Source organism: Microbacterium gubbeenense DSM 15944 (assembly GCF_000422745.1).
In the GTDB taxonomy this organism is placed as follows: Bacteria; Actinomycetota; Actinomycetes; order Actinomycetales; family Microbacteriaceae; genus Microbacterium; species Microbacterium gubbeenense.
The window spans coordinates 284,730-340,640 of record NZ_AUGQ01000002.1; the positions used below are offsets into that span (position 1 = coordinate 284,730).

General features: G+C 69.1%; 59 protein-coding genes (2 of these 59 running past the window's edge). 21 read left to right on the forward strand and 38 right to left on the reverse strand.

What is annotated here, in order from left to right:
• A protein-coding gene (locus tag G510_RS0103295; RefSeq protein ID WP_029152449.1) for an isochorismate synthase crosses the window boundary here: on the reverse strand, positions 1–1,055 show its 5' portion. Its footprint begins 211 nt before the window's first position; 1,055 of the gene's 1,266 nt are visible here — the first part of the coding sequence; the start codon lies at positions 1,053–1,055; its stop codon lies off the left edge, out of view.
• A gap of 64 nt (positions 1,056–1,119) precedes the next feature.
• Here G510_RS0103295 and G510_RS0103300 point away from each other — a divergent pair, with 64 nt between their 5' ends.
• Complete coding sequence (locus G510_RS0103300) at positions 1,120–1,680, forward strand: DUF402 domain-containing protein (protein ID WP_029152450.1); 561 nt, start codon at positions 1,120–1,122, stop codon at positions 1,678–1,680.
• A gap of 58 nt (positions 1,681–1,738) precedes the next feature.
• Here the strand turns inward: G510_RS0103300 and G510_RS0103305 are convergent, their stop codons facing one another.
• The 4 genes from G510_RS0103305 to G510_RS15235 are packed head-to-tail and all read right to left on the reverse strand — an operon-like array spanning position 1,739 to position 5,782.
• On the reverse strand, positions 1,739–2,851 hold the full coding sequence (locus G510_RS0103305) for a glycerate kinase (RefSeq protein ID WP_029152451.1): 1,113 nt from the start codon (positions 2,849–2,851) through the stop codon (positions 1,739–1,741).
• 22 nt (positions 2,852–2,873) lie between these two features.
• Positions 2,874–4,583 (reverse strand): 2-succinyl-5-enolpyruvyl-6-hydroxy-3-cyclohexene-1-carboxylic-acid synthase, encoded by a 1,710-nt coding sequence (gene menD / locus G510_RS0103310; protein ID WP_029152452.1) that lies wholly within the window; start codon positions 4,581–4,583, stop codon positions 2,874–2,876.
• Positions 4,540–4,950, reverse strand: a complete 411-nt coding sequence (locus G510_RS15230) for a PLD nuclease N-terminal domain-containing protein (protein WP_084644173.1) — start codon at positions 4,948–4,950, stop codon at positions 4,540–4,542. The genes menD and G510_RS15230 overlap by 44 nt, the downstream gene beginning before the upstream one ends.
• Positions 4,951–4,993: 43 nt before the next feature.
• The gene (locus G510_RS15235; protein ID WP_157560391.1) at positions 4,994–5,782 is read right to left on the reverse strand and encodes a GntR family transcriptional regulator; all 789 of its coding nucleotides are present in this window, start codon (positions 5,780–5,782) and stop codon (positions 4,994–4,996) included.
• A gap of 125 nt (positions 5,783–5,907) precedes the next feature.
• On the opposite strand from G510_RS15235, the gene G510_RS0103325 reads away from it, so the two are divergent.
• Genes G510_RS0103325 through G510_RS0103345 form a run of 5 tightly spaced genes read left to right on the forward strand, consistent with a single transcriptional unit; the run spans position 5,908 to position 9,303 of the window.
• A complete protein-coding gene (locus G510_RS0103325; protein WP_029152453.1) occupies positions 5,908–6,816 on the forward strand; it encodes a transporter substrate-binding domain-containing protein in 909 nt (302 codons plus the stop codon).
• Positions 6,817–6,828: 12 nt separating this feature from the next.
• The gene (locus G510_RS15240) at positions 6,829–7,509 is read left to right on the forward strand and encodes an amino acid ABC transporter permease (RefSeq protein ID WP_051216261.1); all 681 of its coding nucleotides are present in this window, start codon (positions 6,829–6,831) and stop codon (positions 7,507–7,509) included.
• Positions 7,506–8,159: an ectoine/hydroxyectoine ABC transporter permease subunit EhuD gene (ehuD, locus tag G510_RS0103335; protein ID WP_036321722.1), complete on the forward strand. Its 654-nt coding sequence runs from the start codon at positions 7,506–7,508 to the stop codon at positions 8,157–8,159. The genes G510_RS15240 and ehuD overlap by 4 nt, the downstream gene beginning before the upstream one ends.
• Positions 8,149–8,964 (forward strand): ectoine/hydroxyectoine ABC transporter ATP-binding protein EhuA, encoded by an 816-nt coding sequence (ehuA, locus tag G510_RS0103340; protein ID WP_425411283.1) that lies wholly within the window; start codon positions 8,149–8,151, stop codon positions 8,962–8,964. Before ehuD ends, ehuA begins: the two co-directional genes overlap by 11 nt.
• A 24-nt stretch (positions 8,965–8,988) precedes the next feature.
• Positions 8,989–9,303, forward strand: a complete 315-nt coding sequence (locus G510_RS0103345) for a DUF4229 domain-containing protein (protein WP_029152456.1) — start codon at positions 8,989–8,991, stop codon at positions 9,301–9,303.
• Here the strand turns inward: G510_RS0103345 and G510_RS0103350 are convergent.
• The 3 genes from G510_RS0103350 to G510_RS0103360 are packed head-to-tail and all read right to left on the reverse strand — an operon-like array spanning position 9,259 to position 11,849.
• Positions 9,259–10,209: a 1,4-dihydroxy-2-naphthoate polyprenyltransferase gene (locus tag G510_RS0103350; RefSeq protein WP_029152457.1), complete on the reverse strand. Its 951-nt coding sequence runs from the start codon at positions 10,207–10,209 to the stop codon at positions 9,259–9,261. The two genes, G510_RS0103345 and G510_RS0103350, sit on opposite strands and share 45 nt — an antisense overlap.
• Positions 10,210–10,243: 34 nt before the next feature.
• A complete protein-coding gene (locus tag G510_RS0103355) occupies positions 10,244–10,729 on the reverse strand; it encodes a DUF1990 domain-containing protein (protein WP_029152458.1) in 486 nt (161 codons plus the stop codon).
• Positions 10,722–11,849: an AMP-binding protein gene (locus G510_RS0103360; protein ID WP_029152459.1), complete on the reverse strand. Its 1,128-nt coding sequence runs from the start codon at positions 11,847–11,849 to the stop codon at positions 10,722–10,724. The genes G510_RS0103355 and G510_RS0103360 overlap by 8 nt, the downstream gene beginning before the upstream one ends.
• 156 nt (positions 11,850–12,005) lie before the next feature.
• On the opposite strand from G510_RS0103360, the gene G510_RS0103365 reads away from it, so the two are divergent.
• On the forward strand, positions 12,006–12,524 hold the full coding sequence (locus G510_RS0103365) for an SNARE-associated domain-containing protein (protein WP_029152460.1): 519 nt from the start codon (positions 12,006–12,008) through the stop codon (positions 12,522–12,524).
• On the opposite strand, the gene G510_RS0103370 is transcribed toward G510_RS0103365, so the two are convergent.
• A complete protein-coding gene (locus G510_RS0103370) occupies positions 12,518–13,420 on the reverse strand; it encodes a 1,4-dihydroxy-2-naphthoyl-CoA synthase (RefSeq protein WP_029152461.1) in 903 nt (300 codons plus the stop codon). The genes G510_RS0103365 and G510_RS0103370 overlap by 7 nt on opposite strands.
• Positions 13,421–13,469: 49 nt before the next feature.
• Between G510_RS0103370 and G510_RS0103375 the strand changes: the two genes are divergently transcribed.
• Positions 13,470–14,489, forward strand: coding sequence for an o-succinylbenzoate synthase (locus tag G510_RS0103375; RefSeq protein ID WP_029152462.1), 1,020 nt, complete (start codon positions 13,470–13,472; stop codon positions 14,487–14,489).
• Here G510_RS0103375 and G510_RS0103380 read toward each other — a convergent pair.
• Entirely contained in the window at positions 14,441–15,100 is a 660-nt protein-coding gene (locus G510_RS0103380; RefSeq protein ID WP_036321725.1) for a TetR/AcrR family transcriptional regulator, read from the reverse strand. The two genes, G510_RS0103375 and G510_RS0103380, sit on opposite strands and share 49 nt — an antisense overlap.
• A gap of 63 nt (positions 15,101–15,163) precedes the next feature.
• Here G510_RS0103380 and G510_RS0103385 point away from each other — a divergent pair, with 63 nt between their 5' ends.
• Both G510_RS0103385 and G510_RS15245 read left to right on the forward strand, forming a co-directional pair.
• On the forward strand, positions 15,164–17,893 hold the full coding sequence (locus G510_RS0103385; RefSeq protein ID WP_029152464.1) for an MMPL family transporter: 2,730 nt from the start codon (positions 15,164–15,166) through the stop codon (positions 17,891–17,893).
• Positions 17,890–20,463 (forward strand): YhgE/Pip domain-containing protein, encoded by a 2,574-nt coding sequence (locus G510_RS15245; protein WP_036321728.1) that lies wholly within the window; start codon positions 17,890–17,892, stop codon positions 20,461–20,463. The genes G510_RS0103385 and G510_RS15245 overlap by 4 nt, the downstream gene beginning before the upstream one ends.
• 50 nt (positions 20,464–20,513) lie before the next feature.
• Here the strand turns inward: G510_RS15245 and G510_RS0103395 are convergent, their stop codons facing one another.
• From G510_RS0103395 to G510_RS0103435, 9 genes are all read right to left on the reverse strand, one after another.
• Positions 20,514–21,872 carry an NtaA/DmoA family FMN-dependent monooxygenase gene (locus tag G510_RS0103395; protein WP_029152465.1) on the reverse strand — a complete coding sequence of 453 codons (1,359 nt, stop codon included), beginning with the start codon at positions 21,870–21,872 and terminating at the stop codon, positions 20,514–20,516.
• A 116-nt stretch (positions 21,873–21,988) separates the two neighbouring features.
• Positions 21,989–23,995: a PTS fructose transporter subunit IIABC gene (locus tag G510_RS15250; RefSeq protein WP_051216265.1), complete on the reverse strand. Its 2,007-nt coding sequence runs from the start codon at positions 23,993–23,995 to the stop codon at positions 21,989–21,991.
• 20 nt (positions 23,996–24,015) lie between these two features.
• Positions 24,016–24,948, reverse strand: coding sequence for a 1-phosphofructokinase family hexose kinase (locus G510_RS0103405; protein ID WP_029152466.1), 933 nt, complete (start codon positions 24,946–24,948; stop codon positions 24,016–24,018).
• The gene (locus tag G510_RS0103410) at positions 24,945–25,724 is read right to left on the reverse strand and encodes a DeoR/GlpR family DNA-binding transcription regulator (protein ID WP_029152467.1); all 780 of its coding nucleotides are present in this window, start codon (positions 25,722–25,724) and stop codon (positions 24,945–24,947) included. Before G510_RS0103410 ends, G510_RS0103405 begins: the two co-directional genes overlap by 4 nt.
• Positions 25,725–25,820: 96 nt before the next feature.
• Positions 25,821–26,810: a c-type cytochrome biogenesis protein CcsB gene (gene ccsB, locus G510_RS0103415; RefSeq protein ID WP_029152468.1), complete on the reverse strand. Its 990-nt coding sequence runs from the start codon at positions 26,808–26,810 to the stop codon at positions 25,821–25,823.
• A gap of 10 nt (positions 26,811–26,820) precedes the next feature.
• Positions 26,821–28,479, reverse strand: a complete 1,659-nt coding sequence (gene resB / locus G510_RS15255; RefSeq protein ID WP_036321733.1) for a cytochrome c biogenesis protein ResB — start codon at positions 28,477–28,479, stop codon at positions 26,821–26,823.
• Entirely contained in the window at positions 28,460–29,209 is a 750-nt protein-coding gene (locus G510_RS0103425) for a cytochrome c biogenesis CcdA family protein (protein ID WP_029152469.1), read from the reverse strand. Before G510_RS0103425 ends, resB begins: the two co-directional genes overlap by 20 nt.
• On the reverse strand, positions 29,206–29,814 hold the full coding sequence (locus G510_RS0103430; protein ID WP_036321735.1) for a TlpA family protein disulfide reductase: 609 nt from the start codon (positions 29,812–29,814) through the stop codon (positions 29,206–29,208). Before G510_RS0103430 ends, G510_RS0103425 begins: the two co-directional genes overlap by 4 nt.
• Before the next feature lie 44 nt (positions 29,815–29,858).
• Positions 29,859–30,230 (reverse strand): DUF3054 domain-containing protein, encoded by a 372-nt coding sequence (locus tag G510_RS0103435; protein ID WP_029152471.1) that lies wholly within the window; start codon positions 30,228–30,230, stop codon positions 29,859–29,861.
• 22 nt (positions 30,231–30,252) lie between these two features.
• Here G510_RS0103435 and G510_RS0103440 point away from each other — a divergent pair, with 22 nt between their 5' ends.
• Positions 30,253–30,879 (forward strand): histidine phosphatase family protein, encoded by a 627-nt coding sequence (locus tag G510_RS0103440; RefSeq protein WP_029152472.1) that lies wholly within the window; start codon positions 30,253–30,255, stop codon positions 30,877–30,879.
• A 23-nt stretch (positions 30,880–30,902) separates the two neighbouring features.
• On the opposite strand, the gene G510_RS0103445 is transcribed toward G510_RS0103440, so the two are convergent.
• The 3 genes from G510_RS0103445 to G510_RS0103455 form a co-directional block, all read right to left on the reverse strand.
• Complete coding sequence (locus tag G510_RS0103445; RefSeq protein WP_029152473.1) at positions 30,903–31,454, reverse strand: hypothetical protein; 552 nt, start codon at positions 31,452–31,454, stop codon at positions 30,903–30,905.
• A gap of 69 nt (positions 31,455–31,523) precedes the next feature.
• The gene (locus G510_RS15260; protein ID WP_245563221.1) at positions 31,524–32,465 is read right to left on the reverse strand and encodes a DUF368 domain-containing protein; all 942 of its coding nucleotides are present in this window, start codon (positions 32,463–32,465) and stop codon (positions 31,524–31,526) included.
• 133 nt (positions 32,466–32,598) lie between these two features.
• Positions 32,599–33,258: a DedA family protein gene (locus tag G510_RS0103455; RefSeq protein ID WP_029152474.1), complete on the reverse strand. Its 660-nt coding sequence runs from the start codon at positions 33,256–33,258 to the stop codon at positions 32,599–32,601.
• 114 nt (positions 33,259–33,372) lie between these two features.
• On the opposite strand from G510_RS0103455, the gene G510_RS0103460 reads away from it, so the two are divergent.
• Together G510_RS0103460 and aspS are read left to right on the forward strand one after the other, a co-directional pair.
• Positions 33,373–34,998: an FUSC family protein gene (locus G510_RS0103460; protein WP_029152475.1), complete on the forward strand. Its 1,626-nt coding sequence runs from the start codon at positions 33,373–33,375 to the stop codon at positions 34,996–34,998.
• 59 nt (positions 34,999–35,057) lie between these two features.
• Positions 35,058–36,827: an aspartate--tRNA ligase gene (gene aspS, locus G510_RS0103465; RefSeq protein WP_029152476.1), complete on the forward strand. Its 1,770-nt coding sequence runs from the start codon at positions 35,058–35,060 to the stop codon at positions 36,825–36,827.
• 127 nt (positions 36,828–36,954) lie between these two features.
• On the opposite strand, the gene G510_RS0103470 is transcribed toward aspS, so the two are convergent.
• Complete coding sequence (locus G510_RS0103470; protein ID WP_051216267.1) at positions 36,955–38,463, reverse strand: molybdopterin-dependent oxidoreductase; 1,509 nt, start codon at positions 38,461–38,463, stop codon at positions 36,955–36,957.
• A 155-nt stretch (positions 38,464–38,618) separates the two neighbouring features.
• Here G510_RS0103470 and G510_RS18480 point away from each other — a divergent pair, with 155 nt between their 5' ends.
• Entirely contained in the window at positions 38,619–38,918 is a 300-nt protein-coding gene (locus G510_RS18480) for a Dabb family protein (protein WP_029152478.1), read from the forward strand.
• Positions 38,919–38,926: 8 nt separating this feature from the next.
• On the opposite strand, the gene G510_RS0103480 is transcribed toward G510_RS18480, so the two are convergent.
• From G510_RS0103480 to G510_RS0103520, 10 genes are all read right to left on the reverse strand, one after another.
• Positions 38,927–39,415 (reverse strand): FBP domain-containing protein, encoded by a 489-nt coding sequence (locus G510_RS0103480; RefSeq protein ID WP_029152479.1) that lies wholly within the window; start codon positions 39,413–39,415, stop codon positions 38,927–38,929.
• 173 nt (positions 39,416–39,588) lie between these two features.
• A complete protein-coding gene (locus tag G510_RS0103485; RefSeq protein WP_029152480.1) occupies positions 39,589–39,852 on the reverse strand; it encodes a glutaredoxin family protein in 264 nt (87 codons plus the stop codon).
• Complete coding sequence (locus G510_RS0103490; RefSeq protein WP_029152481.1) at positions 39,849–40,139, reverse strand: rhodanese-like domain-containing protein; 291 nt, start codon at positions 40,137–40,139, stop codon at positions 39,849–39,851. Before G510_RS0103490 ends, G510_RS0103485 begins: the two co-directional genes overlap by 4 nt.
• 73 nt (positions 40,140–40,212) lie before the next feature.
• A complete protein-coding gene (locus G510_RS17785; protein WP_003792170.1) occupies positions 40,213–40,311 on the reverse strand; it encodes a 30S ribosomal protein bS22 in 99 nt (32 codons plus the stop codon).
• Positions 40,312–40,429: 118 nt separating this feature from the next.
• Complete coding sequence (locus G510_RS0103495) at positions 40,430–40,633, reverse strand: helix-turn-helix domain-containing protein (RefSeq protein WP_029152482.1); 204 nt, start codon at positions 40,631–40,633, stop codon at positions 40,430–40,432.
• An 88-nt stretch (positions 40,634–40,721) separates the two neighbouring features.
• Positions 40,722–41,327 carry a response regulator transcription factor gene (locus tag G510_RS0103500; RefSeq protein WP_029152483.1) on the reverse strand — a complete coding sequence of 202 codons (606 nt, stop codon included), beginning with the start codon at positions 41,325–41,327 and terminating at the stop codon, positions 40,722–40,724.
• A gap of 85 nt (positions 41,328–41,412) precedes the next feature.
• Positions 41,413–42,591: a sensor histidine kinase gene (locus G510_RS0103505; RefSeq protein ID WP_051216268.1), complete on the reverse strand. Its 1,179-nt coding sequence runs from the start codon at positions 42,589–42,591 to the stop codon at positions 41,413–41,415.
• Positions 42,592–42,626: 35 nt separating this feature from the next.
• Positions 42,627–43,388 (reverse strand): ABC transporter permease, encoded by a 762-nt coding sequence (locus G510_RS0103510; RefSeq protein WP_029152485.1) that lies wholly within the window; start codon positions 43,386–43,388, stop codon positions 42,627–42,629.
• A complete protein-coding gene (locus G510_RS0103515) occupies positions 43,385–44,305 on the reverse strand; it encodes an ABC transporter ATP-binding protein (protein WP_029152486.1) in 921 nt (306 codons plus the stop codon). The genes G510_RS0103510 and G510_RS0103515 overlap by 4 nt, the downstream gene beginning before the upstream one ends.
• A gap of 87 nt (positions 44,306–44,392) precedes the next feature.
• Positions 44,393–45,313: a TetR/AcrR family transcriptional regulator gene (locus tag G510_RS0103520; RefSeq protein WP_029152487.1), complete on the reverse strand. Its 921-nt coding sequence runs from the start codon at positions 45,311–45,313 to the stop codon at positions 44,393–44,395.
• 80 nt (positions 45,314–45,393) lie between these two features.
• Between G510_RS0103520 and G510_RS0103525 the strand changes: the two genes are divergently transcribed.
• Together G510_RS0103525 and G510_RS0103530 are read left to right on the forward strand one after the other, a co-directional pair.
• Positions 45,394–46,263, forward strand: coding sequence for a daunorubicin resistance protein DrrA family ABC transporter ATP-binding protein (locus G510_RS0103525; protein WP_029152488.1), 870 nt, complete (start codon positions 45,394–45,396; stop codon positions 46,261–46,263).
• A complete protein-coding gene (locus G510_RS0103530; RefSeq protein ID WP_029152489.1) occupies positions 46,260–47,045 on the forward strand; it encodes an ABC transporter permease in 786 nt (261 codons plus the stop codon). The genes G510_RS0103525 and G510_RS0103530 overlap by 4 nt, the downstream gene beginning before the upstream one ends.
• A 4-nt stretch (positions 47,046–47,049) precedes the next feature.
• Here G510_RS0103530 and G510_RS0103535 read toward each other — a convergent pair whose 3' ends face one another.
• Positions 47,050–47,454 carry an ArsR/SmtB family transcription factor gene (locus G510_RS0103535; protein WP_029152490.1) on the reverse strand — a complete coding sequence of 135 codons (405 nt, stop codon included), beginning with the start codon at positions 47,452–47,454 and terminating at the stop codon, positions 47,050–47,052.
• A 135-nt stretch (positions 47,455–47,589) separates the two neighbouring features.
• Here G510_RS0103535 and G510_RS0103540 point away from each other — a divergent pair, with 135 nt between their 5' ends.
• Positions 47,590–49,014 carry a TrkH family potassium uptake protein gene (locus G510_RS0103540; RefSeq protein ID WP_029152491.1) on the forward strand — a complete coding sequence of 475 codons (1,425 nt, stop codon included), beginning with the start codon at positions 47,590–47,592 and terminating at the stop codon, positions 49,012–49,014.
• On the forward strand, positions 49,007–49,678 hold the full coding sequence (locus G510_RS0103545; protein ID WP_029152492.1) for a potassium channel family protein: 672 nt from the start codon (positions 49,007–49,009) through the stop codon (positions 49,676–49,678). Before G510_RS0103540 ends, G510_RS0103545 begins: the two co-directional genes overlap by 8 nt.
• Before the next feature lie 160 nt (positions 49,679–49,838).
• Here G510_RS0103545 and proC read toward each other — a convergent pair whose 3' ends face one another.
• On the reverse strand, positions 49,839–50,678 hold the full coding sequence (gene proC / locus G510_RS0103550; protein ID WP_029152493.1) for a pyrroline-5-carboxylate reductase: 840 nt from the start codon (positions 50,676–50,678) through the stop codon (positions 49,839–49,841).
• A gap of 36 nt (positions 50,679–50,714) precedes the next feature.
• Here proC and G510_RS0103555 point away from each other — a divergent pair, with 36 nt between their 5' ends.
• Positions 50,715–51,686 carry a cation diffusion facilitator family transporter gene (locus G510_RS0103555; RefSeq protein WP_029152494.1) on the forward strand — a complete coding sequence of 324 codons (972 nt, stop codon included), beginning with the start codon at positions 50,715–50,717 and terminating at the stop codon, positions 51,684–51,686.
• Between the two features lie 12 nt (positions 51,687–51,698).
• Positions 51,699–52,637 (forward strand): LLM class F420-dependent oxidoreductase, encoded by a 939-nt coding sequence (locus tag G510_RS0103560; protein WP_029152495.1) that lies wholly within the window; start codon positions 51,699–51,701, stop codon positions 52,635–52,637.
• 9 nt (positions 52,638–52,646) lie between these two features.
• Here the strand turns inward: G510_RS0103560 and tadA are convergent, their stop codons facing one another.
• Complete coding sequence (tadA, locus tag G510_RS0103565; RefSeq protein ID WP_029152496.1) at positions 52,647–53,108, reverse strand: tRNA adenosine(34) deaminase TadA; 462 nt, start codon at positions 53,106–53,108, stop codon at positions 52,647–52,649.
• 9 nt (positions 53,109–53,117) lie between these two features.
• Positions 53,118–54,158: an NAD(P)-dependent alcohol dehydrogenase gene (locus tag G510_RS0103570; protein WP_029152497.1), complete on the reverse strand. Its 1,041-nt coding sequence runs from the start codon at positions 54,156–54,158 to the stop codon at positions 53,118–53,120.
• Positions 54,159–54,316: 158 nt separating this feature from the next.
• On the opposite strand from G510_RS0103570, the gene upp reads away from it, so the two are divergent.
• Positions 54,317–54,952 (forward strand): uracil phosphoribosyltransferase, encoded by a 636-nt coding sequence (upp, locus tag G510_RS0103575; RefSeq protein ID WP_029152498.1) that lies wholly within the window; start codon positions 54,317–54,319, stop codon positions 54,950–54,952.
• 7 nt (positions 54,953–54,959) lie between these two features.
• Here upp and G510_RS0103580 read toward each other — a convergent pair whose 3' ends face one another.
• Positions 54,960–55,911, reverse strand: the final stretch of a protein-coding gene (locus G510_RS0103580; RefSeq protein WP_029152499.1) for a TM0106 family RecB-like putative nuclease. It continues 2,654 nt past the right edge of the window; the window shows 952 of its 3,606 coding nt (coding positions 2,655–3,606); its start codon lies off the right edge, out of view — the gene reads right to left on this strand; the stop codon is at positions 54,960–54,962.

Sequence of the window (55,911 nt, forward strand, 5' to 3'; positions counted from 1 at the left end):
GCGTAGCGGCCGCGATCGAAGCCCTCGATGCGGCGGATCTCCGCCATGGCGCGGTCGGTCGGCGTGCCGGCGACGGCCGCGGTCGGGTGCATCGCGCGCACCATGTCGAGCGCGGATGCTCCGCCCGTCAGCGTGCCGCGCACGTCGGTCGCGAGATGCCAGAGATTCGGCAGCTCGAGCGGGAACGGATCGCCGTAGCGCAGCTCGCTCGTGTGCGGGTTCAGCGCGTCGATGACGCTGTCGACGGCGAACCGGTGCTCGGCGCGATCCTTGTCGCTGATCTGCAGCGCGCTCGATACCGCGTCGTCTTCGCCGGCGTCCGCGCCGCGCGGGCGCGTGCCGGCCAGCACGCGCGCGGCGACGGTGCCGCCCGCGACCGTGACGAGGGTCTCGGGGCTCGCGCCGATCATGCCGTCGACGGCATACGCCCACGTGTTGGGGTAGTCCTCGGTGAGGCTGCGCACGAGGCGGCGCAGATCCGCGTGCGGCGGCACGGTGCCGATGAGGTCCCGCGCGATCACGACCTTGCTGACCTCGCCAGATGCGATCACGGCGAGCGCCTCGCGCACGGCGGCGTCGTGCGCCTCGGGGTTCATGACGCCGGGGCCGAGGGTCGCCGACCACGACGGCCCGAGCGCGATGGGCTCGGCAACCGGAACGTCCGCGGCCGCGTCGGCAACGCGGATCCGCGTGAGCCACCAGCGGCCGTCGCGACGGCCGATGACGGTCGTCGGCACGACGAGCGTCGACGGCTGGGCCGACGATTCGTCGAACGCGAACGCGCCGAAACCGACGAGGCCCGTGCCGGGGAGCCCGACCTCGTCGTCGATGTCCGTCGTCTGCGAGATCGCGCGCCACAGATCCGCGATCGCCGAGATGCGTCCGTCCTCGGCGACGTCGATGTGCAGCAGGTCGCGCCCCGCGGCCACGAGCCCATCGCCCTGCCGGATCCATGCGGTCGGACTCGACGGATCGGCGAAGTCGAGGGCTTCGACGGGTTCGATCTCGCGCGTCGTCGCGATCAAGCGCGGCAGGGAAAGCGGTTCGGTCACGATGTCGATCCTATTGACGTCGGTATTCATTCCGGCTGGGAGGCGCCATACCCCATATTGTCGAGGGATGACCTCCTCGATCCGTCCCGGCACCAAGACCCATATCAATTGGCGCAAATGGGACGGCGGCCCGCACTGGGTCCACGAGGTCGTCTACCTGGGTCGCGACGAGTGGGGCGCGTGGTTCGGTCAGCGCCCGGGATGGCGCAGCCACCGCCCGGGTCGTGACACGCTTCTGCGCACGTCGTGCGTGATGCTGCTGCCCGATCCGCTGCCGGGCAGCGACCATGGCGCGGAGTGGATCCTCACCGTCAACGCGCGCCCGCAGCGCACGCGCGTGTACATCGATGTCGCGTGGGATGCCCGCTGGGACGAGGGCACGGCCGAGCCGACCGCGATCGACATGGATCTCGACGTGGTGCGCCGCACCGACCAGCGCGGCATCTACATCGACGACGAGGACGAGTGGGAGGAGCACCGAGTCGAGTACGGGTACCCCCTGCACGTCGTTAATCGGCTGGAGCTCGTGACGGCCGACCTGAAGCAGCGCGTCATCGACCGCACTCCCCCGTTCAACGAGGCGACCACCCACCCCTGGTTCGACGTGCTCGAGGCGCTCGACCTCTAGGCATACAGTGTCCCACTGACGCCCGAACGACAGCGCCGAGCGGGACATGGTTCGGCAGTCAGCCGGCCAGGCGTTCGCCCGCGTCTCGGAGGTAGCGCGCCGGGTCCGCGAGGGCCGCGGTCGAGGATCCCGCCAGCTCCGTCAGCGAAGCGGCGGCCGCGAACGCCGAGGCATCCGCATCGATCGCACCAGCGACGAGCTGCACCGGAACGCCTGCGTCCCGCGCGAGCTGGGCGACGTGGGCGGGGGCCTTCCCGGCCTCCGACTGGCCGTCGTATCGCCCCTCGCCGGTGACCACGAGGTCCGCCGAGGCGATGTCGGCGGCGAGGCCCGTCAGCTCGGCGATCGCGGCGGATCCCGGCACCAGCTCGGCTCCCCACACGAGCAGACCGAAGCCCGTACCGCCCGCCGCGCCCGCGCCGGGGCGCGCGGCGAGCTCGGTCGCGCCGAGGACCTCCGCCAGGTGGCCCAGCCCCGCATCAGCGCGCGCGATCTGCGCGTCGTCGAGGCCCTTCTGCGGCCCGAAGACCGCCGCCGCGCCGTCGGATCCCGTGAGCGGGTTCGTGACGTCGCTCAGCACCTGCACGCCGCCCGCGGGCAGCGGCCGGAGCGCGGTGAGCTCGGCCGAATCCACCTCGTCGAGACCGGTCGCACCGGGCGACACCGACGCGCCGAAGTCGTTGACGAACCGTGCGCCGAGCGCCGTGAGCACGCCGACGCCGCCGTCAGTCGAGGCGCTCGATCCGATGCCGAGGATGAGGCGCGAGACGCCGGCCGTGAGAGCCGCCGCGATGGCCTGACCGAATCCGAGCGTCGACGCGTCGGATCCGCGGCGCGCCTCGCCCAGCAGCTCGATGCCCGACGTGTTGGCCAGCTCGACAACACCCGTCCCCCCGGGAAGCTCGTCGGTGGCCGGGAGCTTCAACCACGAGGCCGTGATCGGGGCGCCCGCGGGCCCCGTCACCCGAACCGCCATGCGCTGAGCGCCGGGAACGGCCTTCTCGAACGCGTCGAGCGTGCCCTCGCCGCCGTCCGCCATCGGCCGGAACACGAAGGCGTCCGCGGGCGACGTGCGCACCCAGCCCTCGGCGATCGCGACGGCCGCATCGGCGGCCGAAATGGATCCCTTGAAGCTGTCGGGAGCGAGCACGATACGGCGGGGCGAAGTCATGGATCCATCCTGCCGTATGTCGTCACCGCTCCAGCGGCACCTCGATGAGCTGCGGGCCCGCGACGGGCGCGAGCAGCGCCGTGTCGAGCTCGGATCTCGTCGTCGCCCGCGCGTACTCCCACCGGTAGGCCGCGGCGAGGACCGACAGGTCGACGGTGTGCGGCGTCAGCTGCACCCGCGCCATCGCTGACTCGGACGCCACGCCGGCCACCTCGAGGCCGTCGAAGATCGTACCGCCGCCGTCGTTGCCCACGATGACCTGGATCCGCGGGCGCGGTTCTCCGTCGGGCATCAGCAGCGATCCCGCATCGTGCAGGAACGCCAGGTCGCCGAGTAGCACCCGCGTCACGCCGGTATCAGGGCTCGACAGGGCCGCGCCGATCGCCGTCGCGATCGTGCCGTCGATGCCGGCGAGCCCGCGGTTGGCGTGTACGGGGACGCGTTTGCCGGGCAGCACGTCGTCGGCCACGCGCACGAGGCGGCTGGATCCGAACACCAGCCGGTCGTGCGGCCACGTCGCGCGCCAGACGCCCTCCACGAGCAGCGCGCGGTCGAGCTTCGTGCGCACGGCATCGAGCTCGGCCCGCACGGCGGCGAGTCGGGTCTGCGGATCCGTCGAGGCCAGCCCGACGGAATCGGGCGCGGGCGGCGTCAGGTCGACCGCGTGCGCGTCGGAGAATCGCGCCCACGCGGCGCTCCACGCGCGATCGGCCTCGCCCGCGGCCACGGACACGGCGCCGGCGGCGCGGGTGGATCCGTTCAAGTTCAGGGGCTCGTTCGTCGCCTCGAGCGCGATGACGTCGATGTCCGGGCGCGACAGCAGCCGCGTCACCTCCCGGCTCAGCGTCGGGTGCCCCGCGACGATGACCCGCTCGATCCGACCGCCGAGGGACGGCTCTCCGAGGGCCTCTCGGTAGCGGTTGACGACGTGGCGCCCGTAGCGCGAGCCGCTCACGATCTCGGCGATGAGCGGCCAGTCGCCCTGCTCGGAGAGAATCGCCGCGTCCTCGCCCGCGTCGGCGCCCGCAACCATGACGGTGCGCGGTCCGCGCTCGAGCACGAGCGGCGCGGGCGGATCCGGCAGGAGCGCGCGCGCGTCGCCGACGACGGCGTCCGGATCCCGCGGCGCACCCGCGGCGAACCACTCCGGAATCGCTCCCGCGAGCGGCTCGCGGAACGGCAGGTTGAGGTGCGCGACGCCCTGAACGGACTCCCCCGCCGACGCAACGAACGCGCGCACGGCGAGGTCCCGGAACTCGCGAACGGATCCCTCGGGAACCGGCGCGTCGACCGCGAGGCGGGTCGCGGATCCGAACATGCTCGGCTGATCTGTCGTCTGGTTCGCGCCGACGCCCCGCAGCTCGGGGGGACGATCGGCGGTCAGCAGGATCATCGGGACGCCCGAGTGATGGGCCTCGAGCACGGCCGGCAGCAGGTTCGCCACGGCCGTTCCCGACGTGCAGATCACGGCCGCGGGGGTGCGGGTCTCGCGCCCGATCCCGAGCGCGGTGAACCCGGCGGAGCGCTCATCGAGCCGCACGTGCAGCGTGATCCGCTGCTGCCGCTCGAGCTCGGCCGCCGCGAGGGCGAGCGCCTGCGAACGGGATCCGGGGCTGACGATGAGGTGGCGTACCCCGAGCGTGACGAGCGCATCGAGGAGCACGCATGCGGCCTCGGTCGCGGGCGAATCAGCCGCGGGCATCGCGCGGGTCGTCGGGCTCGTCCGATTCATCCGGCTCGTCGGGCTCATCGTCGTCCGACTCGTCGTGCCCGGGAGCGTCGTCGGCGCGGAAGGCGTCTTCGACGTCGAGCATCGCGAGCTCCTCCTCCAGGCGGCGGATCCGCTCGTCGGACGCCACGAAGCGCGGGTCGTCATCCGGGGATATGACGGGCGGCTCGGCCTGCTTCATCTGGTCGAGACGCGCGCGGCCGATGGTCCACCAGAGGATTCCGCCGATGACCGGAACGACGGTGATCAGCACCCAGACGCGCTTCGAAGCGCCACGGTGTCGAGCCTCGGGCTGCATCGCGCAATCGACGATGCTCACCACCCAGAACGCAACCGCGACGAAAGCCAGCGGAATCAGAATTCGTGCCACGTGACCAGTCTATTCCGGCACGCGATGAGTCGCCTGTGACCCATTACTCGATCGACTCGATCCGAGTGAACGAGAGCGGCTCGTCGAGGATCGGCACCTCGACGGTGTCGGCGGAGTCGTCCTCCCCCGTGAGGCGTGCGGAGGCGGCCTCGAACTGCCGCGACAGCGCGAAGGCCGCCGCGTCGCCGTCGCCCGCGACGATCGCGTCGATGAGCTCGCGATATGTCGGTGAGACGGAGCGGCGCACCTGGTAGCCGCTCTTCGCGCTGAAGCTCGCGATGCGCGTCTCGGCGAGCAGCGTCGAGATCCGCGCGGACAGCCGCCGCGATCCGACGAGGTCGACGAGCTGGCGATGGAACTCGAGGTCCGCGTCGCCGATCGGGGCGGGAGCCTCCCCCGCGCTCACGGCGACGAGGCGGGCGAGGCACGCCTCGAGCTCGGCCGTCTCCGTCGCGTTCGGGCGCTGGGCGAGCCGGCGGGCCGCATGGGCCTCGAGCCCGAGGCGCGCCTCATAGAGGTCGGGCACCTCGTCGGCGCCGATGCGGCGCACGCGCAGCCCGCGGCCGGGGATCGAGACGAGCAGCCCCTCCTGCACGAGCCGCTGCGCGCCCTCGCGGAGCGGGCCGCGGCTGACGCCGAGCTGGGCCGCGATCTCGACCTCGCCGAGCGGGGCGCCGACCGACAGGTCGCCCGCGAGGATCGCCTTGCGCAGCTCGATCACGATGAGATCGACCGTTGACATGCGCGATACCGGCACGACCGACCGCGCCGAATAGAACCGAGTGACGGGCTGCACCACGTCACCCTTCCTCTTGCCCAGGAGCTCTCTCACGATCACATTGTCTCACCCGCACTACTCTGTCCTGTTGTCGACAAAAAGACAATCGGATTGCACCACCTTCCACATTGTGACACCGTAGGAGGGTCCTGCAGCAATCACACCTAAGGGGAATCACGATGAATCGACGCACTCTCACGACCGCGTCCGTCACGGGGATCGGTGTCGCCGCGCTCGCACTCGCGGGCTGCACGTCGACCGCACCGAGCAGTGGCGGCGACGAAGACGTCAGCACGCTCCAGAAGATCCAGGACGAGGGATCCATCACCCTCGCCATCGCCAGCGAACAGCCCTACTCGTGGGTCGACGAATCGGACGAGCCGACCGGCGCGACGATCGCGATGCACAAGGAGATCTTCTCCGCGCTCGGCGTCGACAACATCGAGGTCGAAGAAGTCGCGTGGGACAACCTGATTCCCGGACTCAACGCGGGCCGCTGGGACGCGGTCAGCGCCGGCATGTCGATCACGCCGGAGCGCTGCGAAGAGGCAGCGTTCAGCGATCCCGAGATCATGTACACGACCACGCTCGCGGTGCCGGCGGGCAACCCCGACGGCCTCACCGACCTCGACTCGGTTCTCGCGACGGACGGCGACGTCAAGCTCGCCGTGCAGTCGGGCGCGATCGAGGACGGCTACGTCGAGTCGCTCGGCGGCTACGACAACATCATCCAGGTCGACACCATCTCGTCGGGCATCGAGAACATCCAGGCCGGCCGCGCCGACGCCCTCGCGCTGACCGCCGTGTCGCTCGACTGGATGACCAAGGACATGGACGACGTCGAGACGACCGGCCCGTTCGTGCAGGAGATCGATGGCGTCAAGCAGATCGGTGCCGGCGCCACGGTGTTCCGCCCCGCCGACTCCGAGCTTCTCGACGCGTACAACGAGGAGCTCGCGAACATCACGGGCGACGAGCAGTCCTACCTCGACCTGGTCGAGCCGTTCGGCTTCTCCGCAGAGAACCTGCCGCCGGCTGACCTCACCACCGAGCAGCTGTGCGCGGGCGACCTCGAAGACTTCCAGTAGGCGCAGCCTCTCGTGAGCAATTACCTCGACGCGTTCGGAAGGGCGCTGCCGCAGCTCCTCGATGGTCTTCTGATCACCGTGGTGCTGACACTCGGCGGCGCCCTTCTGGCGTTCGTCATCGCCATCGTGCTCGGCCTCGTCGCGCGATTCGACAACATCATTCTCCGGGGCGCGGCACGCATCATCATCGAGCTGTTCCGCGGAACCTCGCTCGTCGTGCAGCTGTTCTTCTTCTTCTTCGTGCTGCCGCTGCCGCCGTTCTACATGCAGCTGAACCCGATCTTCGTCGGCGTGCTGGCGCTCGGACTCAACTACGGCGCGTACGCCGCGGAGGTCGTGCGCGGCTCGATCAACTCTGTGGCCCCCGGCCAGTGGGAGGCGACGACCGCGCTCAGCATGACGCGCACCCAGCGCATGTGGCGCATCATCTTCCCGCAGGCGTGGGCGCTCATGATCCCGTCGCTGAACAACCTGCTGATCCAGCTGCTGAAGGGCACCGCCGTCGTCTACACGATCACGATCGTCGACCTCACCGCCGTGTTCAACAAGCTGCGCGTCGAGACGAGCGTGTACTTCGCCTATGGCATCGCCCTCGTCATCTATTTCATCCTCGCCTACCTGCTGATGCTCTTCATGAACGGACTCGAGAAGCGCGCTGTGCATAAGCTCGGCCGACAGGCGGTGAGCGCATGATCGACACCTCGCTCTGGAACTGGGATCACGTGTGGGCATCGCTGCCCGACATGCTGATGGCCTTCGTGAAGGTGACGCTCGTCGTCACCATCGTCGGCAGCGCCATCGCCATCGTGCTCGGGCTCGTCATCGCCCTCGTGCGCCGCAGCGCGCCGAAGCCGATCTCGCGCATCGTCACCTTCCTGATGAACTTCATCCGCATGACGCCGCTCGTCGTGCAACTGCTGTTCATGTACTACGCGCTCACGAGCTGGTCGCCCCTCATGGTCGGCATCGCCGTGTTCGGCGTGCACTACGCCACCTTCATGGCCGAGGTCTACCGCGCCGGCATCGACTCGGTGCCCCGCGGCCAGTGGGAGGCCACGACCGCGCTCAGCATGTCGCCCGGCCGCACCTGGATCTCAGTGATCATCCCGCAGGCCGTGCGCGCCACCGTGCCCGCACTCGGCAACTACGTGATCTCCATGTTCAAGGAGACCCCGTTCCTCGTTGCCGTGTCGGTCATCGACATGGTCGGTGCCGCACGCGCATACGGTGCCGATCACTTCCGCTTCACCGAGGTGTTCATCGTGGCCGGCGTGCTCTTCCTCATCGCCAGCTACCCCACCTCACTTCTCATCAACCGTCTGGAGAAGCGCCTTGCCTACTGACTCCTTCACCCACACCGGCGCGATCGAGCTCGCCGAGGGCGAGACGCCCGCGATCCGCTTCAACCGCATCGTGAAGCGCTTCGGCGACCACACGGTGCTCGACGGCCTCGACTTCACCGTGCGCAAGGGCGACCGCGTCACGCTCATCGGCCCCTCCGGGTCGGGGAAGACCACGATCCTTCGGCTCGTGATGACGCTCGAGGAGTCGCAGGACGGCTACATCCTGATCGACGACAAGCCGCTCACGCACATCGAGAAGGACGGCAAGCGCGTCGCCCTCAAGGACAAGCACCGCTCGCAGATGCGCAAGCGCATCGGCATGGTGTTCCAGCAGTTCAACCTGTTCCCGAACATGACCGTGCTCGAGAACATCATGGAGGCCCCCGTGCACGTGCTCGGGATCTCGAAGGCCGACGCCAAGCGCCGTGCCCACGAGCTTCTCGAGCAGGTCGGCCTGCCCGACAAGGCCGACGCACACCCGACCTCGCTGTCCGGCGGTCAGCAGCAGCGCGTGGCGATCGCGCGCTGCCTCGCGATGGATCCGGAGATCCTGCTGCTCGACGAGGTGACGAGCGCTCTCGACCCCGAGGTCGTCGGCGAGGTTCTCGGGATCCTTCGCAAGATCGCCGAGACGACCGACGTCACCATGCTGATCGTGACCCACGAGATGCAGTTCGCGCGCGACGTCTCGAACCGTGTGCTGATGTTCGACGGCGGCCGCATCGTCGAAGAGGGCGCCCCGTCCGACATCTTCGACAATCCGCAGGAGCAGCGCACGAAGGACTTCCTGTCAGCGGTGTCCTAGCGGGCAAGAACTAGCATGAGGAGCGTGAAATCTCGCTCGGTCGTTCTGTTCACCCTGCTCCGGCTCGCGTTCTTCCTGGTGCCGCTCGGCATCATGATGCTGTTCCCCGCGTTCTGGGGCATGTGGTGGCTCGCGGTGCTCTTCGCCGCGCTGATCGGCCTGAGCCTGTCGATCATCTTCCTGCAGAAGCCGCGGGGCGAGATGTCCGAGGGCATCTACAACCGCCAGAAGCGCCGCACGAAGGTCACCGAGCGCGAGGTCGACGAGGACATCGAGGATCAGGCGAACGAGGCCCTAACCGATGAAGGCCCAGGCGAGGAAGATTCCGTAGATCGGTGAGCTGATCGAGGTGAGGGCGAGAGCCATCACCAGCTCGCGCGGGGTCTTGTGCGCCCAGATGATCACGAGCGCGGGGCCGCCGGCGACGAGGCCGAACAGGCTCAGCCACGCCGCGGGATAGAACAGCGCGACGTAGCCGGCGATCGCATATGCGGCGACGACGAAGACCGTGTAGAGGATTTTCGTGCCGAGCGGGCCGATGAACGTCGACAACGTGCGCTTGCCTGCGGCGCGGTCCTGCTCGATGTCGCGCAGGTTGTTCGCAAGCAGCACGGCGCAGGCGAAGAACCCGGCGGCGACGGCGCCGAACCACGCCTCCTGCGGCAGGAAGAGCGCCTGCACCCACGTGGTGCCGAGCGTCGCGACCAGCCCGAAGAAGATGAACACGAACACCTCGCCGAGGGCGTTGTATCCGTAGGGTCGCTTTCCGCCGGTGTAGAACCAGGCGGCCACGATGCACGCGGCACCGACGGCGAGCATCCACCACTGGCCCGTGCGGATGACGATCGCGAGCCCGGCGAGCGCCGCGAGGCCGAAGAACGTCAGCGCGACCGTCAGCACGGTCTTCGCCGGGATCCGCCTCGACGCCGTCAGGCGCGCGGGCCCGACGCGGAAGTCGTCGGTGCCCTTGACACCGTCGGAGTAATCGTTGGCGAAGTTCACGCCGATCTGCAGGAACACCGCGACGGCGAGGCAGAACAGGGCGATGACCCAGTGGAAGGTGCGATGTCCGTCGGCGACCACGGCCGCGCCGGTGCCGATCACGACGGGGGTGATGGCGAGCGGCAGCGTGCGCAGTCGCGCCGCACCGATCCAGTCGCCGAGGGTCACAGGTTTGGCGGCGGGCCTCGCCACCGTGCTCCGTTTCGCCGGGTTTCCGCTCACGTGTTTCTGATTCTTCGCCACGAGAGACCATCGTACGCGGGAACCCGCGGAGCCCTCAGGCGCGCAGGGCCCGCAGGTAGCGGCGCGTGTAGACCTCCTGGAGAAGGCGGGCGAGCGGGTAGCCGAGCCAGATGAGCGGGCCGGACGGCCTCGAGAACGCGCGGATCCGCGTCCAGACCGACCCGTCTGGCCGGCGCTCGACGAGGAACGCCTCCTCGCCGCTCTCCGGATGCCCGCGCAGCGTGCCGTACGCGAATCCCGCGACGTCCGGCTCGTCGACGACGTACACGACGCGGCAGGGGACCTCGCGCGGCCAGAGCGGGATCCGCAGGCCCACTTCGTCCCCATCCCGCACCGCGCGGTCGGCGGCGGTGACGCGCATACCGGATCCGCGCTGCAGCCCCCAGCGCATCGTCTGATCGACCGCCGCGCGGAAGCAGTCGTCGCCGTGCCCGATCAGCGCCGCGCGGTCGATCGCCCGGAAGCCCGCGGGCGGGGTTCCCCGCGTCGCCCCGACGGCGTCGTACGTCAGATCAGCCATCGGCGCGCACGATCTCTCGGATCGCGCGGCGGTCGGGCTTGCCGCTGGGCAGCCGCGGAAGGTCGGGGATCGTGACGATGCGGTCGGGGCGCGCGGGTTTGCCGATCTCGCGCTCGACGGCGGCGCGCGCAGCCTCGAGCACGTCGGCGGATCCGGTCGTCACGATGACGGGCGTCTCCCCCCAGCGCTCGTGCGGCGCCGCGACGACGACCGCGTCGGGCAGGAGCTCGCGCACGACGTGCTCGACGCGGTCGAGCGAGACGTTGACGCCGCCCGAGATGATGACGTTGTCAATGCGGCCCGTGACGGCGACGGTGCCGTCGATCACGGATCCGGCGTCGCCCGTGCGGTACCAGCGGGATCCGTCGGCGCCTGCCACGAAGGTCGCGGCGGTGCGCTCGGGGTCGTCGAGGTAGCCGTCGGCGAGGTTCGGCCCCGAGATCCGCAGCTCTCCGTCCGCGACCTGCACCGAGACGCCGTCGAGCGGCACGCCGTCGTAGACGCAGCCGCCGCTCGTTTCGGTGGATCCGTAGGTGCGCACAGGTCGCGCGCCGAGCGCGATCGCCCGCTCGCGCAGCGCGTCGGGAAGCCGCTGTCCGCCGACGAGGATCGCCTCGAACGACGCGAGCGCGGCCGCGACCCCAGCGTCGTGTTCCCCCGCCTCGACGAGCGTCTGGAGCTGCGCGGGCACCAGCGAGGTGTAGGCCGGCACGCGCCGGCCGTCGGCGAAGGATCGCATTCCGCTCGCGGCATGCGCGAACGCCTCGGCCGAGAAGCGGCCCGCGAGGACCGCCGGATCGCGGCCCGCGACGAGCGCGCGCACCATCACCTGCACCCCGGCGATGTACCCGCCCGACAGCGGCAGCAGCCAGTGTCCCTCCCCGATCCGCGCCGCCGTCGCCATCGCCGACGAGATCAGCGCCGAGCGCGACAGCGCGACCGACTTGGGAACGCCCGTAGATCCGGAGGTCGTCAGAACGATGCCCGTTCCGGCCGGCACCTCGCGCGGCGAATCGGCCCCGCCGCCGAGCGCGATCGCGGGCCCCGCGCCGAGGACGGCGCCGCGGACCGCGCGCAGAACGTCGCGAGGATCCGCGCTCTCGATGCGCTCGAGCTTCACGTGACCGCCTTTCGTCTCGTTCCAGTATCCGCCGCCGCGGCTCTTCTCCCGACGCTGACAGCCCATTCAGCCGATGTCGCGATAAAGTAAGGCATACCTCACCATGCGATCTCAGGAGGAGTACATGTCTGAGAACACCGCTGGCGCGCCTGCCTGATGGACGCCATTCTCCGGGACTTCCCCTTCGCCGCCGCATGGATCCTGTTGTTCGTCGTCGGCCTCCTGCGCGGGCAGGGCACGTACTGGCTCGGGCGCGGCGCGTCGGGCGCCGCCACGCGCGTGAAGGGCGACGGCTGGTGGGCGCGGCTCAAGGCCTGGCTCAACGGCGACAGCACCCGCGCGGGGCGCACCGTCGTCCAGCGCGTGGGCCTTATCGCCGTGCCGCTGTGCTACCTGACGGTCGGCCTGCAGACCGCGGTGCTCGTCGCCGCCGGCCTCGTGCGCATTCCCTGGCCGCGCTTCACGATCGCGCAGCTGCCCGGCGTCGCCGCATGGGCGACCATCTACTCGACGATCGGTTTCGCCGGCTGGCTGGCCGCCGTGGCCGCGTTCACGGGCACGGGCTGGGGCTGGGCGCTGCTCGGCGTTCTGGTCGCGGTCGCCGTCGTGCTCGTCGTGCGGTTCGTCAGCCGCCGCACCCTGCGCCCGGCCGAGACCGAGCAGCCGCCTCAGTAGTAGTACGGGTAGCTCGACCAGTCGGGGTCGCGCTTCTCGAGGAACGCATCGCGGCCCTCGACGGCCTCGTCGGTGCCGTACGCGAGGCGGGTCGTCTCGCCCGCGAACATCTGCAGGCCGACCATGCCGTCGTCCGTCGCGTTGAACGCGTACTTCAGCATGCGGATCGCCGTGGGCGACTTCGTGAGGATCGTGCGGGCCATCCCGATCGCCTCGCGCTCCAGATCCTCGTGCGCGACGACCCGGTTCACGGCGCCCATCTCGTAGGCGCGGTCGGCCGAGTACTCCTCGGCGAGGAAGAACACCTCCCGCGCGAGCTTCTGGCCGATCTGCTTGGCGTAGTACGCGGATCCGTAGCCCGCGTCGAAGGAGCCGACATCGGCGTCGGTCTGCTTGAACCTGCCGTGCTCGCGCGACGCGATCGTCAGGTCGCACACCGCGTGCAGCGAGTGCCCGCCGCCGGCCGCCCAGCCGGGCACGACCGCGATGACGACCTTCGGCATGAAGCGGATCAGGCGCTGCACCTCGAGGATGTGCAGCCGCCCCGAGCGCGCGGGATCTGACACGGAGGTCTCGTCGTCGGAGTACTTGTAACCGTCGCGCCCCCGGATGCGCTGGTCGCCGCCCGAGCAGAACGCCCAACCGCCGTCCTTCGCGCTCGGGCCGTTTCCGGTGAGCAGCACGCACCCGATCTTCGAGTCGGTGCGGGCGATCTCGAGGGCTCGGTACAGCTCGTCGACCGTGCCGGGGCGGAACGCGTTGCGCACCTCGGGGCGATCGATCGCGATCCGCGCAATGCGCCCGTCGAGCGACACGTGCGAGGTGATGTCGCGGTAGTCGTCGGATCCGGGAGCACGCGCCCATAGGGCGGGGTCGAAGAGGTCGGAGACAGTCACGATCACACCCTACGCGCGAAACAACCGCCTCTCACGGCAGGATGGGACCATGTCGACCGCACCGCTGCCTCCGCTCGCCGAGATCCTCTCCTCGCTCCGGGTCGTCTCGCTTCCGCTCGTCACCCGCTTCCGCGGCGTCGACCACCGCGAGGCCGCACTCTTCGAGGGGCCGGAGGGCTGGGGCGAGTTCTCGCCCTTCCTCGAGTACGGCGCCGGCGAGGCCAGCACGTGGCTGGCCGCCGCGATCGACTTCGCGTACGAGCCGCAGCCCGCACCGCACCGCACCCGGATCGGCGTGAACGCCACCGTGCCCGCGGTGCCCGCCGCCGAGGTGTCCGGCGTGCTCGCGCGGTACGGCGCGTGCCGCACGGCCAAGGTGAAGGTCGCCGAGGCCGGGCAGAGCCTCGACGACGACATCGCCCGCGTCGCCGCCGTGCGAGATCTTTTGGGGCCGGAGGGCCGGATCCGCGTCGACGCCAACGCGGGCTGGAACGTCGACGAGGCCGAGCGCGCACTGCACGCGCTCGCGGAGTTCGATCTCGAGTACGCCGAGCAGCCGTGCGCGAGCGTGGCCGAACTCGCCGAGCTGCGCGATCGGCTGCGCAAGTGGGATCTGCCGCTCGCCGCCGACGAATCGGTGCGCAAGTCGGAGGATCCGTTGGCGGTCGCGCGCGCCGGCGCCGCCGACATCGTCATCATCAAGGCGCAGCCGCTCGGCGGCGCCCGTCGAGCCCTCGACATCGTCGAGCAGGCGGGCCTGGCGGCCGTCGTCTCCTCGGCGATCGACACCAGCGTCGGCCTCGCGCAGGGCGCGCTCCTCGCCGCCGCGCTGCCCGCCCTCGATCACGACTGCGGCCTCGGAACGGCCGCGCTCCTGGCCGCCGACGTGACGCCGGACCGCTTGATCCCGCACGACGGTGCCGTCACCGCTCAGCGGGTCGCGCCGAGCGCCGAGCTGCTCGATCGCCACGCGGCATCGCCGGACAGGACGGCCTGGTGGAAGCGACGGATCGGCGACTGCTACGCGGTGCTCGAGGACCGGCGACCGAGCACGAGGTCGACGATCTGACCGAGCTCGCGGGTGCGAGTGACCGCGGTCTCCTCGGCCGAGAGGCCTGACATCGCGCACCGCGCGGAGGCATCCGCCCATACGCCGACGATGATGCGCGCCGCGTCGTGCGTCGGCACGCGCAGCTCGAGATTCTTCGAGTCGACGATCTCGCCGATGAGCTGCACGATCTCCTCTGTGATCTCGCCGGTCTGATCGAGGTAGGCAGCCGCGAACTCACGATCGCGCATCGCGCGGATGCTGATCTCGTTCATGAGCAGGGTCGACAGCCGGTCGTCGCCGACGACCTCGAGCGCGTGGATGATGACGCGCACGTCGGCGCCCTGCGGATTGAACTCTCCGGCGGTGCTGATCTCGCCGATCCGAGCGCGAACGACGTCGACGCGTTCGCGGGCGACGACGGTCGCGAGCTCCAGGAACATCTCGTCCTTCGACGCGAAATTCGAGTAGAACGCGCCCCGGGTGAATCCGGCGCGCTCGCAGATCCGCTCGACGGAGGCCTCGCCGAGCCCCACCTCGGCGAAGACCTCGGCCGCCGCATCGAGCAGGCGCGCGCGCGTCGACTCGCGGCTGCGCGGGCTGGGCGGATGCTGAGTTCGGGAGTCGGTCACGGTCGCTACGATACACTTCTGTATTGGATACACATCTGTATCGACCCCCTCGGAGGCTCCTCTATGTCCACCCTCCTGTCCTCTCTCGGCCGATGGTCCTACCGCCACCCCTGGCGGGTCATCGGCTCGTGGATCCTGCTGCTGCTCGTCATGGGCGCGGCGGCGCTCGGCATGAACAAGGGGTTCGATGACTCGATCACGATCCCCGGTACCGAAGCGCAGGACGGGATCGAGCAGCTCGAGCGCACGTTCCCGCAGGTGTCGGGCACGGCGGCGCAGTTCATCGTCGTCGCCGCAGACGGCGACAGCGTGAACGACGATGCCTACCAGGAGCCGATCGAACGGGCCGTCGACGACCTCGCCGATGTCCCGAGCATGTCGAGCGCGACGAGCCCCTACGACGGCCTCGTCGACGGACTCGTCAACGACGACGAATCGGCCGCGATCGCCCAGCTGCAGCTCGAAGGCCAGTCGACGACGATCTCCGACGACGTGAAGCAGCAGATCGAAGACCGCGTGCACGAGCTCGCCGACGACCTGCCGGACGGATCCACGACGAAGCTCGGCGGCGACCTGTTCGCGACCGAGCTGCCCACCATCACCCCGACCGAGGGCGTCGGCGTGCTCATCGCCCTGATCGTGCTGATCGTGACGTTCCGCGCTTTCGTCATGGCCGGCCTGCCGCTCGCGGTCGCCCTGATCGGCGTCGGCGTCTCACTGCTCGGCATCGTCGCCGCGACGGCGTTCACCGACGTCAGCGCCACCACCCCGCTGCTCGCACTCATGCTCGGGCTTGCGGTCGGCATCGACTACGCCCTGTTCATCGCGGCGCGGCATCAGGATCAGGTGCGCGACGGCGTCGCGCCGGAAGACGCCGCGGCGCGCGCGACGGGCACCGCCGGATCCGCTGTCGTCTTCGCGGGCGTCACTGTGCTGATCGCGCTCATCGGTCTGGGCTTCGCGGGGATCCCGTTCCTCACCACCATGGGAATCGCGGCGGCCGTCGCGGTCGCCGTCGCGGTCGCGATCGCCATCACGCTGACGCCCGCGCTGCTCGGTTTCGTGAAGCACCGCGCGTCGGGGCGCCCGCCGCGTCGCGAGAAGAAGGGCAAGGGCTTCGCGAAGCGCTGGGTCGGCATGGTCACGAAGCACCCGATCGTTACGACGATAGCGGTCGTCATCGGGCTCGGCGTCATCGCGCTGCCCGCGACGCAGCTCGGGCTCGCGCTGCCGAACGCCGGTTCGCTCCCGAAGGACAGCGAGGCGCGCCAGGCGTATGACCTTACCGGCGAGCACTTCGGCGAGGGCTTCAACGGCCCGCTGATCCTCACCGGTTCGATCATCACGAGCGACGATCCCGTGGGTCTCATGGAGGATCTCGCCGAAGCCGTCGAGGACATCGACGGCGTCAAGGAGGTCGCGATGGCGACCCCGAACGAGACGGCCGACACCGGCATCGTGCAGATCATCCCCGAGGCGGGCCCGTCCGATCCTGAGACGACCGAGGTCGTGCACGAGCTGCGCGCGCATCACGACGAATGGCTCGACGAGTTCGGCATCGACCTCACCGTCACTGGCTTCACCGCCGTCGCGATCGACGTGTCGGCGAAGCTCGGTCAGGCGCTGCTGCCGTTCGGCATCTTCGTGGTCGGGCTGAGCTTCGTGCTGCTGATGATCGTGTTCCGGTCCATCTGGGTTCCCCTCAAGGCCGCCGTGGGATACCTGCTGTCGATCGTCGCCGCGTTCGGCGTGGTCGCCATGGTGTTCGAGCTCGGCTGGGGCGCCGATCTGCTGCAGGTCTCGAAGACGGGGCCGGTGATCGCGTTCATGCCCATCGTCGTGATGGGCGTGCTGTTCGGCCTGGCGATGGACTACGAGGTGTTCCTCGTCTCTCGCATGCGGGAGGACTATGTGCACGGCTCTCGCAAGCGCGGCGCCACGCACGAGGTCGCCGTCGACTCCGTGAAGAGCGGTTACGCGGCCTCGGCCCGCGTCGTCACGGCAGCCGCCGTCATCATGTTCGCCGTGTTCGCGGCGTTCGTGCCCGAGGGCGACATCAACATCAAACCCATCGCCCTGGCGCTCGCCGTCGGAATCGCGGTCGACGCATTCGTCATCCGGATGACGCTCGTTCCCGCGATCATGGCGCTGCTCGGCAAGCACGCGTGGTGGATGCCCGCATGGCTCGAGAAGCGCCTGCCGCACTTCGACATCGAGGGCGAGGCGGTCGAGCGCGAAGACCAGCTCGCGCACTGGCCCTCCTCCGAGGAACCGTCGGTGATCGCGGCTGACGACCTCGCGATCACGATCGGCGACGAGCGGCTCGTGTCCGACGTCAGCATGCGCGTCGCGCGGGGCGACGCGCTGGTCGTGACGTCTCACGATCCGCGTGCCGCGCGATCCGTTCTGCTGGCCGTCGCGGGGCGCATCGCGCCCGACGAGGACAGCCGATTGCGTGTGGCGGGGCACCTGCTTCCCGGACGCGGATCCGCGGTGCGCTCGCACGTCGCCGTGTCGCTCCCGGGGGCGGACCGTTCGGCGTCGCTCCTCGACGCCGCCGACGGCAGAGCACGCATCGTCGCCATCGACAGCGCGGACCTGCCGGCCGAGCGGAGCGACATGCTCGCGGCGCTGCGGCATGCCCGGGACGCCGCGAAGGATCCGTTGACAGTGATCCTCACGGCCGCGGATCCCGATGCCGCAACCGACCTTCTCGCCGACGCCGGCTGGCTCGGCGCGTCCGTTCTCGACGTGACGCCCGCGGGCGTCGCAGTCTCCGAGGTGATCGCATGACCACGCCCATCGAACGCGCGCGCACGACGCGCCCCGTCACCTGGCTGACCATCGGCGGTGTCCTGGTGCTGCCCGCCGTCATCGGCGGGGTGCTCGTCGCCGCGCTCAACACCCCCACCGACCGGCTCGAGAACATGTCGGCCGCGATCGTCAACCTCGACGAGGGCGCGGAGATCGACGGCCAGCTCGCCCCGCTCGGCCGCCAGCTCGCAGCGGGCCTCGTCGACGGATCCGACGACGTCGACAGCAACATCGACTGGGTCGTCTCGAACGAGTCCGACGCGTCGGACGGCGTGACCGACGGCACCTACCAGGCGGTCGTGACGATTCCCGAAGGATTCAGCGAGGCGGCGATGTCGTCGGCCGATGCGCTCCAGGGTGAGGGCGACCCGAACGTCGCCACGATCGACGTATCCACGGCCGACGACGCGCGCATCTTCGATAGCGCGATCATGCAGCAGGTCTCGTCGATCGCGGCCGACACGATGGGCGCGACTCTTTCCGAGGCGACGCTCGAGAACGTCTTCGTCAGCTTCGGCGACATGGGTTCCCAGCTCGGCGAGGCGGCAGACGGTGCGACCCAGCTCGCCGACGGCGCCACCTCGGCGGAGGACGGCGCTGCCGAGCTCGGTGACGGTGCGGGCGAGCTCGCAGGCGGCGTGCGCCAGCTCGGCGACGGAATCGGACAGCTCGCGACGGGCGCCGATTCCGCAGAGACCGGGGCTCTCGACCTCGCGGCCGGCACCGGCGCACTGTCCGACGGCGCTTACGCGCTCGCCGACGGCGCCGGGCAGCTCTCGGGCGGCGCTACCGCGCTCGCCGACGGTCTGCGACAGGTCGACGACGGACTCGGCGGGCTCGCGGGCGGCGCCGACCAGGTCGCCGGTGGCGTCGCCGGGCTCGCGGACGGCGCGTCCGGGCTGTCGGACGGCGCGAGCCAGGTGTCCGACGGGGTCGCGGGCCTCTCGGACGGCGCGAGTCAGGTCGCGGACGGCGTGAGCGAGCTCGGCTCGGGAGCGACGGATCTCGCCGGCGGCGCGACCGCCCTGTCGGACGGCGTCTCGCAGCTCTCCTCGGGCGCCTCGGAGCTCGCGACCGGCGCTGCCGGCGTCGCGACCGGCACCGCAGGCCTCGACGCGGGGCTCAACGGATCAGCTGACCAGCCCGGGCTCGCCTCGTCGTCGAACGACGTCGCGGCCGGGCTCGAGCAGCTCGCCGCGAGCTGTGCGGCCGCCAGCGGCAGCGCCGACTTCTGCGCGCAGCTGACCGCGCTGACGGGCGGCGCGCGCGGCGTGGCCGACGGATCCGCCGGCCTTGCGGAGGCTGCCGCACAGACGAACGCCGGTGCGCAGCAGGTCGCGGGCGGTGCCACGGCCCTGTCCGATGGCGTCTCGCCCCTCGTCGACGGCGCATCCGCACTGTCGGATGGCGCGACCCAGGTCGCCGACGGCGCGACGCAGCTCGCACCCGGCGCTCAGCAGCTGGCCGACGGCGCAGCGCAGCTTGCACCCGGCGCATCCGCGGTCGCTGACGGCGCGGCAGAGCTCGCCGACGGCGCGACGCAGCTCGCACCCGGCGCGCGGCAAGTGTCGGACGGCGCAGCGCAGCTCGCCGAGAACTCCCCCGCGCTCGTCTCGGGCGCGACCGAACTCGCCGCCGGAGCGACGGGCCTCGCGCGCGGCGCCGGCCAGCTCGGCGACGGCGCGATGCAGGCCATGACGGGCACCTATTCGCTCGCCGATGGCATCGGCATGCTGGGCGACGGGGCGCGCGACGCCGGATCCGGAACCGCGCAGCTCGCCGACGGCGCGACCGCTCTGTCGGACGGCGCCGGCGAGCTCGCGGACGGCATCGGTCAGCTCGGCGACGGCGCGACCGAGCTCGGCGACGGGCTCGGTACCGCGGTCGAGCAGCTGCCGAGCTTCGAGGGCGATGAGGCGGCCGATCTGGCCTCGGTCGTGCGCGCGCCCGTCGGCACGGACGATGACGGCCTCGCGCTGTTCGGCGACGGCGCGATCCCGCTGCTCGCGGCGATCGTCCTGTGGTTCGGATCCCTCGCGACCTTCCTTGCGTTCCGTCCCGTCACCTCGCGCGCACTGACCTCGCGGCGCTCATCCCTCGCGCTTGCGGCGCGCGGTTTCCTGCCGGGAGGCCTCGTCGGCCTCGTGCAGGGCGTGCTCATGGCCGGTGTCGTCGTCTGGATCGGAGACTACTCGGCGTCGCAGTCGTGGACCCTCGTGGGCGTCTCAGCCGTCGCCGGTATCGCGTTCGCCGCGATCCACCAGGCCCTCGCTGCGGTGCTCGGCGGATTCGGTCGGTGGCTCGCTGCGATCGCCGGCGCGCTCGCGATCGCCGTGAGCATCGTCTCGACGACGCCGGGTTTCCTCACCGACCTGGCGAGCCTCCTGCCGACCGCCCCGGCGATGACCGCCCTCCTCGGCGCGACGACGTCGGCCGGCATCAGCGGATCCCTCGTCGCGCTCGCGGTATGGGCTGTGCTGGCCTTCGTCGCCACGCTGATCGCGACCACGACGCGCCGCACCGCGACGCCCGCCGCGGCGCTGGCGTAGCGGCGCCCGTTGGTGCTGCCGGTTGTGTCTGGCAGCACCAACGGATCCGCTCAGGCGAATGCGCCGCGGTAGCGCGCAGCCGGGTGGCGGTCGTTGAGCGTCGGCGTACCGAACAGCTTCTCGCGCAGCGTGCCGGGCGCGTAGTCCGTCTGAGCGAGGCCGCGCTCGCGGAGCACCGGCATCACCCTGTCGGCGAACTCCTCGAACGATCCGGGAATCACGGCGTTCACGACGTTGATGCCGTCGACGCCCGCCTGCTGCCACTGCTCGAGCTGATCGGCGATCTGCTCGGGCGTTCCGACCACCAGGTTGTTGCGCGTCATCCGAGACGCGAGATCTGCGACGGTCGGCTCGCGGTCGGTGATCGTGCGACGCAGCAGTTCGAGGAATCCCTTGGACGTGTTGGTGTCGACGTCCTTGAGCTCCGTCTCGGGCGGGTAGGTGCGACCGTCCTGGTCGACGATCGCCGTGTGTGCGAGAAAGCCCTCAGCGCTGGACCAGCGCTCGAACTCATCGGCCTTCTCCTCGGCCTCGGCCTCCGTATCGCCGACGACGAACGAGAGCCCCTGGAAGAATTTGATGTCGCCCGGCTCGCGGCCGTTCTCGACGGCGAGCGCGCGGGTCTGGTCGATCTGCCACTTCGCGACCTCGGGGTTCGGGGCGAGGATGAAGACCGCCTCCGCGTTCCGCGCGGCGAACCGGCGTCCGGATTCCGACGATCCGGCCTGGTACAGCAGGGGCGTGCGCTGCGGCGATGGCGACGGCAGGTGCGGCCCCTCGACGCTGTAGCGCTCGCCCTCGTGGAAGATCTTGTGCACCTTCGTGACGTCGGCGTAGACGCCGCTGTCCTTGTCCTTCACGACGGCCCCGTGATCCCACGAGCCCTCCCAGAGCTTGAACGCGACGTCGACGTACTCTTCGGCCCAGCGGTAGCGCTCGGCGTGATCGGTCAGTCGCGGCAGCCCGAAGTTGCGCGCCCCATTGTCCTGCGTGCCCGTGACGATGTTCCACGCGATGCGTCCGCGCGAGATGTGATCGAGCGTGGAGACCTGGCGCGCGAAGTTGAAGGGGTGGTTCTGCGCGACGTTCGACGTGAGCGCGAGTCCGAGGTGCTCCGTGACCACCGCGAGTGCGCCGAGCAGCACGGTGGGATCGTTGCTGGGGATCTGCAGGCCGTGCCGCACATAGACCTCGTAGTCAGCATCGGCATCGCCGTAGTGCCCGGTGACGTCGGCGAAGAACATCGCGTCGAACTTCGCCGCCTCGAGCGTCTTCGCAAGGTCGATCCAGACGCCGACGTCTTCGAAATCGACCTGCCCGGCGTCAGGCCGGCGCCAGTGACCGTGCTGGATGTGCGAGTTCGTGTTCATGACGAACGCGTTGAAATGGAGCGGGCGCGGTGTGCTCATGCCTCGACGATGCCGAGAGGCGGACGGCGCCGCAAGAATGTGTCGCGGAATCTCGCGGCGTTACGCCGTTTGACGTGCACATCGTGCGGCGCAGCCCGTGCACATGGCGGCCGGTCTCAGGCCTCGATGCGGCGCTTCAGCAGCGAGACCGCGACACCGGTCGCCAGCGTGCCGGCGACGAGCGCGACGGCGAAGCCCCACAGCGGGGTGATCGCGAAGAAGACGAACAGGCCGCCGTGCGGGGCTTGCGACTCCACGAGCAGGAGCATCGACAGGAATCCGGTCACGGCTCCTCCGAGCATCGACGCCGGGATCACGCGCAGCGGGTCAGCCGCGGCGAACGGGATCGCCCCCTCCGAGATGAACGCCAGCCCCATGGGCCACGCCGCGATGCCGTTCTCGCGCTCGGCGGGCGTGAACTTGCCCCGCGCCAGGATCGTCGAGGCGAGCGCCATGCCGAGCGGCGGCACCATGCCGGCCGTCATGACCGCGGCCATGATGTAGTACGGCACCGGGTTGTCGGGCGAGGCGTCCGCGAGAGATGCGACCGCGAAGGCGTAGGCGACCTTGTTGACCGGTCCGCCCAGGTCGAAGCACATCATGAGGCCGAGGATGATGCCGACGATCGGCAGCAGCCCCGACTCGGCCAGGTTGGTCAGGCCGTCGGTCATGACCTCCATCAGCGCCGCGATCGGTCCGCCGAGCACGAGCAGCAGCAGGCCCGACGCGAAGATGGATCCGAGCAGCGGGATGATCGCTACGGGCATGAGCCCGCGCAGCCACTTCGGCACGCTGAGGCTGCCGAGCCACCACGCCGCGAGGCCCGCGAGCAGGCCGCCGACGATTCCGCCGATGAATCCGGCGTTCATGAGCAGCGCCACGGATCCGGCGACGAAGCCCGGCGCAATGCCCGGCCGGTCAGCGATCGCGTACGCGATGTATCCCGCGAGCGCCGGCACGAGGAACGCCATCGACGCGTTTCCGATCGCGAACGCCACGGCGCCCAGGTACTGGGCGAGGCCGCCGTCGGGCAGGTTCCAGAGCGCGTTGCTCACGACGATGTCGTTCGCGACGCCGCTGATCTCGAATCCGCCGATCAGGAATCCGAGCGCCATCAGCAGGCCGCCGCCCGCGACGAACGGGATCATGTAGCTGACGCCGGTCATGAGGATGCGCTGGATGCGCTTGCCCCAGCTCTCGTCGTGCTTCTGGGAGGCGTTCGACGTCGATGCGGATCCCGACACGCGCTCGGCCTGCGGGTCGTCCGACGCCGCGACCGCGAGGTCGATGAGCTCGGCCGCGTGCTCGATTCCGGCCTTCACCGGGCGGCGGATCACCGGCTTGCCGCCGAAGCGGCCCGGCTCGCGCACGTCAACATCGACCGCGAAGATCACGGCGTCCGCGCCGGAGATGACGGACGGATCCAGCGGCGTGTATCCGCTCGAGCCCTGCGTCTCGACCTGGAAATCGACGCCGGCTTCCTTGGCGGCCTTCGCGAGCGCGTCGGCGGCCATGTACGTGTGCGCGATTCCGGTCGCGCACGCCGTCACGGCCACGATCTTCGCGGATCCCGTCGGCGCGGCATCCGTCGCGACGGGCGCGGATCCTGCGGTCACGCCCGCGGATCCCGCCGCGGCCGCTCCCGCAGCCGCCGCGCCGCCACGCGCGGCCCCGGAACCCTCCCCGATCGCCTCGCTCACGATCCCCACGACCTCATCGGCCGTCGTCGCTGCGCGCAGCGCCGCGAGGAAGTCCTCGTCCATGAGGTGGCGCGCGAGCTGCGACAGCACCGCGAGGTGCTCCTCGGCCGCCGTGTCGGGCGCGGCGATCATGAAGACGATGTCGCTCGGATCCCCGCCGCCGAAGTCGACGCCGGGCGTGAGCCGCGCGAACGCGAGCGACGCCTGGTTGACGGTCGCCGTCTTGGCGTGCGGGATCGCGATGCCGCCGGGCAGGCCCGTCGCATCCTGCTCCTCGCGCGCCCACGCGGCGGCGAACAGCTCATCGGCGTCTCCGGCGCGGCCCTCGGCGACGAATCGCGCCGAGAGTGCGCGCAGCACCTGTTCTTTGTCGGAACCGATCTCGTCGTCGAGACTGACGAGTTCCGGGGTGATGGTGGGCATGCTCTGGTCCTTTGCAGTGGTTAGAGAACTCGAGTGAGGCGGACGTCGCCTGCAGGAAGGTCGTCGGGCGACGCGAGGCGCGTGCCCGGCAGGGAGGCGGTGGCGGATCCGTGGCGCACGGCGCTCACGAGAGCCGCCCCCGGTTCGGATCCCGCGACGTGCGCGTGGAGGTAGCCGGCGAGCGAGCTGTCGCCCGCGCCGACGGTCGAGCGCACGCGCACGTTCGGAGGGATCGTCGCGTGCAGAACGGTCGACGCGTCGACGAAGAGCGCGCCTGCGCCGCCGAGCGTGACGAGCGCGGATCCGACCTTCGCCGGCACGAGGGCGCGCGCGATGCGCGAGACCTCCTCGAGATCGGAGGTGACGGCCACGCCCGCGAGCTCGGCGAGCTCGATCTCGTTGGGCTTGATGAGGTCGGGATGACCGTGTGCCACGGCGCGGGTCAGGGCCTCCCCCGACGCGTCGACAGCGATCAGCGGCGGATGAGAAAGCCGCGAGCGCACGGCCTCGATCACGCGCACGTAGAAATCGTCTCCGGCACCGGGCGGGAGGGATCCGCACAGCGCGAGCCAGGACGCCCCCTCGCTCGCCGCCACCACCGCGTCGATGAGCTCTTCCGCGGTGTCCGGCGCGAGGCGCGGCCCCGGCAGGTTGAGCTTGGTGGTCACGCCGTGAGGATCCGTGATCGTGAGGTTTGCGCGCGCACTGCCCGTGATCGGGACCACCGTGTGGTCGATCCTCCCGAGGAGCGCAGCATACGGATCCGCCGGATCGAGCGGCAGCACGGCGCGCACGTCGTCGCCCGCGGCGGCGAGCACGCGCGCGACGTTCACGCCCTTGCCGGCCGCGTCCTCGCGGATCGCGGCGGCGGCCTGCACGTCGCCGACGACCAGGGCCGCGGGAAGCTCGACCGTGCGATCGAGCGCCGGGTTCGCGGTGAGGGTGACGATCATCGGGTCCACACCTCCACGTCGTTGTCGGCGAGGGCTGCGGCGAGCGCCGGATCGGGCTCCGCGTCCGTCACGAGCACGTCGATCTCGTCGAGCCGCGCGAAGCGGGTGAGCGATTCGCCGCCCAGCTTCGAGGAGTCGACGAGCGCGATCACCCGGCGCGCGGATCGGACCATCGCCTTCTTCACGGCGGCCTCCTCCGCGTCGGGCGTGCTGAGGCCGAAGTCGGCCGAGAGCGCGTTCGCGCCGACGAACGAGACGTCGGGGCGCAGCGCCTCGATCTGCCGCACCGTGTCGATTCCGACGGCGGCACCGGTCACCGACCGCACGCGGCCGCCGAGCACCGACAGCTCGATCCCCTCGCGGCCCGCGAGAGCGGCGGCGTGCGAGACGGCGTTCGTGACGACCGTCGTTCGGCCGCCGCCGATGCGCCCGAGCAGCGGATCCACGAGCGCGCCGGTCGTCGTGCCCGCGTCGAGCAGCACGGATCCGGTGAACCCCGCGGGGATCGCGAGCGCGGCGCGCTCGGCGATCCATCGCTTCTCGGATCCGCGGTGCGCGAGCCGCTCGCCGACGCCGCGCTCGACGAGGCTCGCGCGTCCGGCCGCGATGGCACCGCCGTGCACGCGGCGGAGCGCGCCCGATTCCTCGAGGGCCTGCAGGTCGCGGCGCACGGTCTCGGTCGTGATGTCGAACTGCGCGGCGAGGTCGCGCACGGAGACCCGCCCCGCATCGCGGACGGCGCGCGCGATGAGATCCAGCCGCTCTGCCTGATACATAAACCAGACGTTACAACATGATCCCAACCAAAACAACACTCATGCGCAGAAAAGCGCCCTCCGCCGGATGACGGAGGGCGCTTTTCTACGACTCGATCAGCTGATGCCGGAGTACGCGTGCAGGCCGTCGAAGAACAGGTTCACGATCGTGAAGTTGAACAGCACGGCGGCGAAGCCGACGATCGCGAGCCACGCGGAGCGCACGCCGCGCCACCCGCGCGTCGCCCGTGCGTGGATGTACCCGGCGTAGAGCACCCAGATGATGAAGGTCCAGACTTCCTTCGTGTCGAAGCCCCAGTACCGTCCCCAGGCGTCCTGCGCCCAGATCGCGCCCGCGATGAGAGTGAAGGTCCAGAAGATGAAGCCGATGATCGTCACGCGATACGCGAGCGACTCGAGGTCCTCCGCCTTCGGGATCGTGCGCAGGAGGCTCTTCTTCTCCGCGTGCTCCGGATCCTCGCGCACCCGGCGCTCGCGCCTCGTCTGCAGCAGCTGCAGCACGCTGAGCGCGAAGGCGAGCGCGAGGAACGCGGTCGCGAGCGACGCGACGAAGACGTGGATCACGAGCCAGGTCGACTTCAGCGGATCCGACAGCGGCGTGATCTGCACGTAGATCGCCGGGAGTGACGCGGCACCGAGCAGGATCGTCACGAGCCCGGTCATGAAGGCGCCCACGTATCGCAGGTCCTTCCAGAACAGCACGCCGAGATACACGGCGGTGAACAGCACGGTCGCCGTCATCGCGAACTCGTACATGTTCGACCACGGCACGCGCCCGGCGCCGATGCCGCGCAGCACGGTGGCGGCGAGGTGCAGCAGGAACGCGATCCACGTGAGGGTCGTCGCGATGCGCCCCATCACGTTGTTCGTGTGCGGAACCGGCTGTCCGGCGTCAGCGCCCGATGCCGGCGACGAGCCGGATCCGCCTGCCATCACGAGCTCGCGATCCTTCTGCCGGATCGACTCGTCCGACCGCTTGGCGAGGTCGACCGCATAGCAGATGAACGCCAGCGCGTAGACGGCGATCGCTGTCCAGAGCGAGATGACGGACCACGTGTCGAACATGAGTGCGTTATCGGAGGGCATGATATCGATTCTAAGAAGTCAGGTCGGATTTATGGCCGTCGGCGAGATCGTCGACGGCGCGACGGATTGCGGGATCCTCGCCGCGCGCGAGCCCCGCGTATTCGATGCGCACGCCGTCGTCGGTGGGCGTAACCTTCACCCAGAGGCGTCGGCGCGGAACGAGCAGACCGGTGATGAGGCCGGCGACGATGAGGATCGCGAAGCCCAGCACCCAGATCTTCGAGGCGTCGTGGTGCACCTGCAGCGAGACGAAGCGCTTGACGGATTCGGTCGCGCCGATCTCGGAGACATCGGCTTCTTCCGGCGTCTCATCCTCGAACGTGATGGATCCGCGGTCGCCGGGCAGATCGACGGTCTCGCCGGGCGCGAGCTCCAGCGACGTGAGCTCCGAATCGGGCCCCGCGATCTCCTCCATGCCGCTCGGGTCGAGCGTGTACACGGATCGCGGGGTGCCGTCGTCGATGCCGAGGTCGCCCACGTACGCGCGGAACGTGAGCACCGGGTTGTACAGGTCGGCGAACCCGGATGTGAACGCGCCCGTTTCGAGCTCGACCTGGGTCGGGTAGAAGAACCCGATGAGGCCGAGCTGCTCCTCGAGGCCGTCCGGCACCTTGACCACACCGGTCGAGGTCATGGTGTTGTCGGCGCCCGGCAGGAACGGCACAGAGTCGCTGAAGACGATCTCGCCGTCGGCGTCGCGCACGGTGATCGTCGGCGCATAGCCGTTGCCGAGCAGGTAGATGGAGTCGTGGAAGACGTCGAGCGGGTGGTTCACGCGCACGGTGTCTTCCGTCGCGGATCCGTCCGGCTGGCGCACCGTCACGTTCGCCTGGAAGTCGCCCGCCTGACCCGCGCCGTTCTGCCCGAACGGCACGTACGACACATCGAACGAGTCGAGCGTGACGGCGTACGGCTCGAGCGCCTCGTCGGCGACGAGGCGGCCCTTGTTCATCGACGAGTAGTTGATGAGCGAGTTGACGAAGGTCGACCCCTCGATAATGACCGACTGCCCCGTGTACGCGAACTGACCGCCGAGACCGACGCAGACGAGGATCCCGACGAGGGCCGCGTGGAAGACCAGGTTGCCGGTCTCGCGCAGGTATCCGCGCTCGGCCGACACCGAGAGGGATCCACGGGCGTCGTACCGCTCGATGCGGTAACCCTGCCGCTTGAGGCGCTTCTCGGCGCGCGCGATCGCTTCTTCGGGATCCGCTTCGAGGCGCTCTTCACGGAAGTCGGCGAGACGACTCAGCCGCGCGGGGGTGCGGGGCGGCCGTGCCTTCAGCGCCTTGAGGTGGTGCTTCGTGCGCGGCAGGATGCAGCCGACGAGCGAGACGAACAGCAGGATGTAGATCGCGGAGAACCACACCGACGAGTACACGTCGAACAGCTGGAACCAGTCGGCGATCGGGTACGCGTCGGGGTTCTCGGTCTCCCACTGCGTGACGCCGTTCGGATCGGCGGTGCGCTGCGGGAAGATGGATCCGGGGATCGCCGCGACGGCGAGCAGGAGCAGCAGCACGATGGCCGTGCGCATGCTCGTGAGCTGGCGCCAGGCCCAGCGCAGCCAGCCGACGAAGCCGAGCTTCGGCTGCCGCACGTCCGACTCGACGCTGTCGAAATGATCGCTCGGCCGCTGCGGATCCGACTCAGATCGGGAGTTCGACACTGCCGATCACCCCCTGAAGACTCAGCATGATCCTGCTCCAGATCCCAGACACCATGAGGAGTCCGAGCAGGATCAGCAGCGATCCGCCGATGATGTTGACGGTGCGCACGTGGCGGCGCATGAACGAAAGCGACTTCGTCGCCCACCCGAGCCCGAGCGCGACGATGAGGAACGGGATCCCGAGGCCCAGCGAGTAAGTGAGGCCGAGCAGGGCGGCGCGCCACACGTCGCCGGTGTTCCAGGACAGGCTCATGATGACGGCGAGCGTCGGGCCGATGCACGGCGCCCAGCCAATGCCGAGGGCCAGGCCGAGAAGTGGTGCCCCCACGAGGCCGAGGTTCGACTTCATGACCGGCTTCGCCTGTCGCTGCATGAACCCGAACAGGCCGAGAAAGACGAGACCCATGACGACGATGACGACGCCGAGCACCCGCATGATGATGTCGTTGTACTGCAGGAAGAAGATTCCCAGGCCGCCCGAGAAGATGTTCATCGCCATGAACACGACGGTGAACCCGGCGATGAACAGCAGCACGCCGATGACGAGGCGCCCGCGCGGCGCGAGTACGCCCTCGCTCTGCCGCGGCATGACGGCTCCGGAGATGTAGCCGAGGTATCCCGGTACGAGCGGCAGGACGCATGGCGAGAGGAACGACAGCAGTCCCGCGGCGAGCGCGATCGGCAGCGCGACCCAGAGGGATCCGGCGCCGACGAGGTCCGCGAGGTTCACGCCGACTCGTTGACGATGTCGCTGACGAGGGTGTCGAGGATCGACGCCCCCTCGAGCTTGCCGATGATACGAGCGGCGACGCGACCCTCGCGGTCGAGCACGAGGGTGATCGGGGTCGATTGCAGGGGCGTCGCAGCCGCGAAGGCGAGCTTGACGGCCCCGTCCTCGGCGTCGATGAGGCTGGGGTACGTCACGCCGTACGTGTCGGCGAATGCGCGGGCGGCCTCGGGCTGATCCTCGGTGTTCACTCCGACGAACGTCACGTCATCGCCCTGGTGCTTCTGCCAGACCGACTCGAGGTCGGCGGCCTCGACGCGGCACGGCGCACAGTTGGCATACCAGAAGTTGACGACCGTGACGTCGCCCGCGGTGTCTTCGCTCGACAGCTCGTCACCGGTCTCGGTGGTGCCGGCCCACTCGACGGGCTCCCCGCGATCGTCGGGCGCGATCTCCTGCACCTGGAACTCGCCGGCGATGTATCCCTTGTTGTCGCCGGAGAGGTACTGCTCGGCGACCGGGTCATTCGCACAGGCCGCGAGCGTCGCCGCGAGAACCGCGACCGACGCGAGGGCGCCGATTCGGCGAAGCAGTGTTGTCGAGGGCACGGGCCTAATTCTACGCGTTGTAGTAGGAGGAGGCTGAGTGCGGCTCAGGCCCGGCGAGCGCGGCTCCTGGCCACCAGCGCCGCAATGGCGCGCCACCCGACGAGGAAGGCGCCGAGCACGAGCAGCGTGACGATCAGGAACGACCAGGCGAACCCGCCGCCGGTGAGCACCCGCAGGATCATGCCGGCGCCGACGGCGAGGAGCCAGATCGGAACGCCCGAGCGCAGCGGGCGCGCGGGGGCCTTCCACGCGAGGCTCACGAGCCAGCCGATCGCGGCGCCGGCGACGAACGGCCAGGCCACGATGAGCAGTCCGGGGAGGATCGACCCGTGGTGGTTCGCCATGCCAATTGCTGCGAACGCGACGATCAGGACGAGATCGATGATGGCGGCAAGGATCCAGGGAAAGCGGCGCATGGGTTCACGGTAGCGTGGGCGCATGCCTGCCGAGCGCCTGCACCTCGTCCGCCACGGAGAGGTCCACAACCCCGATCACCTGCTGTACGAGCGGATCCCGGGCTTCGGCCTCAGCGAGGCCGGCCGAGGCATGACGCGCGCCGCCGCCGCTCACATCGCCTCGCTCGGACGGCCGGTCACCCGCCTCGTGTGCTCGCCGCTGCAGCGCACCCAGGAGTCGGCCGAACCGTTCGCGCAGGAGTTCGGGCTCACGCCCGTCCTCGACGAGCGCGTCATCGAGCCGTGGAACGCGTTCGCGGGAAAGCGCATGAAGAATGCCGCGCTGAACCCGATGAACTGGCACCTGCTGATCAACCCGTCGACGCCGAGCTGGGGCGAGCCCTACGCCTCAATCGCGTCGCGCATGCTCGAGGGCATGCACGCCACCTGGGATGCGGCGGAATCCGGCGACGCCGTCATCGTCACGCACCAGTCGCCGATCTGGGTCGCGCACCTCGCCGTCGCCGGCGAGAAGCTGCCGCATTCGCCCACCGCGCGCCGCTGCGCGCTGTCGAGCGTCACGAGCTTCGAGCGCCGCACCGACGGCTCCTTCGTCGAGGTCGCGTACGTGGAACCAGCCGCGGCGGGCGTCGACCGGGGGGCGGTGTAGACGCTCGGCCCGCGCCGATGGAGTCACGCGACGCTCGAGGCCTCCGTCAATCCGTCGTCGACGCGCCAGAGCCACGAGCTCCCCAACGGGTCGCAGAACTTCATCGCCGTCACGAGATGCTTGGGAGACTTCGTGATCGGCATCAGCCCGTCGGTGCTCACGATCGGCTTCGGCAGGTCCCATCCCGCAGATTTCGCCCGCACGAAGTAGTGGCCGGGAGGCAGCACAGCGATGCGGATCGAGGGTGCATCGCCTTTGACATCGATCACAACGTCGCGAAAGACCGCGGCACCGCTTGATCCGTTGACGACCTCGACTCCCCACCCGGAGGTGTCGGAACCGACCCACCAGGCTTGCAGCTGCGAGGCTACGCCCTCACGCCTCGCCCGCTCCGCCTGCGAAAGTGTGTCCGCACGCCCTTTATGGCTGACGTCGAGCGTCTTGTGACTCGTGTCGTTCGCTTCCCGGGCGAATGAGTTCGCCTTCATCGCGACGATAAGAGCAGAGATGGACACCCCCGCCGCCACGATCGATGCGATGCCGCCGACCCATTCGCCGACCGAACCGATATCCATACATCTCCCCCGCTGCGTGTCCATGCGCCGCGTTCACGCTATCAGCGGCGCCCGCGGGTGTCGTGGGCGTCAGCTCGACGAGGAGATCTCACCGACGCGCCGCCTCGTCAGGGCCGTCTCCACCGCGATGAGGATGAGCACCACGGCTGCTCCGCCGACCGCCAGCAGGATCGGCACGAGCGGATCCGTCGGGGCGAGCAGAGCTCCATGACCGTCGTCGCTGCCCGCGCCCCCCTGCCACGGCCAGAGGGCGCGCAGGGAGCCGAGCATCAGACCGGCCATGACGAGCAGCGTCATGCGGCGATACTTGTCGAGCAGCACTCGGATCACGCGCACCACCGTGAACAGGCCGATCAGCGCCCCCAGCGCGAAAACGCCGATGTAGGCGAGATCACGCTCGTCGACCGCCTGCAGCGTGGGCGAGTAGAGCCCAACGGCGAGCAGGAAGAAGGACCCGGAGACGCCCGGCACGACGAGGGCGCACACCGCGACCGCCGCTGCGACGAAGACAAAGACGAAGTTGGGACTGTCGATCGATCCGCTGCTCGCGAACCCGACGAGGAAGAACGCGACCCCGGCCGCAACGACGAACGAGACGATATCGACCGCGAGGTTCTTGCGTTTCGGAAGCAGCCGGAACGGGACGACAAGGCTCGCAGCGACGAGGCCGAAAAACAGTCCGCGCGCGTTCTCCGGGTTCGCGGCAACGAGGTGCTCGACGGTCCCGGCAGCGAAGAGGATGGCGCACGCCATCCCCACGAGCAGCGGAACCACGAGCCACCAGTCGACGTCCGAGATCCGCCTGCGGAAGCCCGCTGCACGATCCGGGCCGACGACAAGCGTCTTGAACGCTCCGCCAAGCGAGCTGGCGGCATCCAGCGCGCGCTCGTAGATGCCGGTGACGAGCGCGATCGTGCCACCCGAAACACCGGGCACGAGTTCGGCCATCCCGATGAGGAATCCGCGGAGGGCGTTCCACGGCGTGTGGATCGGACGGGCGGTATCGCTCAAGACTTCTCGCTTTCGTCGGGTGGCGCCCAGCGCGCCTGCGCAGACTCTATCGGCGGGACGCTCGTCGATCGCTGGGGAAATCCCCGCCTCATGAACACGGCCATGGTGAACCTGCTCAGTCCGCCGCGCCGGATCATACGGCGCGCTCGCGACGGATCCTCAGCACACGCGCGACGACGAACCACACGATGAGCGCCACCACGACGACGATCACGACGTTCTGCACCACGTCCATGTAGCCCTCGACGACGTGCCACGCCGATCCGAGGAACCAGCCGATGACGATGAACACCGTGTTCCAGATCAGGCTGCCGAGACCCGTGTAGAGCAGGAAGCGCCAGATCGGCATGCGCACGACGCCCGCGGGGATCGAGATCAGGCTTCGAAAGATCGGCAGGAACCTGCCGAAGAAAACGGCGACGGACCCGTGCCTCTCGAACCACGCGACGGTCTTGTCGATATCATCGGCGCGCAGCAGCGGGATCTTGTCGAACAGCCAGCGCAAGCGCGTCACGCCCACGAACATGCCGATGAGGTACAGCGCGAGCGCCCCGACGAGGGAGCCGGCAGTCGCCCAGAGGATCGCCGGCACGATGCCGAATGCGCCCTGGTGGGCTGCGAAGCCCGCAGCGGGCAGGATCGCCTCACTCGGGATCGGCGGGAAGATGTTCTCGAACGCAATCGCGATGCCGACGCCGACAGGACCGATGTGGTCCATGAGCGACACCGACCACTCCACGAGTGCGGCGAGCCACGACTGCTGCGCGACGATCGAGTCGGCGGTCTGGCTCATGATGTTCTCTTCCGTCAGAGGATCGACCCCGTCTACGCTACGGGGCGTCGGCTCGCCGCGCCCTGTGGAAATCCCCACACGTGGATGTCAGACCGCGTGCCTACCCTGGACCGAGTGACGAATTCGAGCGGTCATCTCCCCACCCGGTCGCTTCCGCGCGTGAGGCCGCAGTTCGCCCTCTGGCCGGCCCTGCGCTCGGTGCGTGCGCCGCAGGATACGTGGTATCTGCGGTCGGCGGGCCTCCTCACCTCGGCGGTCATCGCGCTGTCGATCCTCGTGGCCTTCGATCGGCTCGATCTCGGCGCGTACACGATGGCTGGTTCCATGACGGCGCTGTTCTCGCACGCGCTGCCCTATCGACGCCGAGCGATCACACTCGGCGGCTTCATCATCATGCTCACACTCGGGTGCGCGATCTCGATGACGACCGCCGCCGCGACGGAGAACATGCTGTGGCGCATCCTGGTCGCCTGTCTGCTCGCCGCGATCATCAAGGTCGCCCACGACGCTTCGAACGTCGGCATGCCTCCCGCCGTGATCCCGATCTTTCTCGTGACCGCTCTCACGTTCACGCCCCAGACGTGGCAGGACCTGCCGCTGCACATCGCGCTCGTCGCGGGCGCGGGCGCGATCTCGTGGTGTGTCTCGCTCGCGCCAGGGCTCGTGCGACGAGACGGGCCGGAGCGACGTGCCGTCGCCACCGCGATGCGCGCGACGATCCCCGTGGGCATGGATCCGCAAGATCCGGCCGCCCGCGACGCCCTCGCCGCCGCGATCACGGCCGCGCGCCGCACGCTCGCGTTTGCGCGCGGAGCCGACCGCTCCGCGCTCGAGGCGCACATCGTCGCTTGCGAAAGGATCCTCGTGGATCCGTCGCTCTCGTCACCCGAGAACGCGCGCGCGAACGCCCAGCAGATCCTGCGGGCCCGCACTGCGATCCCCGCGCCGCCGCTCACGGACGCCGAGCGCGCCGAGATCCGAGGCACGCGCCTCGCGCACGCAGCACCCCGCACGTTCTCCGCGCGGCACCCGATCCTCGCCGCGTTTCGCCCGACGTCGCCGTCGGCGCCGTTCTTCTGGCGCGCGCTGATCGGCTGTCTCGCCTCGGCGCTCACCTCGTGGGCGCTCGGCGGCGACCGGCCGTTCTGGGCGATCACCGCCGCGGGCGTCATCGTGCAGCCGAACCTGCTGCTCACGTGGCGCAAAGCCCCGCCGCGCGCGCTCGGAGCCCTTGTCGGCGTGTGGCTGTTCGCGCTGATCGCGCCCGTCGCTCACATCGATCTCCTCATCGCGGCGGTGATGATCCTCGCGCTCAACACCCTCACCGAGATGTTCATTGCGCGCAACTACTTCATCTCGCAGGTGTTCATCACCCCTCTCGCCCTGCTCATGAGCCAATTCGGCGGCCCACTGCCGTCGAGCGAACTGATCCTCGAGCGATCCGTCGACACGGTGCTGGGCGTCGTCGCCGGTCTGCTCGCGGCATTCGTCATTCGCAACGGGCACCTGCGCCGGCATGCCAAGGCCGCGGTCGTGCGCCTCGAGCAGGCGTCCCGGATCCCCGACGACCTCGACGCCGACGGCGCGCGGCGCACGCGCAGCGAGATCATCGCCGCCCTCGCGGCCGTGGCCGCCGCCGTGCGCACCGCCGATAACGAGTGGTGGACGCACCGCGTCGACGAAACGAGGGTGATCGCGGCGCAGAAGCGGGCGCACGAGGCGCTCGACCGCCTGGGATAGTTCAGCCGGCGCGATTAGGATCGTCTGGATACCTAGTCCCCTCACCAAAGGATCTTGAAGTGCTGCGCACCCACAAGGCCGGCTCGCTCCGAGCCGAGCACATCGGTCAGACCGTCACCCTCACCGGTTGGGTCGACCGTCGCCGTGATCACGGTGGAGTGGCCTTCATCGATCTGCGCGATGCTTCGGGCATCTCGCAGGTAGTCATCCGCGACGAAGAGACGGCGCACCCGCTGCGCAACGAATTCGTCCTCAAGGTGACCGGCGAGGTGTCGGGACGCCCCGACGGCAACGCGAACGACAACCTGCCCACGGGCGACATCGAGGTCATCGCGACCGATGTCGAGGTACTGAACGAGTCGGCCCCATTGCCCTTCCAGGTGTCGACCGCGCTCGACGGCCAGGAGACGGTCGGCGAAGAGGCGCGGCTCAAGCATCGCTACCTCGACCTGCGCCGACCGGCGCCCGCGAAGGCGATCCGCCTGCGGTCCGAGGCCAGTCGAGTCGCCCGACGCGTGCTCGATGAGAACGAGTTCCTCGAGGTCGAGACGCCGACGCTCACGCGCTCGACTCCCGAGGGAGCCCGTGACTTCGTCGTGCCGGCACGCCTGAGCCCCGGATCCTGGTACGCCCTCCCGCAGTCGCCGCAGCTGTTCAAGCAACTGCTGATGGTCGGAGGCGTCGAGCGCTACTACCAGCTCGCCCGCAGCTACCGCGACGAGGACTTCCGCGCCGACCGGCAGCCCGAGTTCACGCAGCTCGACATCGAGATGAGCTTCGTCGACCAGGAAGACGTCATCGCCCTCGGCGAGAAGATCGTCAGCGAGCTGTGGAAGCTGATCGACGTCGAGGTGCCCACGCCGATCGAGCGGATCACCTTCGCCGACGCGATGCGCCTGTACGGATCCGACAAGCCCGACCTGCGCTTCGGCAACCCGATCGTCGAACTGGCGTCGTACTTCTCGGAGACGACGTTCCGCGTGTTCCAGCAGGAGTACGTCGGATCCGTCGTGATGCGCGGCGGCGCCTCGCTGCCCCGCCGTCAGTTCGACGCGTGGCAGGACTGGGCGAAGTCGCGCGGCGCCAAGGGCCTCGCCTACGTCACGTTCGCCGAGGACGGCACGCTCGGCGGCCCCGTCGCGAAGAACCTCTCCGACGCGGAGCGCGACGGGCTAGCTGAGGCCACCGGCGCTTCCCCCGGAGACGCGGTGTTCTTCGCCGCGGGATCCACCTCCGACGCCCGCGCCCTGCTCGGTGCGGCCCGCGTGGAGATCGCGAAGCGCACGGGCGACATCAACGACAAGGACTGGGCGTTCGTGTGGGTCGTCGACGCGCCGCTGTTCAAGCCGACCGGCGAGGATCCCGAGGACGTCGACCTCGGCAACTCGGCCTGGACCGCCGTGCACCACGCGTTCACGTCGCCGAAGCCGGAGCACCTCGACACGTTCGACACGGATCCGGGCGGCGCGCTCAGCTACGCCTACGACATCGTCTGCAACGGCGTGGAGATGGGCGGCGGATCGATCCGTATCCACCGCCGCGACGTGCAGGAGCGCGTGTTCGAGGTCATGGGCATCGGCGAGGAGGAGGCGCAGGAGAAGTTCGGCTTCCTGCTCGACGCCTTCGCGTTCGGCGCCCCGCCGCACGGCGGTATCGCGCTCGGCTGGGACCGCACGGTCTCGCTGCTCGCGGGCGTCGATTCGATCCGCGAGGTCATCGCGTTCCCGAAGACCGGCAACGGCTTCGACCCGCTGACCGCGGCCCCCGCCCCGATCACCCCGGAGCAGCGCGCCGAGGCCGGCGTGGACTTCGTCCCCGAAGAGGACTGAGCTTCTCCCCTCATCCCGGTGCCCCGACGTGGGGCACCGGGATGCGTGCGTTCGGGAGGAGATTTCGCCTGACTACGGAGAAAACAGGCCCGAACCCTGATCCAGAGGCCGAATCTCCTTCTGAAGCTCACGCGGCCGTGACGCGCACCGTGTGGTGGCCGGTCGCTCCGTTCGGGGCGGGCGGGGCCTGCTCCGCCGTCTGCGTCTCGCCCGCTCGGCTCAGGGCCCGGCAGGTCAGGTCATGCTCGCCAGGTGTCAGCGTCGCCGGCAGGCTCCACTGCACCCACGTGTCGTCGGAGATGGCGGTCGCGAGGCTCGCGCGCTGCCAGGATCCGCCGTCGACGCGCACCTCGACGCCCGCGACGCCGACGTGCTGCTGCCACGCGACGCCGGCGACGACCGTCTCCCCCGACGGCACCTCGGATCCGCGCGGCACGTCGATGCGGGAGTGCAGCTTGATGGGGCCCTCGGCCGTCCATCCCCGGTCGGTCCAGTACGCGCGCGCCCGGTCGAAGCGCGTGACCTCCAGGTCGACGACCCACTTCGTCGCGGAGACATAGCCGTACAGCCCGGGCACGACCATCCGCACCGGAAACCCGTGCTCGAACGGCAGCGGATCGCCGTTCATCCCGACCGCGAGGATCGCGTTGCGGTCGTCGGTCAGGGTCTCGAGCGGGGTGCCCGCCGTGAACCCGTCCTGCGAGCGCGACAGCACCATGTCGGCCTCGGGCAGCGGACGCGCGTCGGCGAGCAGGTGCCGGATCGGGTATCCCAGCCACAGCGCGTTGCCGATCAGCCCGCCCCCGACCGTGTTCGACACGCACGCGAGGGTCGTCACCGACTCCTCGAGCGGGAGCGCCAGCAGCTCGTCCCACGTGAGCGTGATCTCGCGCTCGACGAGGCCGTGGATCCTGAGGCTCCACTCGGCCGGATCGATTTCGGGCACGATCAGCGCGGTGTCGATGCGGTAGAACTCGTTGTTCGGCGTGATCAGGGGAGCCACGCCCTCGATGCCGAGGTCCGCGCCGTCGGGCACGCTCGCGCGGTTGTGGGCGGACGGCAACCGGATCGCGTCGCGCACCACCCGGATCGAGCGCCCCGTGGCATTGCCCGCGCCCGACCATGCCGCCGCGGCCCCGCCCACCACGGCCGCGGAGACGGTCGCGACGAGGAAGCCGCGACGCGAGAGCCCACCGGCCTGATCGGCCGTGGGGCGGATCAGCAGCCAGACGCCCGCCGCCCCCGTCGCGCCAGCGATCGCGGACGGAAGAAACGCCAGCGGATCCGCGTCGGCGCGCGTGACGGCGGCGACGATCCCGATCGCACCGAGCAGGCCTGCGAGCGCGGATCCCCACGGCGGGCGGATCCGCTGGACCAGCCCGGCGACCGCGGCTGCGCCGAGCAGCACGGCGGCGATCAGGACGAGCAGCGCGACCTTGTCCGCGGTCCCGAACAGCGCGATCGCGGCGTCCTTCGCCCAGGTCGGCGCGAGGTCGATGAGCGCGGACCCGATCGATGCGAACGGGCTCGACCGCGGTGCCGATACGGCGGCGACGAGCTCGCCGAGCCCCGCGCCCGCGATCGCCGAGGCGACCCCGGCCCACCCGGCTGCACCCGCCCCGATCCGCTTCTCCATGCACTGAGGTTACGGCGCACAGTGGTGCGGCGTGCGGTTCGGGAGCAGATGCGCGGCGGCTGCAGAGAGTTTGTGGCCGATCTCGACGTCGGCGGCCGAAGCTCCTTCCGAAGTGCGGGCCCCAGACCAGGGCCCGGAGCCTCTACGCTGGAGCCATGATCCGTCACATCGTGATGTTCGGCGTCGACGCCGACAACGACACCGACCGCAACGCCAAAATCACCGAGGCAGCTGTCCGCCTCGAGAAGCTGGTCGGGGTGGTTCCCGGCCTCCGCTCGATGACGGTCGGTGCGAACGGCGTCGACATCGAGGGCAACTACGACTTCGCCCTCGTCGCCGACCTCGATGACGCCGACGCCCTCGGGGTGTACGCGAACCATCCCGCACACCTCGAGGTCTCGTCGTTCATCGGCTCGTTCAAGACCGCGCGCGCCGCGATCGATATCGAGCTCTGAGAATCGCGCTAGGACGTCGCGCCGACGTCCCGGGCGAAGCGCTCGACGGTCGCGCGGAACGCCGCGATCCGTGACTGCCTGGCCGCCTCCACGTCGAACCCGAGGTAGGCGGTGCGGGGCGTGGACCGGGCGTTGCGGTTGCATTCGAACTGCGCGCACACGTAGGTGCCGACCGTGTCGCCGCGGCGACCGGCGGCCCCGGCGCGCTTCGTGCTGAACATGACGACCTCGTTGGGCAGCGTCACATCCGCGCACCACACGCACTGGGTGCGGCGCAGCGGTGTCTGTTCGGCCTGTCGCATGAGGAAGCCGATGGGCTCGTCGTCGACGATCGTGACGACGTACCCGACGAGCGGCATCTTCGGATCGCGCCAGCCGAGGTAGTCGATGTCGTCCCAGGCGACCGCGTCGAGGTCGGGAATCGCGACCGCCTTGCGTTCGCGGAGTGAGACGTTGGTGAACGAGGCCCGAATCTGGGCTGCGTCGAGAGTGCGCATGATGAAGTTCGCTTTCGTGACAGAGAGATTGAGTAAGCACCGCGATCAGCGGTAGGTGACGAATGCGCTCACTCGGCAATCGACGCTGTGCGCGTCGACGGCCTCCCTGCTGCCCGATGGGCTCTCTGCGAAATCACGCGATAGAGTCTACGCCCCTGCGCGCGACGCGGACGCTACGACGCTTTTCCTCGGAGAGCCGCGGCGAGCCGATCCTGCGAGACGCGCCAGTGGTCGTGCAGTTCGCCGTCGATCAGCACGACCGGGATCTTCTCCCACCACTTCTCGTACAGCGCATCGTCGTCGAGGATCGATGTCTCCGTCACCTCGACGGAGCCCGCGACCGACTCGGGCAGATCCGCCAGCGTGACGTCGATGACCTCGCGCGCGACGCCGCAGAGGTGGCAGTCGGGCTTCGTGAGGAGGGTGACCTCGGTCACCGCTCGACCTCGTAGCCCGCGTGGATCCATGCGTCCGTTCCGCCCGCGACGTTGGTCACGTCGTACCCGCGCGGCTCGAGCGCGAGCGCCACCTGCGCCGAGCGTCCCCCCGACTTGCAGATCACGTCGAACTCGGCGGGCAGCTCGTCGAGCCGGGCGCCGATCTCGGACATCGGCACGTTGACCGCACCGGGCGCGTGGCCGTCGTCATACTCGAACGTCTCTCGAACGTCGATGAGGGGAATGTCTGTGCGCGCCTTCAGTTCGGCGACCGTGATCTCCTGCATGGTTCCATTCTCCCACCCGTCAACGCAGAAGCGCCGGTCCGACGAATCGGGACCGGCGCTTCTGTAACGTCGACTACTTCTTGTTGCGACGCTGGTGACGAGTCTTACGAAGCAGCTTGCGGTGCTTCTTCTTCGCCATACGCTTGCGGCGCTTCTTGATGACTGAACCCACTTGGAACCTCACTAATCTCGGGCTGGATGCCTGGCACGAACGTGTGCCGACGTCCGAGAACGATCTGGCAGGAAAAAGTGCCTCAGAGCATCTTATCGCATGCCCTGGGCGTGAACTGTCAGCCGGCGAGCGACCCGTGGTCGTCGCCCGGCAACTGCACGAACTGTGCGACCGCGCTCTCGGGAACGCGGTAGCTGCGACCGAACCGCACGGCGGGGAGTTCCCCCGAGTGCACGAGGCGGTAAACCGTCATCTTGGAGACGCGCATGATGTCGGCGACCTCTGCGACGGTCAGAAACCGCACATCGGGCATATCGGCCATGGTGAATCTCCCCCGGAAAACGTGTTCAGCTCAGCTTATGGGGTGCGGGAGACGGATGTAAACCCGTGTGGCGGATGTGATTTTGGGATCACAGCCATCCGTTCGCCTCGGCGGCGCGAGCCGCCCCCACCCGGTTCGTGGCGCCGGTCTTCGAGATCGCGGCCGACAGGTAGTTGCGCACGGTGCCCTGCGAAAGGTGCACGGCGCGGGCGATCGCCGCCACCGGATCGCCCGCGAGCGACGCGCGCAATATCTCGCGCTCGCGATCCGATAGCGGGTTCGTTCCCCCGACGATGGAGTCGGCGGCGAGCGACGGATCCACAACCCGGCGCCCCGCATGCACCGCGCGCACGGCGTCGGCGAGCTCTCCGGCGGGGGTGTCCTTGACGACGAACCCGCTCGTGCCCGCCTCGAGCGCGCGGCGCACGTAGCCGGGGCGGCCGAAGGTCGTCACGATGATCGACCTGACCGCGGGCAGTTCCGCGGTCAGGAGACGCGCGGCCTCGATGCCGTCGACGCCGGGCATCTCGATATCGAGCAGACACACGTCGACATCGGCCGCGCGAGCCGCCGCCACGACCTCGTCGCCGCGCCCGACCTCGGCGACGACGTCGATGTCCGGTTCGAGCTGCAGCAGCGCGGCGAGCGCCCCGCGCACGAGCGCCTGATCATCGGCAAGAAGGATCCGAATCATGACTCTGTTCCGTTCGCGGGTGCCGGGTGGTCGTGATGAGCGCCGATAGTGGTCATTCGGCACCCGCGTATTCTCGTGGGCGGCATCACCATTGCACCTCCAGGCGGGTGCCCGGGCCCTCGCCGGGCTCGGACAACCTCAGCGTGGCGCCAGCGGCATCGACGCGCTCCCGCATGCCCCTGAAGCCCCCGATGGCGACGTCGGCAGGCGTCCCGACGCCGTCGTCCTCGACGATGATGCCGTCGTTCGCGAGCACGACGCGGCACGATGACGCGTGCGAATGCCGCACGACGTTGGTGATCGCCTCGCGCAGCACCCAGGCGACGACGATGCGGTGGCGCGGATCCACGGTGGCGGCATCCGACGGCACATCCGCGTCGATGCCCGCGTCCGCGAGGGCGGAACGCGCCGCGATCAGCTCGTCGCCGAGCCGCGCGACGCGCAGCCCGGACACGGTCGCACGCACCTCGGCGAGCGCCTCGCGGGAGAGGCTGCGGATCTGCGAGATCTCATCCTTCGCGCGGTCAGGATCGATGTCGATCAATCGCTCGGCGAGCTCGGCCTTGACCGTGACCACCGTCAGGCTGTGCCCGAGCACATCGTGCACGTCGCGGGCGACGCGCTCTCGTTCCGCGACGAGGGCCATCTGGCGCTCGACCACGTCGTGACGCTCCTGCGCGGTGATGATCAGGCGCACGAGAGCCACCGAGACGAAGACGATCGCCGGCGGCATGAAGAGCACGCCCAGATCCTCGAACCCGTTCGGTATCGCGGCCAGCCACACGGCGAGAACGAGGTACTGCCCGAACAGCATCGCGGCGGCCAGGAGGATCGCGCGCTTCGCGTGCCCCGTGAACATGGCGATCGACACGAGGAACGAACCCGCTCCGAGGGCCTCTGGGCCGACGAGCAGCGCGGCGGCGACCATGATGACGATCATGACCACGAGCGCGAGACGCCCGCGCACCGCCGCCACGTCCCAATCGTCGGTGGTGACCATCCAGATGTACGCCGCGATGTACACGGCGCTGTACACCACGAGAAGCGCGGCCGCGGCGATGCGCGGTGCCAGGGGCGCGGGGCTCGCCAGCGCGCCCGAAATCGGGAATGCCATGAACACGACCCAGACGATGCCGAAGATCCAGGAGAACTTCTCCCACGGACCGCGTTCATCCCACGATGGGTCGGCGGTCGTGTCTTCGCGCAGCAACACCGCGGGCGACAACGCGTCCTCGTCCCCCGCGGCCCCTGTCATGGACACCATGTTCTCACCTCCTTCTCGCCGCACCGTCTGACGACCTACTGCCGCGCGCGTCCGCGCCGCGAGATGAGGATCGTCCCGATCACGAACACCGCGCCCCACACGATGATGTTGACGATCGGCACCCACAGGTCGTCGTGCGACGGCGCCCCTCCGGTTGTCGAGGCGAGGTATCCCTCCGTGAGCGGATAGCGCGCGAGCGCGACGATTCCGTACAGCGGCGTGAACCGCGCGATGTCGAGCATCACGCCGTCGAGCGGGAAGAAAAGGTTGCCGAGGAAGGCGAGGATCACGAGAGATCCGCTCGCCGCGCCGACCGCGCCCTCCGAGCGGAACAGGAGTCCGGCCATCAGACCGAAGAACGAGAACACCGCGGCCCCGAGCAGCACGAAGAGTCCGCTGAAGATCCAGACCCCGGGTTCGGCCTCGGCGCCGGTGAGAGCACCGATCACGTAGATCAGCGCGACCGGAATGATCGCGATGACGAAGGCGACGGCCGCCTTCGTGACGATGCGCTGCGTATCGGTGAGCGGCGTCAGCCCGAGCTGGCGCCCCCATCCCTGCATCTGCTCGACGGCCGCGGCGCCGCCGATGCTCACGGTCGCGGTGACCGCGCCGTAAGCCGCCATGCCGATCATGACGTACGCCGAAACGTTGCCTTTGCCGATGTCGGTGGATCCGTATTCCTGGACCGCGCCGAAGATCACGTAGAGGAACGCCGGGAGGATCGCTGTGAAGAACATGGACATGAAGTCGCGCGTCACGCGTGCGAGCTCAATGCGGAAATACGTCGTATTCATCGCTCTGTTCCTTCCGTGAGCAGGCGGAAGGCATCGTCCATGCTGCCCGCCGTGATCTCGAGGTCCCGCGCGCCGATCGTCGTGAGCAGCGCCCGAGCGACCGCGTCCGAATCCGATGCTGTGACGACGAGGCGCCCCGCGTCGGCGGTGACGGCCATCACCTCGGGCATCGCCTCGAGCTGAGCGACCGCGTCGGGTTCGCGGTTCGGATCCACGAACGCCTGCACGCGACGCCCGGTCGCGGTCGAGCGGATCTCGGCCGTCGTGCCGTCGGCGACAACGTGCCCGCCGGCCATCATCACGATGCGCTGCGCGAACGAGTCGGCCTCTTCGAGGTAGTGCGTCGCGAACACGACCGTGCGGCCGGCGCGCGCGTCCTCGCGCATGGTCTTCCAGAACTCGGCGCGCGCCGTCACGTCCATGCCGGCCGTCGGCTCGTCGAGCACGAGCAGGTCGGGATCCGGCAGCAGCGCGAGCGCGAACCGCAGCCTCTGCTGCTCGCCGCCCGAACACTTCGAGACCTTGCGCTTCGCGATCGCCGTGATGTTCGCCCGCTCCATCGCCTCGTCGACCGCCATCGCGTCCTGGAACGTCGAGGCGATGAGCGTCACCGTCTCGCGGACCGACAGGTCCCGCAGCAGCCCGCCGGACTGCAGCACGGCCGACACGCGGCCGGCACGAACCGCACGGCGCGGCGCCTCGCCGAAGACCTGCACGTCGCCGTCGGAGGGATTGGTGAGGCCGACCACCATGTCGAGGGTCGTGGTCTTCCCGGCACCGTTGGGGCCGAGGAGCGCGACGATCTCGCCGCGAGGAATCGTCAGATCTATGCCGTCCACGGCGCGGAAGGTGGATCCGCCGGTGCGGAACTCCTTCACCGCCCGCCGGATCGTGATCGCGTCAGGTGACTGGTTCATGCCTCCAGCCAACTCCGGCCGGTGCCGCCGGGCGATCCCCTGGCGTCACATATCCGGCATGACGGATGTCATCTGTCGGAGTATCCGTCAGTCTGCACGCCGTTCCCGCGCTTCGCGCAGTGCCTGCGCCTGAGCGCGTCGGGCCTGCCGAAGCGCCTTCTCCGCGGAGCGGACATCCTTCTCCGCGCCAGCGGTTGCGCGCGCCGCAGCACGGTACCTCTTGTCGTCCGTGACGTCGAGATCGCTTTCGGCGGCGCGCTCTGGCTGAACATCACCGACGCGTCCTTCGACATAGGCTTCGATGCCATCGAGCGTGCGCTCTAAGCCGAACCGGAACGGATCCGCCTCGGAGACGAAACCACCAGCGTCGATGAGGTCGCGCAGACGCGGGTACTCGTCGGCATCGATGACGCGCTCGTACAGACGGCTCTCGTCGAGCGCGACCTCGGCGTCCGTCCGGCCGGTTTCGCGTGCGGCCGCGTCGCAACCGGCGTGCACCATGCCCTGCCACCGTGCCGCCCCCGTCACGGCGAGGACGACGCTGAGCTTGTCATCGAGCGACAGTGAGAGGGCATCGACCGCTTCGAGACCCGCCTCGATCCAGTGGGAGCTGTTGGGCGTCACGGGCGAGCCAGTGATCGGCAGCGCGAGGATCCACGGATGCCGCAGATAGATCGCGACCTGCTCGACGAAGAGCACGCCGAGCTTCGCACGCCATCCCTCGACGTCCCGATAGGCGAGGGATGGCATGCCGGTCGCCTCCTCCTGCATGAGGAGCAATAGGTCGTCTTTCGCACTGACGTAGCGATAGAGCGACATCGGTGTGAACCCGAGCTTCTTCGCGACGGCTGCCATTGATACGGCGCCGATGCCCTCCGCGTCGGCGAGCTCCACTGCCGCCTCGACGATGCGCTCGACGCTCATCTCGCGTTTGGGCCCGCGTTGCGGGTTCGCGGCGACCCCCCAGGCGAGGGCGATGCCGCGGGGGAGCTCGGTGTCTTCGGACATGACCCCAGACTATCGCTGTATACGTTATACACAGTGTGTTACTGTCATACACAGTTTTTTACGTATACAGAAAGGCGACCATGATTCCCGCTATCGACGTCCGTGCGCTGAGCAAGCGCTTCGGATCCCATACCGTGCTCGATCACATTGACCTGCAGGTCGGCCGCGGTGAGATCTTCGCTCTTCTCGGCCCCAACGGCGCCGGGAAGACGACGCTCGTGAACATCCTGACGACCCTCGTGAAACCCGACCACGGCTCGGCGTTCGTCGCGGGCCACGATGTCACCACGGCACCGACAGCGGTCACGCAGCGCATCTCGCTCACGGGCCAAGCGGCCGCCGTCGACGAGATCCTCACGGCCGAGGAGAACGTCGTGATGTTCGCGAGACTGTCGGGGCTCGATCGCCGGGCAGCGCGTGAGCGAGCCGGTGCGCTGCTCAGCCGATTCGGTCTGACGGACGCACGCGGACGCCGCGTCGGCACGTTCTCAGGCGGTATGCGGCGTCGTCTCGATCTGGCGCTGAGCTTCGTCGTGCACCCCGAGGTGTGCTTTCTCGACGAGCCCACGACGGGGCTCGACACGCGCAGCCGCCGCGAGCTGTGGAGCATCATCGCCTCGCTCGCGGATGCCGGCACCACGGTGTTCCTCACCACGCAGTACCTCGAGGAGGCCGACCAGCTCGCGGATCGCGTCGCCGTGCTTCACGATGGGCGCATCGCGGCGCTCGGCACGCCCGCCGAGCTGAAGCAGCGCGTCGGCGGCGGATCCGTCGAACTCAGGAACGCCGACGGATCTGTCGTCCGAGAGATCTCGACGGACGGAACGATCGCCTCGCTCCGCCACGCGCTCGACGATCTCGACCGCGACGGCCGCGGCGGCGAGATCGCCCTCGCCCGTCCTTCCCTCGATGATGTCTTCCTCGCCCTCACAGAAAAGGAGTCCGCATGAGCACCATCGCGCCGCGTCCTCGCCTCGGCGGCTTCACTGCCGAAGCCATCTTCGTCAGACGAAGCCTCCGCCACTCAGTCCGCGACGCCGAGTCACTCATCATGTCGGTCGCGCTTCCCGTCGTGCTCATGCTGATGTTCACATACGTGTTCGGCGGCGCGATCGATCCCTCGGGCGGCTACGTCAACTACGTCGTGCCTGGCACGATCCTCACCTGCGCCGGGTTCGGCGCCGCCACGACCGCGACATTCGTCGCGAACGACATGACGGGCGGCATCATCGACCGCATCCGCACGATGCCCCTGCGCTCTGGCGCGGTGCTCACCGGCCACGTCGTCGCCTCCTTGGTTCGCAACCTCGTCGCCACAGGCGTCGTGATCCTCGTCGCGCTCGCAATCGGCTTCCGCCCCCAAACCGGCCTCACCGGCTGGATCGGCGCCATCGCCATGATCGGCCTGTGGATCTTCGCGATCACGTACCTGTTCGCGGCGATCGGGCTCGCATCGGGATCTGCCGAGGCCGCCAGCGGTTACGGCTTCATTCTGCTGTTCCTGCCCTACATCTCGAGCGGATTCGTGCCGCTCGACACGATGCCCGGCTGGCTGCGGGTGATCGCCGAGGTACAGCCCGTCACACCCATCATCGAAACGATCCGCGGCCTGCTGATGGGCACAGATTCGGGATCTGCACCTCTGCAGGCCGTCGTGTGGTGCGCCGGGATCGTCATCGTCGCCGCCGCGTGGGGTGCGTGGCTGTTCCGGCACAAAGCCGGGAGACGCTGAGCTCCTACGCCCCGAGGCGCTTGAGCGCGGTCTGCACGACGGCGGCGGTGCGGCCGAGCGACTCCGCGAACTTCGATGCGGGTTCCGGCAGGGTCGGATAGACCGAGGTCGTCGCCTCGGCCGCCAGCTCGGCCTCGTCGACGAAGAACGGCATCAGCCAATCGTCGACCTGCTCGAGCGGCGTCTGATCAACGCGGTAGTAGCGGTGCTGACCGTCTTCGCGCACCGTGACGAGCCCGGCCTCGCGCAGCACCTTGAGGTGCTTCGAAACGGTGGGCTGGCTGACGGTGAGCTCGCCGACGATCTGCGACACGCTGGTGCCGTCCTCCGTCAGCTGGTCGCGCGAGAGCAGCACCTGCAGGATCTCGCGCCGAGTGCTGTCGGCAATCACATCGAAGATGTCGGCCATGCCCCTCAGCGTATGGCATGAACGGCATGTGCAACATGACCTGGCCCGCCCGGCGTTACGATGAGCGCTGTCCGATGTCACGATGAGAGGCACATGGCGATGCCACGCAGCCAGGCCGCACCTCGCGGCGACGCAATGAGGAACGTGACGAGAGCCGCATGGCGCTGGTTCCGCTTCATCACGACGCACTCGCCGTCGCGCTTTGCGATCTCCGTCTTCGCCGCGCTCATTCTCGTCACGACCGCGGTGCTGTCGCTTCCGATCGCGACGGCGGATCGATCCGTCACGCCGCTCGCCGACGCGCTGTTCACGGCGGTGTCGACGATCTGCGTCACGGGGCTGTCGAGCGTCGACATGAGCACGCACTGGTCTCACTTCGGAGAGGCCGTCATCTACGTCGGCGTCAACATCGGCGGCATGGGCGCGCTCACGCTCGCCTCGATGCTCGGGCTCGTCATCTCCAAGCGCATGGGCCTGAGGGCGAAGCTCATCGCGGCGGGCGACACGAACCCGCTTCGCGCCCATGGCGGCTTGGTGAACGAGTCACAAACGGTGCGGCTCGGCGAGGTCGGCATGCTGCTGCGCACCGTCGCGCTGTCGACGGTGATCATCGAACTCATCGTTGGGCTCGCGATCTACCCGTCGGTGCTGGCGAAGTACGGCTGGCTGGAGGCCCTCTGGGTTTCGCCCATGTACGCCGCGATGGCGTTCACAAACACGGGATTCACGCTGAATGACGGCGGGATCTCCGTGTTCGAGGACGACTACGTCTTCATGACCGTGATCATGATCGCCGTCATCATCGGCAGCGTCGGGTTCCCTGTGCTGTTCGCACTGTCGAGGCACCTGTTCCATCCGAAGAAAGCACACATCCTGCGCCCGTCCAGCTGGTCGCTGCATGTGAAGCTCACACTGATCACGTCGGGACTGCTGCTGATCGGAGGCGCGGGCGCGTTCTTCGTGCTCGAGTACGACAATCCCGACACCTTCGGCGCAATGCCGTTCGGCGAATCGGTGTTCCAGGCGCTGTTTCTCTCGACTATGACCCGCTCTGGCGGGTTCTCGTTCGTCGATGTCGGTGAGCTGTACGGATCCGGAACCGTCGTCGGATCGATGCTGATGTTCGTGGGCGGCGGATCGGCGTCGACCGCAGGCGGCATCAAGGTCACGACCCTCGCCGTGCTCGCGCTCGCGGTCTGGTCGGAAGCGCAGGGCCGCCAGTCGGTGCAGATCTTCGGACGCCGGATCCCCTCGGATGTGCAGCGCGTCGCGGTCGCGGTGCTCGCGTGGGGCGCGACGATCGTCGCGCTCGCGACCATCGTCGTCGCACAAATCACGCACGCCCCGATCGCGCAGGTGCTCTTCGACGTCATCTCAGCGTTCGGCACCGTGGGGCTCTCGACCGGACTGACCGAGGCCCTGCCTGAATCGGCACTGTATGTCATGGCGGTGACCATCTTCATGGGACGCGTTGGTACAGTCACTCTCGCCGCGGCCGTCGCGGCGACGTCGAAATCGCAGCTCTACGCGCTGCCCGTCGAAAGGCCGATCGTTGGCTGAACCGATCAGAAACGACTCACCGGTGCTCGTCATCGGGCTCGGCCGATACGGCGCTGCATGTGCCGGTGAACTCGATCGCCTCGACCGCGATGTCCTGGCTGTCGACGCCGACCTCGGTCTCGTGCAGAAGTGGTCGGACCGCGTCACCCACGCCGTACAGGCCGATGCTCGCAATATGGAGGCGTTGAGCCAGATCGGTGCGGCCGACTTCGACGTCGCGGTCGTCGCGACAGGCTCCTCGATCGAGGCGTCCGTGCTGATCACCGCGAACCTCGTCGATCTCAAGGTGCCGCAGATCTGGGCGAAGGCGACCAGTCAATCGCACGGCAAGATCCTCTCGCGCGTCGGCGCGAACCACGTGATCTACCCGGAGCGCGAGGCGGGCGAGCGCGTTGCGCACCTCGTAAGCGGTCACATGCTCGATTTCATCCGTTTCGATGATGACTTCGTACTCGTGAAGATGTTCCCGCCGAAGTTCATCCGGGGCGTCTCGCTCGCCGATTCGGGCGTGCGCACGAAGTACAACGTGACGATCGTCGGCGTGAAGTCGCCGGCCCGTCCGTTCCACTATGCCGAGGCCCAGACGGTAGTGACCGACCACGACCTCATCATCGTGTCGGGCACGAACGAGAACGTCGAGCGCTTCGCGTCACTGGATCGCTGACGCGGCCGCGCGCCGCATCGGTTCCGGTGACGCGAACGGATCCTCGCGGGGCGCGGAACGTCAGCACGCGTCACCGGAATGCGCACCCGCACAGTTCCCGTGACGCAAACGGATCCTCGTGGCGCCGCGAACAACCCGTCGCGTCACCGGAAGCGCGGGGTCACCCTTCCGCCGCGAGTTCCTTCGCGCGGGTGTAGGCCGCATCCGTCGCCGCCTCGAACGTCGCGGCGAGATCGGCCTGCTGCAGCACCTCGACTGCCTTCTCTGTCGTGCCCTTGGGGCTCGTGACGCGGCGGCGCAGCTCGGCGGCGTCGACCTCGTCCGACTCGAGCAGGCGCGTCGCCCCGATGAAGGTCTGCTCCGCGAGGAGCCTCGCCGTCTCGTCATCGAAGCCCTGATGCTTCGCCGCCTCGACGAACTGCTCGATCAGCAGGAAGACGTAGGCGGGCCCGGATCCGGAGATCGTCGAGATGGCGTCGATGCCGTCGTCGCCGTCGACCTCGACGACGGATCCGACCGTCTCGAAGAGCGTGCGCACGAGTGACATGTGCTCGGTCGTGGCGCGGGATCCCGCCGCGATGCCCGTGACTCCGCGACCGACCGTAGACGGCGTGTTCGGCATCGACCGGACGACGGCCGTCTCGCCGAGGCGGTCCTCGTACTGCTGCAGAGTGATGCCGGCGGCGAGGCTCACGACGATCGCGTCGTCGCTCAGGAGCGGCGCGATCTCGTCGAGCAGATCGGCCACCACGTACGGCTTCACGCCGACGATGACGATGCGCGCGCCGTCGATCGCGCGCGCGGTACCGTCCGGATCCGATTCGAGCGCGATGCTCGTCACGCCCTCCAGCTCGGCGAGCGCATCCGCCTTCGCGGCCGTGCGGTTCGTGACGCGGATGCCGTCGTCGACGGGGATCCCGCTCGCGATGAGGCCGCGGAGGATCGCGCCGCCCATAGATCCGGCACCAAGAAACGCGACTGCAGGAATACCGTGCGACATGCGTTCCACGGTACATGCCGTCATACACTCGGAGTCATGAGTGCACATGGTGGCAGCAAAGCGATCCTCGCGGCGTTCCTGGCAAACATGGGAATCGCCATTGCGAAGCTGATCGGATGGCTGCTGTCCGGATCCGCGTCGATGCTCGCCGAGGCCGTGCACTCGATCGCCGACTCGAGCAACCAGGTACTCCTGTTCGTGGGCGGCAAGCGCGCCAAGCGCCACGCCGACCAGGAACACCCGTTCGGGTACGGTCGCGAGCGCTACGTCTACGCGTTCGTGGTCGGCATCATCCTGTTCTCGGTCGGTGGGCTGTTCTCGGTCTACGAGGCGATCGACAAGTTCCGCCACCCGCACGAGCTCAGCGACACGTGGTGGTGGCTGCCGATCGTCATCCTGTCCGTCGCGATCGTCCTCGAAGGCTTCTCGCTGCGCACCGCGATCCGCGAATCGAACGGTGTGCGCGATCAGAAGCAGAGCTGGTGGCAGTTCATCCGCCGGTCGCGCTCCCCTGAGCTCCCCGTGCTGCTGCTCGAAGACTCGGCCGCCCTGCTCGGCCTCTTCTTCGCGCTCGCGGGCGTGACGACGTCGGTCATCACGGGCGATCCCATCTACGACGCGGCAGGAACGCTCGCGATCGGCGTGCTGCTGATCGCCGTCGCGGCCATCGTCGGGATCGAGATGAAGAGCCTGCTCGTCGGAGAGGGCGCGACAAGGGTGCAGCTGACCGACATCATCCACGCGATCGAGTCGGGCGACGATTCGCCGAAGGTCATCCACATCAAGACCCTGTACGTCGGCCCCGAGGAGCTCCTGGTTGCGGCGAAGATCGGGCTCGCGGTCGAGAAGCCGCTCGGCGCAGTGGCTCGCGACATCGACGAGATCGAGCAGCGGATCCGCGCGCACGTTCCCGAGGCGAAGATCATCTACCTCGAACCCGACGTGTACCGAGACGTCACGGGCGAGAAGCCGACGACGGCCGCGTTCGTGTTCCCGTCGAGCGATTGACAGAATCGGATCATGCCGATACCTGAGTTCTGCGTCTTCACCGAGCCCCAGCAGGGCGCGACCTACGACACCCAGCTCGCCTTCGCACAGCAGGCCGAGCGGAGCGGCTTCGACGGATTCTTCCGGTCGGACCACTACCTGAAGATGGGCGAGCACTTCTCCGGCGAGCCCGGCCCCACCGATGCCTGGACGACGCTCGCCGGCCTCGCTCGCGAGACGACGAGCCTGCGGCTCGGCACCCTCGTGTCGAGCGTGACGTACCGCGCCCCCGGTGTGCTCGCGATCCAGGTCGCGCAGGTCGATCAGATGTCGGGCGGCCGCGTCGAACTCGGGCTCGGCACCGGCTGGTACGAGGCGGAGCATCGCGCGTACGGCATCCCCTTCCCTGCCAAGAGGTTCGACCTGCTCGAGGAACAGCTCGAAATCGTGACGGGGCTGTGGGCGGCGCCGCGCGGCGGATCATTCTCGTTCGACGGCGCGCACTATCAGCTCGAGAGCTCCCCCGCGCTGCCGAAGCCGGTGCAGGATCAGGTGCCGGTCATCGTCGGCGGCGCGGGCCTCAAACGCACCCCGTCGCTCGCAGCGCGGTTCGCGACGGAGTTCAACATCGCCTTCCAGCCCGATGACGTCGTGCGGGATCGGTGGGCGCGCGCCCGAGCGGCGTGCGAGGAGATCGATCGCGACCCGGCGACGCTGAAATCAACCGTGGCGCTGACGACGCTCGCCGGCGCGAACGAGGCGGATCTCGCGCACCGCGCCGCCGCGACCGGCGTCGAGCTGGCGTCGTTCCGTGAGGATCACACGTTCAGCGGATCCGCCGACGAGATCATCGAGCAGGCCGGGCGCCTCATCGACGCGGGCGCCCAGCGGATCTACTTCCAGCTGATGGACATGTCAGACCTCGACCACGTCGCCTACATCGGCGAAGAGGTGCTGCCGCAGCTTCGGTGACGCGAGGCGTCAGCGGCGAGTGCGGAAGAAGCGCTCGAGCGGCGCGCGCGTTTCGTCTTCGAGGATCCCGCCGACGACCTCGGCGCGGTACGGCAGGCGACGGTCGCGCACGACGTCGTAGAGGGATCCGGCCGCGCCCGCCTTCTCGTCCCACGCGCCGAAGACGACGCGCGAGATGCGCGCCTGCAGCAGCGTGCCCGCGCACATCAGGCACGGTTCGAGCGTGACGATCAGCGTGCATCCGTCGAGGTTCCACGATCCGAGCTCGCGCGCGGCCTCGCGCATGGCAATGACCTCCGCGTGCGCCGACGGGTCGTGCGTCTCCTCGCGCCGATTGCGGCCGCGTCCGATGACACGGCCCGATGGATCCGCCACGACCGCCCCGACAGGGACCTCCCCTGCATTCCCCGCCTCGATCGCGAGCGCCAAGGCGCCCCGCATGAGGTCGACGTCTGCAGAGGAGGGTGTCATGCCTTCAGATTACGGGGTGACGACCGCGCGACCGCGGAGCGTTCCCTCGTGCAGGCGCTCGTATGCCGTGGCGGCGTCACTGAGCGAGAACGTCTCAGTCTCGACGGTGATCACGCCCGCCTGCGCGAGACGCAGCACCTCCATCAGCTCCGACCGCGATCCCCAGTAGGGAGCGCGCACCGTCGCGTCGTAGGGGCTGCCGAGCGTGCCCATCGTGACGCTGGCCACGCCGACGCCGATGAGCACCTGGTCGGTCTCCGTTCCCCGCAGCTTCGCGCCGAGGTCGGCAGTCGGCTGGATCCCGACGAAATCGAAGATCGCGGCGATGGCGGCGGTACCGGTGGCCTCACGAATGGCGTCGACGGCGTCGCCGTTCGAGAGGAACGCGTGGTGCGCCCCGACGTCCTGCGCAAGCTCGAGCTTCTTCTCGTCGACATCGAGCGCGATGACCGTCACAGAGGTCATCGCACGCAGAATCTGGATCGCGACGTGGCCGAGGCCGCCTGTTCCGATGACGACGGCGACCGTTCCGGGAACAAGCTTCGGGAGGGATCCCTTGATCGCGTGGTACGGCGTGAGGCCCGCGTCGGTGAGCGCGACGTTGGCCGCCGGATCGAGGTCGCCGAGCGGCACGAGGTGCCGCGCCGAGTCGACGATCATGTACTCCGCCATCGAACCGTCGTGGCCGAGACCCGGAGGGGTGATGCCGAGCTCGGCCGCACGCTCGCAGTAATTCTCCTTGCCCTGGGCGCACTGGTAGCAGCGGCCACATCCCCACGGGCCGTATACCGCGACCGAATCGCCGACGGTGACCTCGGTCACGCCTTCGCCAAGCTTGTCGACGATGCCGGCCCCTTCGTGCCCGAGCGTCATCGGCAGCGGATAGCTTGCGGTGTACTGCTCTTCGTCGAGGCTCATCACAAACGAATCAGAGTGACATGCTCCCGCCGCGGTCACCTTGAGCCGCACCTGCCCGGGTCCGGGCTCGGGCGTGGGAACCTCGCGGATCTGAGGGGGCTCGCCGATCTCGACGTACTGGAGTGCCTTCATGGGGTGGCGCCTTCCGTTCTGGTTGACGGGAGTCTCCCGTCGCTGATTCCATCCTGCTCCTCTTCTCAACGGCTGTCGATGTGGCGTCGCCACGTACACGCCTGATGAATTCCCAGGGTCCGTCGGAACTTCGCATCCGGAGGAAGTAGCCTGTGGGCATGCGCGTGCACATTGCCGACCACCCGCTCATCACTCACAAGCTCTCCGTGCTGCGGGACAAGGCGACACCGTCGCCCGTCTTCCGCCAGCTCACGGAAGAGCTCATGACGCTTCTCGCATACGAGGCAACTCGTAACGTTCGCGTCGTGGAATGCGAGATCGAGACCCCCGTTACGACGACGACGGGCGTGAAGATCGCGGATCCGAAGCCGCTCGTCGTCCCGATCCTGCGAGCCGGTCTCGGCATGCTCGAAGGCATGACGAAGCTGTTGCCGACCGCGGAGGTCGGATTCTTGGGCCTCGTGCGCGACGAGCAGACGTTCAAGCCGACGACCTACGCCGAGCGCCTGCCCGACAATCTTGCCGGACGCCAGTGCTTCGCGCTCGATCCGATGCTCGCGACCGGCGGATCCCTCGCCGCCGCGATCAAGTACCTGTTCGACCGCGGTGCGGAAGAGGTCACGGCCGTGTGCCTGCTCGGTACCCCCGAGGGCCTGCGGGCGATCGAGGGACTCGTCGGCGACCGTGATGTCACGCTCGTGCTCGGCGCGGTCGACGCGGGCCTCAACGAGAAGGGCTACATCGTGCCCGGCCTCGGCGACGCCGGCGACCGCCTGTACGGTACGGCGGAGTAGGCGCAGCCTATGCCCTGCCGATGAGGCGGGCGAAGGCACTGAGGCGCGCGACAGATTCTGCTTGAAAAGGCAAGTCATCGAGCAGGGCCGGGCTGTGCACCACGTAGGCCGCGACCTTCGCACGGCTGATGCCCACGTTCAAACGGTTCTGCAGCAGCAGGAACTCGGGGCCGCGCGGGGCGTCGCGTCCGGATGATGCGCCCAGTGTCAGGATTGCGATCGCGGCCTCCTGCCCCTGGAACTTGTCGACCGTGCCGACGCGCACGCCGGGGTATCCCCCTCGAGCGAGCGTCTGCTCCACCAGTTGCTGCTGGGCGTTGTACGGCGCGACGACGATGATGTCGTGCTGCGTGAGAGGGCGCGGGTCGAGGGGTGCGGCGACCTGGTTGTCATCGATCGAGATGTCCGTGAAGTCGCGGCCGACGGCCTCTCGCACGATGCGCAGCACCTCCGCCGCCTCCTCCGGCGACTCGGTGGCGTTGCCGCGGTGATCGACGGGCACGGGATGCACGCCGGGCGCGACTCCATCGATCCCACGCAGTCCGGTGCCCTCGCGCGCCCGGAGTTTTCCGTTGTACGACAGCTCCGAGACTGGGCGCGCGACCTCGGGATGCAGCCGCCAGGTCTGCGCGAGGAAGTATCCGTGCCCTGACGGCAGCACCGCTTCGTCCCGCATGAGCCACCCGAGCGCCGAGGTGTCGATCGGCGCGGGGTGCGTGCCCTGACTGACCTGCGGGAGCTGCTGCGGATCCCCCAACAGCAACAGCCTGCGCGCCGACATCGACACCGCGACCGTCGACGCGAGCGAGAACTGCCCCGCCTCGTCGACCACGAGCAGGTCGAGCGCGCGGCGATCGACGCGCGTGGTGTTCGCGAAATCCCAGGCGGTGCCTCCGATCACATAGCCCTTCGACTTCGCCTCTTGGAACGCCGCAAGCCCGTTGCGCGGCAGCGCGGTG

Coding starts and splice junctions, on each gene's coding strand:
- G510_RS0103300 (WP_029152450.1), top strand. CDS start 1,120: ATGACCTCCTCGATCCGTCCCGGCACCAAGACCCATATCAATTGGCGC.
- G510_RS0103305 (WP_029152451.1), bottom strand. CDS start 2,851: ATGACTTCGCCCCGCCGTATCGTGCTCGCTCCCGACAGCTTCAAGGGA.
- menD (WP_029152452.1), bottom strand. CDS start 4,583: ATGAATCGGACGAGCCCGACGACCCGCGCGATGCCCGCGGCTGATTCG.
- G510_RS0103325 (WP_029152453.1), top strand. CDS start 5,908: ATGAATCGACGCACTCTCACGACCGCGTCCGTCACGGGGATCGGTGTC.
- ehuD (WP_036321722.1), top strand. CDS start 7,506: ATGATCGACACCTCGCTCTGGAACTGGGATCACGTGTGGGCATCGCTG.
- G510_RS0103355 (WP_029152458.1), bottom strand. CDS start 10,729: ATGGCTGATCTGACGTACGACGCCGTCGGGGCGACGCGGGGAACCCCG.
- G510_RS0103365 (WP_029152460.1), top strand. CDS start 12,006: ATGGACGCCATTCTCCGGGACTTCCCCTTCGCCGCCGCATGGATCCTG.
- G510_RS0103375 (WP_029152462.1), top strand. CDS start 13,470: ATGTCGACCGCACCGCTGCCTCCGCTCGCCGAGATCCTCTCCTCGCTC.
- G510_RS0103385 (WP_029152464.1), top strand. CDS start 15,164: ATGTCCACCCTCCTGTCCTCTCTCGGCCGATGGTCCTACCGCCACCCC.
- G510_RS15245 (WP_036321728.1), top strand. CDS start 17,890: ATGACCACGCCCATCGAACGCGCGCGCACGACGCGCCCCGTCACCTGG.
- G510_RS0103395 (WP_029152465.1), bottom strand. CDS start 21,872: ATGAGCACACCGCGCCCGCTCCATTTCAACGCGTTCGTCATGAACACG.
- G510_RS15250 (WP_051216265.1), bottom strand. CDS start 23,995: ATGCCCACCATCACCCCGGAACTCGTCAGTCTCGACGACGAGATCGGT.
- G510_RS0103405 (WP_029152466.1), bottom strand. CDS start 24,948: ATGATCGTCACCCTCACCGCGAACCCGGCGCTCGATCGCACGGTCGAG.
- G510_RS0103410 (WP_029152467.1), bottom strand. CDS start 25,724: ATGTATCAGGCAGAGCGGCTGGATCTCATCGCGCGCGCCGTCCGCGAT.
- ccsB (WP_029152468.1), bottom strand. CDS start 26,810: ATGCCCTCCGATAACGCACTCATGTTCGACACGTGGTCCGTCATCTCG.
- G510_RS0103435 (WP_029152471.1), bottom strand. CDS start 30,230: ATGCGCCGCTTTCCCTGGATCCTTGCCGCCATCATCGATCTCGTCCTG.
- G510_RS0103440 (WP_029152472.1), top strand. CDS start 30,253: ATGCCTGCCGAGCGCCTGCACCTCGTCCGCCACGGAGAGGTCCACAAC.
- G510_RS0103445 (WP_029152473.1), bottom strand. CDS start 31,454: ATGGATATCGGTTCGGTCGGCGAATGGGTCGGCGGCATCGCATCGATC.
- G510_RS0103455 (WP_029152474.1), bottom strand. CDS start 33,258: ATGAGCCAGACCGCCGACTCGATCGTCGCGCAGCAGTCGTGGCTCGCC.
- G510_RS0103470 (WP_051216267.1), bottom strand. CDS start 38,463: ATGGAGAAGCGGATCGGGGCGGGTGCAGCCGGGTGGGCCGGGGTCGCC.
- G510_RS18480 (WP_029152478.1), top strand. CDS start 38,619: ATGATCCGTCACATCGTGATGTTCGGCGTCGACGCCGACAACGACACC.
- G510_RS0103480 (WP_029152479.1), bottom strand. CDS start 39,415: ATGCGCACTCTCGACGCAGCCCAGATTCGGGCCTCGTTCACCAACGTC.
- G510_RS0103490 (WP_029152481.1), bottom strand. CDS start 40,139: ATGCAGGAGATCACGGTCGCCGAACTGAAGGCGCGCACAGACATTCCC.
- G510_RS0103495 (WP_029152482.1), bottom strand. CDS start 40,633: ATGGCCGATATGCCCGATGTGCGGTTTCTGACCGTCGCAGAGGTCGCC.
- G510_RS0103500 (WP_029152483.1), bottom strand. CDS start 41,327: ATGATTCGGATCCTTCTTGCCGATGATCAGGCGCTCGTGCGCGGGGCG.
- G510_RS0103505 (WP_051216268.1), bottom strand. CDS start 42,591: ATGGTGTCCATGACAGGGGCCGCGGGGGACGAGGACGCGTTGTCGCCC.
- G510_RS0103510 (WP_029152485.1), bottom strand. CDS start 43,388: ATGAATACGACGTATTTCCGCATTGAGCTCGCACGCGTGACGCGCGAC.
- G510_RS0103515 (WP_029152486.1), bottom strand. CDS start 44,305: ATGAACCAGTCACCTGACGCGATCACGATCCGGCGGGCGGTGAAGGAG.
- G510_RS0103520 (WP_029152487.1), bottom strand. CDS start 45,313: ATGTCCGAAGACACCGAGCTCCCCCGCGGCATCGCCCTCGCCTGGGGG.
- G510_RS0103525 (WP_029152488.1), top strand. CDS start 45,394: ATGATTCCCGCTATCGACGTCCGTGCGCTGAGCAAGCGCTTCGGATCC.
- G510_RS0103530 (WP_029152489.1), top strand. CDS start 46,260: ATGAGCACCATCGCGCCGCGTCCTCGCCTCGGCGGCTTCACTGCCGAA.
- G510_RS0103535 (WP_029152490.1), bottom strand. CDS start 47,454: ATGGCCGACATCTTCGATGTGATTGCCGACAGCACTCGGCGCGAGATC.
- G510_RS0103540 (WP_029152491.1), top strand. CDS start 47,590: ATGAGGAACGTGACGAGAGCCGCATGGCGCTGGTTCCGCTTCATCACG.
- proC (WP_029152493.1), bottom strand. CDS start 50,678: ATGTCGCACGGTATTCCTGCAGTCGCGTTTCTTGGTGCCGGATCTATG.
- G510_RS0103555 (WP_029152494.1), top strand. CDS start 50,715: ATGAGTGCACATGGTGGCAGCAAAGCGATCCTCGCGGCGTTCCTGGCA.
- G510_RS0103560 (WP_029152495.1), top strand. CDS start 51,699: ATGCCGATACCTGAGTTCTGCGTCTTCACCGAGCCCCAGCAGGGCGCG.
- tadA (WP_029152496.1), bottom strand. CDS start 53,108: ATGACACCCTCCTCTGCAGACGTCGACCTCATGCGGGGCGCCTTGGCG.
- G510_RS0103570 (WP_029152497.1), bottom strand. CDS start 54,158: ATGAAGGCACTCCAGTACGTCGAGATCGGCGAGCCCCCTCAGATCCGC.
- upp (WP_029152498.1), top strand. CDS start 54,317: ATGCGCGTGCACATTGCCGACCACCCGCTCATCACTCACAAGCTCTCC.